The 57671-nt window shown below is 35.1% G+C and carries 48 protein-coding genes, 2 pseudogenes, 3 riboswitches and 1 other annotated feature (1 of these 54 only partly in view); of the genes and pseudogenes, 37 read left to right on the top strand and 13 right to left on the bottom strand.

The window, feature by feature from the left end; translation table 11 throughout:
• Positions 1–591 carry the 3' portion of a nucleotidyltransferase domain-containing protein gene (locus tag Y7E_RS0125780; RefSeq protein WP_017154092.1) on the top strand. It extends 189 nt beyond the left edge of the window, so only the last 591 of its 780 coding nucleotides appear in the window; its start codon lies off the left edge, out of view; the stop codon is at positions 589–591.
• A 28-nt stretch (positions 592–619) separates the two neighbouring features.
• Here the strand turns inward: Y7E_RS0125780 and Y7E_RS0125775 are convergent, their stop codons facing one another.
• Complete coding sequence (locus Y7E_RS0125775; protein WP_017154091.1) at positions 620–2146, bottom strand: FAD-dependent oxidoreductase; 1527 nt, start codon at positions 2144–2146, stop codon at positions 620–622.
• 623 nt (positions 2147–2769) lie between these two features.
• Here Y7E_RS0125775 and desB point away from each other — a divergent pair.
• A complete protein-coding gene (desB, locus tag Y7E_RS0125770) occupies positions 2770–3855 on the top strand; it encodes a Delta(10) desaturase DesB (protein ID WP_017154090.1) in 1086 nt (361 codons plus the stop codon).
• 54 nt (positions 3856–3909) lie between these two features.
• Here desB and Y7E_RS0125765 read toward each other — a convergent pair whose 3' ends face one another.
• The 3 genes from Y7E_RS0125765 to Y7E_RS0125755 form a co-directional block, all read right to left on the bottom strand.
• Positions 3910–4602, bottom strand: coding sequence for an amino acid ABC transporter permease (locus tag Y7E_RS0125765; protein WP_017154089.1), 693 nt, complete (start codon positions 4600–4602; stop codon positions 3910–3912).
• Between the two features lie 142 nt (positions 4603–4744).
• Positions 4745–5539: an ABC transporter substrate-binding protein gene (locus Y7E_RS0125760; RefSeq protein WP_017154088.1), complete on the bottom strand. Its 795-nt coding sequence runs from the start codon at positions 5537–5539 to the stop codon at positions 4745–4747.
• Between the two features lie 113 nt (positions 5540–5652).
• On the bottom strand, positions 5653–6375 hold the full coding sequence (locus Y7E_RS0125755) for an amino acid ABC transporter ATP-binding protein (RefSeq protein ID WP_017154087.1): 723 nt from the start codon (positions 6373–6375) through the stop codon (positions 5653–5655).
• Positions 6376–6757: 382 nt separating this feature from the next.
• Between Y7E_RS0125755 and argR the strand changes: the two genes are divergently transcribed.
• The 11 genes from argR to Y7E_RS0125700 all read left to right on the top strand — a co-directional run bounded on the left by argR (position 6758) and on the right by Y7E_RS0125700 (position 21922).
• Complete coding sequence (argR, locus tag Y7E_RS0125750; protein WP_017154086.1) at positions 6758–7207, top strand: arginine repressor; 450 nt, start codon at positions 6758–6760, stop codon at positions 7205–7207.
• 276 nt (positions 7208–7483) lie between these two features.
• Complete coding sequence (gene arcA, locus Y7E_RS0125745) at positions 7484–8716, top strand: arginine deiminase (protein WP_017154085.1); 1233 nt, start codon at positions 7484–7486, stop codon at positions 8714–8716.
• 30 nt (positions 8717–8746) lie between these two features.
• Positions 8747–9745: an ornithine carbamoyltransferase gene (gene argF / locus Y7E_RS0125740; protein ID WP_026049354.1), complete on the top strand. Its 999-nt coding sequence runs from the start codon at positions 8747–8749 to the stop codon at positions 9743–9745.
• Between the two features lie 99 nt (positions 9746–9844).
• Entirely contained in the window at positions 9845–11260 is a 1416-nt protein-coding gene (gene arcD / locus Y7E_RS0125735; RefSeq protein WP_017154083.1) for an arginine-ornithine antiporter, read from the top strand.
• 37 nt (positions 11261–11297) lie between these two features.
• Complete coding sequence (gene arcC, locus Y7E_RS0125730; protein WP_017154082.1) at positions 11298–12260, top strand: carbamate kinase; 963 nt, start codon at positions 11298–11300, stop codon at positions 12258–12260.
• Between the two features lie 221 nt (positions 12261–12481).
• A complete protein-coding gene (locus Y7E_RS0125725) occupies positions 12482–13171 on the top strand; it encodes a Crp/Fnr family transcriptional regulator (protein ID WP_017154081.1) in 690 nt (229 codons plus the stop codon).
• Between the two features lie 213 nt (positions 13172–13384).
• Positions 13385–14068 carry a hypothetical protein gene (locus Y7E_RS0125720; protein WP_017154080.1) on the top strand — a complete coding sequence of 228 codons (684 nt, stop codon included), beginning with the start codon at positions 13385–13387 and terminating at the stop codon, positions 14066–14068.
• Positions 14069–14406: 338 nt separating this feature from the next.
• On the top strand, positions 14407–16071 hold the full coding sequence (locus Y7E_RS0125715; protein WP_017154079.1) for a glycoside hydrolase family 13 protein: 1665 nt from the start codon (positions 14407–14409) through the stop codon (positions 16069–16071).
• A 190-nt stretch (positions 16072–16261) separates the two neighbouring features.
• Complete coding sequence (locus Y7E_RS0125710; RefSeq protein WP_017154078.1) at positions 16262–17899, top strand: PTS transporter subunit IIBC; 1638 nt, start codon at positions 16262–16264, stop codon at positions 17897–17899.
• 3 nt (positions 17900–17902) lie between these two features.
• Positions 17903–18694: an endonuclease/exonuclease/phosphatase family protein gene (locus tag Y7E_RS0125705; protein ID WP_017154077.1), complete on the top strand. Its 792-nt coding sequence runs from the start codon at positions 17903–17905 to the stop codon at positions 18692–18694.
• A 306-nt stretch (positions 18695–19000) separates the two neighbouring features.
• The gene (locus tag Y7E_RS0125700) at positions 19001–21922 is read left to right on the top strand and encodes a YhgE/Pip domain-containing protein (protein WP_017154076.1); all 2922 of its coding nucleotides are present in this window, start codon (positions 19001–19003) and stop codon (positions 21920–21922) included.
• A 58-nt stretch (positions 21923–21980) separates the two neighbouring features.
• Here Y7E_RS0125700 and Y7E_RS0125695 read toward each other — a convergent pair whose 3' ends face one another.
• Positions 21981–24170, bottom strand: coding sequence for a DNA topoisomerase III (locus tag Y7E_RS0125695; protein WP_017154075.1), 2190 nt, complete (start codon positions 24168–24170; stop codon positions 21981–21983).
• Between the two features lie 860 nt (positions 24171–25030).
• On the opposite strand from Y7E_RS0125695, the gene Y7E_RS0125690 reads away from it, so the two are divergent.
• From Y7E_RS0125690 to ilvA, 7 genes are all read left to right on the top strand, one after another.
• The gene (locus Y7E_RS0125690) at positions 25031–25984 is read left to right on the top strand and encodes an ABC transporter permease (protein WP_026049353.1); all 954 of its coding nucleotides are present in this window, start codon (positions 25031–25033) and stop codon (positions 25982–25984) included.
• A complete protein-coding gene (locus tag Y7E_RS0125685; protein WP_017154073.1) occupies positions 25974–26945 on the top strand; it encodes an iron chelate uptake ABC transporter family permease subunit in 972 nt (323 codons plus the stop codon). Before Y7E_RS0125690 ends, Y7E_RS0125685 begins: the two co-directional genes overlap by 11 nt.
• Entirely contained in the window at positions 26939–27697 is a 759-nt protein-coding gene (locus Y7E_RS0125680) for an iron ABC transporter ATP-binding protein (protein WP_017154072.1), read from the top strand. The genes Y7E_RS0125685 and Y7E_RS0125680 overlap by 7 nt, the downstream gene beginning before the upstream one ends.
• A gap of 73 nt (positions 27698–27770) precedes the next feature.
• Positions 27771–28712, top strand: a complete 942-nt coding sequence (locus Y7E_RS0125675) for a siderophore ABC transporter substrate-binding protein (RefSeq protein WP_017154071.1) — start codon at positions 27771–27773, stop codon at positions 28710–28712.
• A gap of 303 nt (positions 28713–29015) precedes the next feature.
• Positions 29016–29125: riboswitch (TPP riboswitch) on the top strand.
• A 60-nt stretch (positions 29126–29185) separates the two neighbouring features.
• The gene (gene thiM, locus Y7E_RS0125670) at positions 29186–30004 is read left to right on the top strand and encodes a hydroxyethylthiazole kinase (RefSeq protein WP_340139933.1); all 819 of its coding nucleotides are present in this window, start codon (positions 29186–29188) and stop codon (positions 30002–30004) included.
• A gap of 15 nt (positions 30005–30019) precedes the next feature.
• Entirely contained in the window at positions 30020–30673 is a 654-nt protein-coding gene (gene thiE, locus Y7E_RS0125665) for a thiamine phosphate synthase (RefSeq protein ID WP_017154069.1), read from the top strand.
• 365 nt (positions 30674–31038) lie between these two features.
• Entirely contained in the window at positions 31039–32247 is a 1209-nt protein-coding gene (gene ilvA, locus Y7E_RS0125655; protein ID WP_026049352.1) for a threonine ammonia-lyase, read from the top strand.
• 72 nt (positions 32248–32319) lie between these two features.
• Here the strand turns inward: ilvA and Y7E_RS0125650 are convergent, their stop codons facing one another.
• From Y7E_RS0125650 to Y7E_RS0125635, 4 genes and pseudogenes are all read right to left on the bottom strand, one after another.
• Positions 32320–33633: an anaerobic C4-dicarboxylate transporter family protein gene (locus Y7E_RS0125650; protein ID WP_017154066.1), complete on the bottom strand. Its 1314-nt coding sequence runs from the start codon at positions 33631–33633 to the stop codon at positions 32320–32322.
• Between the two features lie 516 nt (positions 33634–34149).
• Positions 34150–34999, bottom strand: a pseudogene (gene sdaAA, locus Y7E_RS30385) (L-serine ammonia-lyase, iron-sulfur-dependent, subunit alpha).
• 72 nt (positions 35000–35071) lie between these two features.
• Positions 35072–35482 (bottom strand): annotated as a pseudogene (sdaAB, locus tag Y7E_RS0125640) (L-serine ammonia-lyase, iron-sulfur-dependent subunit beta); the annotation flags it as partial.
• 33 nt (positions 35483–35515) lie between these two features.
• The gene (locus Y7E_RS0125635; protein ID WP_017154063.1) at positions 35516–36550 is read right to left on the bottom strand and encodes a PTS sugar transporter subunit IIC; all 1035 of its coding nucleotides are present in this window, start codon (positions 36548–36550) and stop codon (positions 35516–35518) included.
• 649 nt (positions 36551–37199) lie between these two features.
• A riboswitch (TPP riboswitch) is annotated at positions 37200–37300 on the top strand.
• Between the two features lie 101 nt (positions 37301–37401).
• Here Y7E_RS0125635 and Y7E_RS0125630 point away from each other — a divergent pair.
• The 5 genes from Y7E_RS0125630 (at position 37402) to Y7E_RS0125610 (ending at position 42168) form a co-directional block, all read left to right on the top strand.
• Positions 37402–37722, top strand: a complete 321-nt coding sequence (locus tag Y7E_RS0125630; protein ID WP_017154062.1) for an MTH1187 family thiamine-binding protein — start codon at positions 37402–37404, stop codon at positions 37720–37722.
• Positions 37694–38470: an ABC transporter permease gene (locus tag Y7E_RS0125625; RefSeq protein WP_017154061.1), complete on the top strand. Its 777-nt coding sequence runs from the start codon at positions 37694–37696 to the stop codon at positions 38468–38470. The genes Y7E_RS0125630 and Y7E_RS0125625 overlap by 29 nt, the downstream gene beginning before the upstream one ends.
• Entirely contained in the window at positions 38467–39465 is a 999-nt protein-coding gene (locus Y7E_RS0125620; protein WP_017154060.1) for an ABC transporter substrate-binding protein, read from the top strand. The genes Y7E_RS0125625 and Y7E_RS0125620 overlap by 4 nt, the downstream gene beginning before the upstream one ends.
• Complete coding sequence (locus Y7E_RS0125615) at positions 39462–40211, top strand: ABC transporter ATP-binding protein (RefSeq protein WP_017154059.1); 750 nt, start codon at positions 39462–39464, stop codon at positions 40209–40211. The genes Y7E_RS0125620 and Y7E_RS0125615 overlap by 4 nt, the downstream gene beginning before the upstream one ends.
• A 415-nt stretch (positions 40212–40626) precedes the next feature.
• Complete coding sequence (locus tag Y7E_RS0125610) at positions 40627–42168, top strand: ABC-F family ATP-binding cassette domain-containing protein (RefSeq protein WP_017154058.1); 1542 nt, start codon at positions 40627–40629, stop codon at positions 42166–42168.
• Positions 42169–42267: 99 nt separating this feature from the next.
• Here Y7E_RS0125610 and Y7E_RS0125605 read toward each other — a convergent pair whose 3' ends face one another.
• Positions 42268–42585 carry a hypothetical protein gene (locus Y7E_RS0125605; RefSeq protein ID WP_017154057.1) on the bottom strand — a complete coding sequence of 106 codons (318 nt, stop codon included), beginning with the start codon at positions 42583–42585 and terminating at the stop codon, positions 42268–42270.
• A 239-nt stretch (positions 42586–42824) separates the two neighbouring features.
• A riboswitch (SAM riboswitch) is annotated at positions 42825–42938 on the top strand.
• Positions 42939–43023: 85 nt separating this feature from the next.
• On the opposite strand from Y7E_RS0125605, the gene Y7E_RS0125600 reads away from it, so the two are divergent.
• The 3 genes from Y7E_RS0125600 to Y7E_RS0125590 are packed head-to-tail and all read left to right on the top strand — an operon-like array spanning position 43024 to position 45532.
• Positions 43024–43836: a MetQ/NlpA family ABC transporter substrate-binding protein gene (locus Y7E_RS0125600; RefSeq protein WP_017154056.1), complete on the top strand. Its 813-nt coding sequence runs from the start codon at positions 43024–43026 to the stop codon at positions 43834–43836.
• A gap of 12 nt (positions 43837–43848) precedes the next feature.
• Positions 43849–44889 (top strand): methionine ABC transporter ATP-binding protein, encoded by a 1041-nt coding sequence (locus Y7E_RS0125595; protein WP_017154055.1) that lies wholly within the window; start codon positions 43849–43851, stop codon positions 44887–44889.
• Entirely contained in the window at positions 44864–45532 is a 669-nt protein-coding gene (locus Y7E_RS0125590; protein ID WP_017154054.1) for a methionine ABC transporter permease, read from the top strand. The genes Y7E_RS0125595 and Y7E_RS0125590 overlap by 26 nt, the downstream gene beginning before the upstream one ends.
• Positions 45533–45574: 42 nt before the next feature.
• Here the strand turns inward: Y7E_RS0125590 and Y7E_RS0125585 are convergent, their stop codons facing one another.
• The gene (locus Y7E_RS0125585) at positions 45575–47599 is read right to left on the bottom strand and encodes a glycosyl hydrolase family 18 protein (protein WP_017154053.1); all 2025 of its coding nucleotides are present in this window, start codon (positions 47597–47599) and stop codon (positions 45575–45577) included.
• A gap of 375 nt (positions 47600–47974) precedes the next feature.
• On the opposite strand from Y7E_RS0125585, the gene Y7E_RS0125580 reads away from it, so the two are divergent.
• The 6 genes from Y7E_RS0125580 (at position 47975) to Y7E_RS0125555 (ending at position 51342) form a co-directional block, all read left to right on the top strand.
• Positions 47975–48346 (top strand): DnaJ family domain-containing protein, encoded by a 372-nt coding sequence (locus Y7E_RS0125580; protein ID WP_017154052.1) that lies wholly within the window; start codon positions 47975–47977, stop codon positions 48344–48346.
• Positions 48347–48356: 10 nt separating this feature from the next.
• On the top strand, positions 48357–48671 hold the full coding sequence (locus tag Y7E_RS0125575; RefSeq protein ID WP_017154051.1) for a thioredoxin family protein: 315 nt from the start codon (positions 48357–48359) through the stop codon (positions 48669–48671).
• A gap of 14 nt (positions 48672–48685) precedes the next feature.
• The gene (locus tag Y7E_RS0125570; RefSeq protein WP_017154050.1) at positions 48686–48940 is read left to right on the top strand and encodes a hypothetical protein; all 255 of its coding nucleotides are present in this window, start codon (positions 48686–48688) and stop codon (positions 48938–48940) included.
• A gap of 195 nt (positions 48941–49135) precedes the next feature.
• Positions 49136–49720: a TetR/AcrR family transcriptional regulator gene (locus tag Y7E_RS0125565; RefSeq protein WP_017154049.1), complete on the top strand. Its 585-nt coding sequence runs from the start codon at positions 49136–49138 to the stop codon at positions 49718–49720.
• Positions 49721–49784: 64 nt separating this feature from the next.
• Complete coding sequence (locus tag Y7E_RS0125560; protein ID WP_017154048.1) at positions 49785–51026, top strand: MFS transporter; 1242 nt, start codon at positions 49785–49787, stop codon at positions 51024–51026.
• Positions 51027–51090: 64 nt separating this feature from the next.
• Positions 51091–51342 (top strand): helix-turn-helix transcriptional regulator, encoded by a 252-nt coding sequence (locus tag Y7E_RS0125555; protein ID WP_081584788.1) that lies wholly within the window; start codon positions 51091–51093, stop codon positions 51340–51342.
• 77 nt (positions 51343–51419) lie between these two features.
• Here Y7E_RS0125555 and Y7E_RS0125550 read toward each other — a convergent pair whose 3' ends face one another.
• Both Y7E_RS0125550 and Y7E_RS0125545 read right to left on the bottom strand, forming a co-directional pair.
• A complete protein-coding gene (locus Y7E_RS0125550; RefSeq protein ID WP_017154046.1) occupies positions 51420–52703 on the bottom strand; it encodes an MFS transporter in 1284 nt (427 codons plus the stop codon).
• A gap of 108 nt (positions 52704–52811) precedes the next feature.
• Complete coding sequence (locus tag Y7E_RS0125545; RefSeq protein ID WP_017154045.1) at positions 52812–54125, bottom strand: alkaline phosphatase family protein; 1314 nt, start codon at positions 54123–54125, stop codon at positions 52812–52814.
• Between the two features lie 151 nt (positions 54126–54276).
• Here Y7E_RS0125545 and Y7E_RS0125540 point away from each other — a divergent pair, with 151 nt between their 5' ends.
• From Y7E_RS0125540 to Y7E_RS30380, 3 genes are all read left to right on the top strand, one after another.
• Positions 54277–54561 carry a YesK-like family protein gene (locus Y7E_RS0125540; protein WP_017154044.1) on the top strand — a complete coding sequence of 95 codons (285 nt, stop codon included), beginning with the start codon at positions 54277–54279 and terminating at the stop codon, positions 54559–54561.
• A 104-nt stretch (positions 54562–54665) separates the two neighbouring features.
• Positions 54666–54875, top strand: a binding site (T-box leader).
• Between the two features lie 44 nt (positions 54876–54919).
• Positions 54920–56350, top strand: coding sequence for a proline--tRNA ligase (gene proS / locus Y7E_RS0125535; RefSeq protein WP_017154043.1), 1431 nt, complete (start codon positions 54920–54922; stop codon positions 56348–56350).
• Between the two features lie 256 nt (positions 56351–56606).
• On the top strand, positions 56607–57671 hold a 1065-nt coding region (locus tag Y7E_RS30380), incomplete at its 3' end, for an SH3 domain-containing protein (protein ID WP_193352127.1).

Below are 57671 nucleotides of genomic sequence, written 5' to 3'. Positions count from 1 at the left end.
GAGTATCCAATTAGTGATGCTTTAGATATAAGTGGTTGGGATATTAGAAAAGCACTGCAGCTATTTGCAAAATCAAATCCAGCACTATTAGAATGGATCCGCTCTCCAATTTTTTATTCTAAGAACTCGACTCTTCCAGAACGCCTACAGAAAATGAGCGAAAACGATTTTGATCCAAAAGCAACGATTTATCACTACTTACATATGGCTTCAAAAAACTATCGTGAATTTCTACAAGGAGAGAGTGTGAAGTTGAAAAAGTACTTCTACGTATTGCGCCCTATTTTAGCTTGCAAGTGGTTAGAAGAGAAAGGGACATTACCGCCTGTAGAATTTGAACGATTAATTACTGAACTTTCACTAGAACAAAAAATTTTAAATGAAATTGAAGATTTACTAATAAAGAAAAAAGCTGGTGTTGAGCTAGATGCTGGTCCAAAAATTATGGTATTAAATGAGTTTTTGGAGGAGCAGATAAAGTACTATCAGGAGTATGTGAAGGGAATTGAAAAAGGAAAGGGTATTGAAGTTGAGATGTTGAATGGTTTGTTTCGAGATATGTTATTTGAAATAGGAACAGAGCACCAGTAGATTGGTGCTCTGTTTATTTTAGCTAATTTTATTCTCCATCAACCCGCTTCAGTGGTTTCTCTGCTGGCCCCTCAATTACATCCCCCTCAATTGAAAAGCGTGAGCCATGACAAGGACAATCCCACGTACAATCACCGCTGTTCCATTCTACTTCACAGCCAAGGTGTGTACAGGTCGTATCAACAATATGTAATTTTCCCTCTTTGTCTTTATAAGCACCTGCACGTTTTCCGTGAACTCTTACAACTGCACCTTCACCGTTTTCAAGGTCTTCTGGTTTACGGAGAGCAAATTCTAACTTGCCTTCAATCAAATGTTTTGCCACATCAAGGTTTTGAGACAGGAATGTTTTTATATCTGGATCTGCATGGAATCGTGATGGAGCAAAGAGTTCTTTGTAAGGGCTATCTGTTTTTGTAATTGAAGCTGTTAGTAATTGTGCTGCAGCAGTTCCAGATGTCATACCCCATTTACGATAACCTGTTGCAACGAATATGTTTGGATTATTTTCATTAATATGACCAATGTAAGGCAATTTATCTAGAGTAATTAAGTCTTGTGTTGACCATCTGTAAGGAATTTCATCTATCCCAAATGTTTCTTCCGCGAAAGAGTGCAGTGCTTCATAATGAAGCATCGTATTAATTCCTTGTCCTGTTTTATGGCTTTCTCCACCAACGAGAATGAGTTTTTCTCCATTCATTGTTGTGTAGCGTAAGGAACGTGTAGGGTTATCGATACTTAAATACATGCCTCCGGGATAATCATTCTTTGCCTTTATTGCGAGAACGTAGGAGCGCTCTGCATACATTCTTGCGAAGAAAAAGTTGGTTGCATCATAGAAAGGAAAGTGGGAACAGGATACGACATATCCACATGTAATCCGATGGCCATCTTTTGTAATAACTTGTGGATAGAACCCTTTCTCAATATCGATTGCAGTGGTCTGCTCATAGATCGTTCCGCCAGCTTCAATAAAACGTTCGACAAGATTTTTTAAATAATGAAGAGGATGGAACTGTGCCTGATTTTTCATAGCAAGCGCTGCTTGAACTGAGATAGGAATTGAAATGGATTGAGTATAGTCACAAGGAATGTTTAGCTTTTTATAAGCTTCGTATTCTTTTGTTAATTTCCGTAATCCATCGTTGCAAGTTGTATATAAGTAGGCATCTTCTTCAGTAAAGTCGCAGTCGATGTTATTTGTTTGGATTGTTTCTTTAATAAATTGCAATGCTTTTTCGTTTGCCTCATAGTATAGCCGAGCTTGATCAGCTCCAAAATGATTAATCAGTTCATCATAAATGAGGTCATGTTGTGCAGTAATCTTTGCAGTTGTATGGCCTGTCGTTCCATTTAAAATATTTCCGGAATCGATTAAAACAACTTTCATACCCTCTTTTGCAAGTAAATAAGCAGTTGTAATGCCTGTAATTCCAGCGCCAATAATTGCAACTTCTGTTCTTATATTTTCTGATAGCTTTGGAAAAATAGGGAGTGAAGTAGAATCACGCCAGTACGGTTCTGGAAATTGGGGAAATGAATCATTTGTCATCGTATATCCCTCCTGTTTTAAAACAATTTACTACTTAATTTTTCCAATTTATATGAAATTCATGTAGATTATTTTTTATTTAAAATAGGGGAATGCTGTACAGTGAACAGAAGGAAATTAAGAATAAGTTATAAATATTTAAAAAACGTAAAAATTATTTTAGTATAATAAAAAACGCGTGTTTCGTCATAAACGTATTTTAAATGACAGTCAATTTCATAAAGAATTATTTCTGTTCATATATAAGTTATTCTTGAATAAAGCTAATTTTCTTATATGTTAAAGTATTTATATATATAACGGATAAAAGCTTATAAAATCTATGTTTTTTCTTTGGTGAAATAAAATATTATTATAAAAATATAATCACATTTTATTACTAGGTCATAAAAGTTGTTGACAATACAGAAAGTCTATTGATATGATTCATCATGTAGAAAGGTTGATAAAGAGTAAAAAGAGAAATGTTTTTCATTGATAATAAAAGCAAAAATGAGTGACGGTAGAGTGAGTATGAATTACTTATTATAAATGCTTTTTGTAATTAACTAGTTTTATCAATCTGGAAACAAGAATTGATTTATGCAAGTTGCGTAAGCGCGGCATAAGAAAGGGGCAAAAGGATGAAGGAGCTTCATACGTTTGGATGGTATGCAGCACGTGTATCGCCGCATTTGCCAAAAAAAGCATTTAAACCAGTTCCAACTCGTTTGTTTGGTGGACTGGCTTATTTACTTGTGGCGGTAGCTGGATTAATAACGATCGGTTTATTCGACTTGAATGTGTGGGCAAATCTCGGGATTGCGATTGTTCTCGGGTTATGTTTTGCTTCGCTTGGATTTTTAGGACATGAAATTTTGCACGGAACGGTTGTAAGAAAGGCATGGCTTCGTGATTTTTTAGGGGCAATTGCATTTATGCCATTGTCTACAGGACCAAAATTGTGGAGAAAGTGGCATAATGCGACGCACCATGTGCATACGCAACATGAGGAACATGATCCTGATGCATGGCCAACGCTTGAAAAGATGAAGAAGAGTAAGTTTTTAAGATGGGTGTATCGTATGCCGCTTCATGTACGTTCTTTCTTTAGTTTTCTGTCACTAACAATTCAATTTACAATACATTCAACTCGTATGTTCTTTCATTTTATAAAAGAATTTAAGTCATCGAATCAACGATCTGTATGGCTTCAACTTCTTTTGCCGTGGACAGTGTGGATTAGCTTACTATTTATTTTGGGGCCTGCAAAGTGGTTGTTTGCGTATGTGATTCCGTTACTAATTGCAAACTTTATTGTAATGGCATATATTGCAACAAACCATCGCTTAAACCCAATTGTTCCTGTGAATGATCCACTAGCTAACTGTTTGTCCGTAACAGTGCCGCGCTGGGTTGACGTTTTGCATTTTAATTTCTCATATCATACAGAACATCATCTGTTCCCTGCTATGAGTTCAAAATATTACCCGTTAGTAAAAGAGAAGATTAAAGAAATGTGGCCGGAGCGTTATCATGAAATGCCGATGACGAAAGCATTAGCAGCGCTTTGGAACACGCCTCGCGTATACTATCAAGGCAGTGAATTAGTCGATCCTCATAGGGAACATTTCTATGGTTCTTTAGGAAATGGATTAGATCCTGATAATATTGCGTATCGTGAGGAGCATATAGAAGAGCAGGAAACTATCAAAAAAGTGAATCCATGATGATAGATAAGTCAATTAAAAGCAAGCTACTTTGTCAGTAGCTTGCTTTTAGTTTTATAAAGAGGCTGCCTTTTCTTTCCCTTTATTTACTTGCAAAGAATTACTTTGTTTACGCTGAAGTCTTTTCTCTAAAAGGTTTACGAGATAGGTAAATAAAAGTACGAGTGCAAGATAGTATATACCAACAACAATATATGTTTCTAATTGTTGGAAGTTACCAGCTGCTATAGAGAGTCCAGAGCCCCATAATTCTGACATACCTACATAGGCAACAAGTGAAGAATCTTTTAATCCGATAATAAATTGGTTTCCTAGAGGTGGAATAGAGAGACGAAATGCTTGTGGTAATATAATACGTCGCATAGCCAGTGGATAAGACATTCCTAGGGAACGGGCAGCTTCTAATTGTCCGCGATCGACAGATTGAATAGAACCGCGGAAAATTTCGGTAATATATGCTCCGTTATGAATAGCTAAAGCGATTGCCCCCGCCCAAAAAGGTGTGAAGACAATGACAGATGTAATACCAAAGTAAAGAATTGCGATTTGTACGATTAAAGGTGTACCACGGATAATAGCGATGTAAACATGGGCAATACTATTTAATACTTTATTATTAGAAATACGAAAGAAGGCAAATAGTAGTCCAATTAATGAACCGAGTAGTAAGGAAGTTAATGTTAATTGTAATGTTATGACAACGGCCTTTAGAAGGGTAGGATATGTCGATATAAAAATTTCAATCATTAGTGTCACCTCAATATAGATTTTGTTTTAAGAAATAGATGCAAATGCCCCACGGCTGAGGTGGGGCATCACTTATGGATTAAAAATGGTTTGTCCTGTAGAAGAGTAGATCCATTCTGGTTTGTAAAGAAAGAAAGTCATTTTATTTTGTCTTTTCTTCTTCTCCAAGAATATTGCGTCCAAACCATTTTTTACTGATTTTTTCATATGTGCCATCTTTAATAATTTCATCTAATGCCTTGTTTACCTTCTTCACCATTTCTTTATCATCTTTGCGAATTGCAATTCCCATTTCATCAAGATTTAATGGTTTGCCAGCTTCTTTTATATTTGATTTACCTTCTTTTATCATACGAAGACCAACCATTTGATCTGTAATAACAGCATCTACTCGGCCTGGTTCTAAATCCATAAGAGCTGTAACGTCACTATCATATTCTGTGATTTGATCTGTATGTTTTTCGACAAGTGCTTTAAATGTACTAGCTTTTACAACACCGATTTTTTTTCCTTTTAAGTCTTCTACTGAAGAAATGGAATTGTTCTTTTTAGCTACAAAAATTTGTGCACCGGAGCGATAGTATGGATTCGTAAAATTCACGGCTTTCAAGCGTTCTTCTGTAATTGCCATACTTCCTAATATCACATCATATTTTTTTGCTTTTAGACCTTGAATTAATGTTTCCCAAGGATTTGTAACTGGAACAGGCTTCATTCCCATTTTTTTTGCGAGTGCCTCACCAATTTCAACATCAAAGCCAACCAATTTTCCATCATTTTCTTTAAAGTTAAACGGCTTATATAGACCACTCATTGCATAACGAAATTCCTTTTCGCCATTGGTCGAAGTTGTACTACTTTCCTTACTACAGGCCCCAAGTATAAAAGATGCACATAGTGTAATAGTTGCAACAACAGTAAATATTTTCTTTCTCACAAAACCCCTCCTAAATATTTATCTTTTACATACGGGCAGTAATGCCACGTTTCAAAGTGCTATGAGAGTTTTTCTATTGGGAGATAAGCTACCCGGATGAGATTAAAATATTTTTATAAAATGTTTCGTAAAAACTGTTTTGCTCTCTCATTTGACGGTGCTGAAAAAAATTGTTCTGGAGGTGCATCCTCTACAATTTGTCCGTCATCCATAAAAATGACGCGATCTGCTACATCTCGTGCAAAGTTCATTTCATGGGTGACGATTACCATTGTCATTCCTTCCCCAGCAAGTTCTTTCATAACTTGAAGTACTTCTCCAACAAGTTCAGGATCAAGAGCTGATGTAGGTTCGTCAAATAGCATGATTTTAGGATTCATCGCAAGTGCGCGTGCGATTGCAACACGTTGCTTTTGTCCGCCAGATAAAAGGTGGGGCGTTATATTTTCTTTGTCTTGTAAGCCAACCTTCTTTAATAGGTCGTTTCCAATTTCTTTTGCTTTTGCTTTGTCTAGTTTTTTTACGTGAATGGGTGCTTCTATGATGTTTTCTAATGAGGTCATATGTGGAAAGAGGTTAAAGTGTTGAAATACCATTCCAACATTTTCGCGGACTTTATTTAAGTTTGTACTTTTTGGATCAATTCGTTCTCCTTGTAAGTGAATTTCACCTTCATCGTACATTTCTAAAAAGTTGAGGCAGCGAAGTAAAGTGCTTTTTCCTGAACCGCTTGCGCCAATTAAAACAACAACTTCTTTTTCTTTTACTTCTAAATTAATTCCTTTTAAAACATCTAATGAACCAAACGATTTTACTAGATTTTGAACCTGAATCATACCAACCCCCCCAGTCAAAATTGTATTTTACAAATGTTGCCCCTTATTTTTGTTATTAGTCATAAAGTGCCAAAACCCTTTATTTTTTGCGAAAAACATTGTCAGGGAATAAGTAAAATGAGGAAGATAAAATCATTTTTTTCTATTAGATAATATAGAAATTTTTAATTACTGAAGCACCTAACAAATTTTGTGGGTTAAAAGTTACATACATTGAATAGAGAAGAATTGTTCTAGCAGTACTAAGAACTTTTAAAAATAAGACGGATAGTTTTATATATCATAAACTATGAACGTTTCCGCAATATTTAACCTTGTCTCTTTCGGATGGAAATTATAGCAAGATATAATAAAACTATAAATATTCGAAAGGGTGTCTTTTATGAAAAAAGAAAAAAGACAACGACTCATTAAACAATTGGTGAGAGAGTATGAAATAGATACACAAGAGAAATTAGTAGAATTATTAGAAGAACAGGGTGTATTGGTTACACAAGCGACAATTTCGCGAGATATTCGTGAGTTAAATTTAATAAAGGTAACTTCTTCAAGAGGCTTAACTATATATAAGGTTTTCTCAGAAGATAGTTTACAAACTGATATGAAGTTAAAGAAAAAATTGAGAGAGGTTGTCATAAGGGTTGATTATGTAGATCAATTGACGGTTATTAAAACATTACCTGGTAATGCCCACGTTATCGGTGCTTTATTGGATTCTTTAGACTGGAAAGAAAAAGTGGGATGTATATGTGGAAATGATACATGCCTTGTAATTTCTCGATCAGAATCGGATAGGAAGGTTCTAGAGGAAAGGTTGAAATTAATTATGTAAGTGAAAATCCTGTTTCTAATCGTTACTAGAAACAGGATTTTTTTTAGAATTTTAATATGAATTAGTAAAGCGTTATTCATTATATATACGTAATATACAGCTGTTTTGTAAAATGTAGGGTGAAAAAACTTATAAACATACAAATATATATTATTTTAAAAAATAACTTGTGAAATATTCCACTTAATAATGTTAACGTTTTCGCAAAGTGAAAAGCACGTACCAGTTATTATGTACTTGTAAAGCATCAAACAAATTTAAAAGGAGGTACAACAAATGAAACATCCGATACATGTTACTTCAGAAATTGGGGAATTACAAACAGTTTTACTAAAACGTCCTGGTAAAGAAGTGGAAAACTTAACGCCAGATTATTTACAGCAATTATTATTTGACGATATTCCATACGTACCAATTATTCAAAAAGAACATGATTATTTTGCACAAACATTACGCAATCGGGGTGTTGAAGTTCTTTATTTAGAAAAACTAGCAGCTGAGGCGTTAGTTGATAAAAAGCTTCGGGAAGAATTTGTTGATCGTATTTTAAAAGAAGGACAGGCTGACGTAAACGTTGCACATCAAACTTTAAAAGAATATTTACTTTCCTTTTCAAATGAAGAATTGATTCAAAAAATTATGGGTGGTGTGCGGAAAAATGAAATTGAAACAAGTAAGAAAGCACATCTATATGAATTAATGGAAGATCATTATCCATTTTATTTAGATCCAATGCCAAATTTATATTTTACTCGTGATCCAGCAGCTACTATAGGTGACGGTTTAACAATTAATAAAATGAGAGAGCCGGCACGGAGACGTGAATCATTGTTTATGGAATATATCATTAAGCATCATCCACGATTTGCAAATCATAATGTGCCAGTTTGGTTAGATCGTGATTATAAGTTTCCAATTGAAGGTGGCGACGAGCTGATCTTAAATGAGGAAACAATTGCAATTGGAGTATCTGCTCGTACTTCAGCTAAAGCAATTGAGCGTTTAGCTAAAAATTTATTTAGTCGTCAAAATAAAATTAAGAAAGTACTAGCAATAGAAATTCCAAAATGTCGAGCATTTATGCATTTAGATACAGTATTTACAATGGTCGATTACGATAAATTTACAATTCATCCAGCTATCCAAGGACCAAAAGGAAATATGAATATATATACTTTAGAAAAAGGAAAGGATGAAGAAAATCTAAAAATTACACATCGTACATCTTTAACTGAAGCTTTAAAAGAAGTATTAGGTTTAAGTGAATTAGTACTTATTCCTTGCGGAGGAGGAGATGTAATTGCTTCTGCTCGTGAACAATGGAACGATGGATCAAATACATTAGCAATTGCGCCAGGAGTAGTTGTTACATATGATCGCAACTATGTATCCAATGCTTTATTACGTGAACATGGTATAGAAGTTATTGAAGTATTGAGTTCGGAATTATCTCGCGGTCGTGGGGGTCCACGTTGCATGAGTATGCCAATTGTTCGAAAAGATATTTAGTATAAATAACGGAGAAAGTAGGGATGAATCATGTTGATGACTAAACCAAACTTAAAAGGAAGAAGTTTTCTTGCTGAAAAAGATTTTACGAAAGAAGAATTATTATATTTTCTAGATTTAGCAGCAGAATTAAAAGAGAAAAAGAAAAATGGTATCCCGCACCGTTATTTAGAAGGGAAAAATGTAGCACTCTTATTTGAAAAAACTTCTACTCGTACACGGTGTGCATTTACAGTAGCTTGTACAGATTTAGGTGCAAACCCTGAATATTTAGGTAAAGGTGATATTCAGCTCGGGAAAAAAGAATCAGTCGAAGATACAGCAAAAGTTTTAGGACGTATGTTTGATGGGATTGAATTCCGTGGTTTTGATCATGCGACAGTAGAATCTCTAGCAAAAAATTCAGGCGTGCCAGTATGGAATGGTCTAACAGATATGTGGCATCCAACACAAACACTCGCAGATTTATTAACAATAAAAGAACATGTGGGACGATTAAAAGACGTTAAGCTCGTTTATGTTGGGGATGGGCGGAACAATGTAGCAAATAGCTTATTAGTTGGCGGTGCGATTGTCGGAATGGAAGTCCGTATTTGTACACCAGAATCATTATGGCCAGCACAAGAAGTTATTGATATGGCAAAAAAATATAATGACCGAATAATGGTAACAAGTAGTGTTGAAGAGGCTGTTGCAGGTGCAGATGTAATCTATACAGATGTATGGGTATCTATGGGGGAAGAAGATAAATTTGCTGAACGTATCGAACTATTGAAACCTTATCAAGTAAATATGCAAATGATTAAAAAAACGGGAAATGATAATGTGATGTTCTTACATTGTTTACCTGCATTCCATGATGTGGAAACAATGTATGGAGAAGAGATTTATGAAAAATATGGATTGAAAGAAATGGAGGTAAGTGACGAAGTATTCCGCAGTAAGCATTCAAAAGTATTTGATCAAGCAGAAAATAGAATGCATACAATTAAAGCGGTTATGGCAGCTACTTTAGGAAATATGGAATAAAGAAGGAAGTTATTCTTCCTTCTTTCTTTCTCCTCCTTTAGACACTATCATTCACTATTGTTGTTTTATTCTTATTGCAATTAAAGAGAGGTGAGTGTAATGGGTGAAGAAAAGAAATTAGGGTTATTGACTTTAACAGCCCTTGTAGTTGGCTCTATGATCGGTGGTGGAGCATTCAACTTAGCAAGTGATATGGCAAAAGGCGCTGGTGCAGGGGCCATTATTATCGGTTGGGTTATAACGGGAATTGGAATGATTGCGCTTGGATTATCATTTCAAAATTTAACTGTAAAAAGACCAGATTTAGATGGCGGTATTTTTAGTTATGCAAAAGCAGGATTTGGTAATTTTATGGGGTTTAATAGTGCGTGGGGATATTGGCTATCTGCTTGGCTTGGTAATGTAGCTTACGGCACATTATTGTTCTCTTCATTAGGTTATTTCTTCCCAGTCTTTGAAGGTGGACAAAATGTAGCTTCGATTATTGGAGCGAGCATATTACTATGGTGTGTCCACATGTTAATTTTACGCGGTGTACAATCAGCAGCACTTGTAAATTTAGTAACTACAATTGCGAAATTAGTGCCTGTATTTGTATTTATTGTTATAGGAATTTTCGCCTTTCATATTGATATTTTCTTAGATGGATTTTGGGGACAAGTTGGTTCTTTTTCTTGGGGAGCGGTAGGTAGCCAAGTTAAGAGTACAATGCTTGTAACGCTGTGGGTATTTATCGGTGTGGAAGGGGCTGTTGTTTTATCCAGTCGTGCTAAAAGCCGAAGTGATGTTGGGAAAGCAACAGTTATTGGATTAATTGGCACACTCATCATTTATATCCTACTTACATTACTATCTCTTGGTCTTATGCAACAAGCTGATGTTGCTAATTTGAAAAATCCAGCTATGGCGTATTTATTTGAAAGTGTTGTTGGAAAATGGGGTGCTATCTTTATTAACTTAGGTTTAGTCATCTCTGTATTAGGTGCTTGGCTAGGGTGGACTTTACTCGCTTCTGAAATCCCATATTTAGCTGCTAAAGACGGAGTATTTCCGAAGTGGTTCGCGAAAGAAAATAAGAACAAAGCTCCTGTAAACTCATTATGGATAACAAATGGTTTAATTCAAATTTTCTTATTAACATTTGTTGTTTCAGATCAAGCATATAACTTTGCATTTTCTCTCGCATCCTCTGCTATTTTAATTCCTTATGCCTTTTCAGCATTTTATCAATTTAAGCATAGTTTACAATCTGAAGAAAAAGATCGGACAAAAAATATAATCATTGGCTTGGTAGCAAGTATTTATGGAGTCTGGTTAGTTTATGCAGCAGGGTTAGAGTACTTGTTATTAACAATGACCTTATATGCACCTGGTATTTTCATCTTTTACAATGTTCAAAAGCAAACGAGTCAAAAGCAAATATTTACTCGCGTGGAATTGGCATCTTCTGTAGCAATTGGTGCCTTAGCATTCTTTGCGATTTATGGATTAATTACAGGAAGTATTACTTTATAGAGTTTTGTGAAACTAACAACAATTGGAGGGTTGAAATATGACACGAAGAAAAATCGTAGTTGCACTAGGAGGAAATGCCATACAATCTGGAAATGCTACTGCCGGGGCGCAGCAAGAAGCATTAGAAAGAACAGCAGAACAACTTGTCAAAATCATGGAAAATAACGTGGATATTGTGATTGCACATGGAAATGGACCGCAAGTAGGGAATATTTTATTGCAACAAAAAGCAGCGGATACGGAAAAAACACCGGCAATGCCGTTAGATACTTGTGGTGCAATGAGCCAAGGGATGATCGGATATTGGATGGAAAATGCAATTGAGAAGGCTTTGAAAAAGCGTAAAATAAAAAAAGAAGTAGCTACGGTTATAACACGTGTTGTCGTGGATGAAAAGGATGAGGCATTTCAAAATCCAACAAAACCAATTGGTCCTTTCTATACAGAAGAAGAAGCAAGAGCGTTAATGGAAGAAACAAAAGCCGTATTTAAAGAGGATGCAGGAAGAGGATGGAGACGCGTTGTGCCATCACCAAAGCCTGTGAGTATTCATGAGCATAAAGTAATCAATTCATTAGTTGAGGATGGAAATATAGTAATTGCTGTTGGAGGTGGAGGAATCCCTGTTATTGACTCTGAGGAAGGTTTAAAAGGTACTGAAGCTGTCATTGATAAGGACTTTGCAGCTCAAAAGTTAGCGGAATTAGTAGATGCTGATACGCTTGTTATTTTAACTGCAGTTGATTATGTTTATGTGAATTTTAATCAACCTAATCAAAAGAGATTAGAGGCTGTTACAATTGATGAATTGGAAGGGTATATACAGGAGAATCAATTTGCAGCAGGTAGTATGCTTCCGAAAATTGAAGCTGCTATTAATTTTGCTAATACAGATCCAAAGCGAAAAACAATTATTACTTCTTTAGAAAAGGTATATGAAGCATTAGAAGAAAAAGCAGGTACTATTATTTCTAAGCAGGACGTATATGCTTGTGTATAAACAGAGCTCTTCTATTACTAGTAATTTCAAAAAGAATGAGGTTAGTAACTTCATTCTTTTTACTTACTAGTATTTTTTTACTTACTAGTAATTTTTTGGTGACTAATGTTCATAAAGTATTCATGATAAGCAAAAGAAGTGTAGGTTAAGTGTGATAAAATAAAATTGAATGCGCTTTCTTGATGTTTCGCTCTGATATATAGCAAGAGAGAGGGAGTTTTATGAATAGACGGAACGTAGTTAAAGATCTGAAGCAGTTTGAATTATTTGCTCATTTAACAGAAAAAAAATTGAAAGGCTTAACAGAGTTTGTCTATTGGCGAACTTATAAGAAAGGTCAATTTTTATTTTTAGAAGGTGATTCAAGAGAAAGGATTTACCTTATGTTAGAGGGTTTTGTGAAGTTAGAGCGGGTGAATCAAAGTGGAAATTTATTATATGAGGACTATGTAAAGCGATATTCTATTTTTCCTTATGGCGGTATGTTTACAGACAAGGGATATAATTATACAGCGGAGGCAATGACAGATGTGGATGTGTATTATATTCCTACAGTGATTTTTGAAGATATGGTGAAAGCAAGTCGGACGCAGCTAATGTATGTTGTTCAGCAGTTATCCTCCATATTAAAAATTAACGAAAATCGCGTGCAAAATATTACAATTCCAAATGCACAAGATCGCGTCATTCAGACATTAAATTATTTAATGAATGATTTAGGAGAGCAGGATGGTGAAGAAATTGTAATTTCATGTCCGCTCACAACAATTGAAATTTCCAAAATATCTGGCACGTCTCGAGAGACGGTTAGTAGTGTATTAAAACAGTTAAAGAATGATAGTATTGTTACGGTGTTAAGTAAAAAAATAACAATACATGATCCAACTTATTTCGAGGAAATCTCGATGTGAAAACTGCATAAAAAATATTAGATAAGGGAAAGTATTGTTACACAGGAATAAGGCTAAATACCGATTCCCTTATTCATATTGTATATCAATAAAGTTCTTTATATATTTATAAGGAACTTTTTTCATGTTATTCACTATAAAAAAGATTGTATATTCCGATAATATTGGCTAAAATCGATAATAAAATACAAAGGGGGAAGGGAGAAAGAAAGAATGATTCGGATTGAATATGATCGATTAGTAGCCATTTTCTACAGTATCGGAGTATTACTATTAATAAAAATGCCAAACGATAATGAATTAATTGGGGAAAAATTATTTCACACATATGGAATTCCAGTAGATACATATATTTATATGAATTATAAGGTCTCAAATATATGGATTTTTTCTTTTGTATTACAGATAATCTCTTTTTTATTTCTGATGAAATGGTTAGCAAAAAAAGACTCTAATTGGTTGAAAAAATTAAATAAAATAAAAGTAGTTTGTATAAGTGTCTTCGTTATAACAATGCCGTTTACTTTAAATAAGATGCTTCAAACTCTTGATAGAACATGGCATTACACAGGTAAAAAAGGATTAGAAGCAATTGAATACAAAAAAGAGGATAGCCAATGTACAATGGAGAAAAAGGGAGATAATTTTGAACAAAATTGCGTCGTTACATTAAAAAATTATCACAATCATTCACAAGCATTACAGATTGTTTTATATCAAGATGCAAATCAGAAATTACAAGGCTATCAAATACCGACACCTATTTACTTACAGCGACATGAGACGAAGAAATTTGAGTTTCAAATTCCAGTTGTTTACGATGAAATCATAGCGGAAAATAAAGCACCAAATATTAAATTGCAGTCATTAAATGAAAATCATAAGACATATAATTAGTTTATGAAAATGCGGGTTGTTATTAGGAAAATAATTAGAAATGAAAAAGAAAAGTAAACTTTAGTCATCCAAAATGTTACGAAGAATCGGGCATAAATTGGATGATTTTTTATTTGTAATTTTATTTATTATAAGAAGTATTGAAAATCTCCAACAAGTTTAAGCATCATAAAAAATATGTAAGGTTAATCAAAAGGGGGTATTGTTTCTTAATAAAAGTAGATATTTAATAATAAGATAAAAAATTCTCATTGCAAACTCTCCATATTTTGTTATGATAGTGTTACGAAAACGTTTGCATAAAAATTTCCGAAGGGATGCAAAAGGAGAGAATTATTATGAATAAAACATGGTGGAAAGAAGCTGTCGCTTATCAAATTTATCCGCGTAGCTTTATGGATTCTAACGGCGACGGTATTGGAGATTTACAAGGTATTATCGCAAAGCTTGATTATTTAAAGGATTTAGGAATAGATGTAATTTGGATTTGTCCAATGTATAAATCACCGAATGATGATAATGGTTATGATATTAGTGATTATCAAGACATTATGGATGAGTTTGGCACGATGGCTGACTTCGATGAACTATTGGATGAGGTTCATAAACGCGATATGAAGCTCATTATTGATTTAGTTATTAATCATACGAGTGATGAACATCCTTGGTTTATTGAATCACGTTCTTCGAAAGATAATCCAAAACGCGATTGGTATATTTGGCGCGATGGTAAGGATGGGGAAGAACCAAATAACTGGGAAAGTATTTTTAGTGGTTCTGCTTGGGAATATGATGAAGTAACAGATCAATATTTCCTACACATATTCTCGCGTAAACAGCCGGATTTAAACTGGGAGAATGCAGAGGTCCGTGAAGCTTTATATGATACTGTAAACTGGTGGTTAGATAAAGGAATCGATGGTTTCCGTGTAGATGCAATCAGTCATATTAAAAAAGAAGAAGGTCTAAAAGACATGCCAAATCCAAAAGGGTTAAAGTATGTGCCTTCTTTTGATAAACATATGAATGTAAATGGAATTCAGCCACTCTTAGAAGAATTAAAGGAAAACACATTTTCTAAATACGACATTATGACTGTTGGAGAAGCAAATGGTGTCAAAATTGAAGATGCTGATCTTTGGGTTGGAGAAGAAAACGGTAAATTTAATATGGTATTTCAGTTTGAGCATTTAAGTTTATGGGATGCAGAAAAGAAAAAAGAACTTGATGTTGTGGAACTGAAAAAGGTGTTAACGAAGTGGCAAAAAGGATTAGAGAATAAAGGATGGAATGCACTTTATATTGAGAATCATGATAAACCACGTATTGTCTCTACATGGGGAGATGATAAACAGTATTGGCGTGAAAGTGCAACGGCTTTAGGCGCAATGTACTTCTTTATGCATGGGACACCATTTATTTATCAGGGTCAAGAAATTGGTATGACAAATGTTCAGTTCCCAAATATTGAAGATTATGATGATGTGGCAATTAAGAACTTGTACCGTGAAAAGATTGCAGAGGGTGTACCTCATCAAGAGATGATGGAAATTATATGGGCATCTTGTCGTGATAATTCACGTACACCAATGCAATGGAACGATGAAGAAAACGCTGGTTTTACAACTGGTACACCGTGGTTTGGTATGAATCCAAATTACAAAGAAATTAATGTTCAAAAGCAGCAAGTAGAGGCTAATTCTATCTTTAATTTCTACAAAAAGATGATTGCACTTAAAAAAGAGCATGATGTATTTAATTATGGCACATATGATTTAATCTTAGAGAATGATCCGCAAATTTATGCATATACGCGTTCGTTAAATGATGAAAAAGTGATTGTAATTAGTAATATTTCGAAGGAAGAAGCTGTGTACAATGAGGATTTATTTGCATTAGAACGCAAACGTTTGCTTTTGAATAACTATGAAGTGTTAGAACATGAAAAAGTTACTACAATTGCGTTGAAACCTTATGAAACAAGGGTTTATCGTATTTATTGATAAAAAAAGATGCTTTCATAGCATCTTTTTTTATGAAAAATAATAAATTTATATTGCAATGTGAAAACGCTTTTATTAAAATAGGTTTATGAAAACGTTTGCGCTGAAAGAGGGTATCGTTTTCATAAACAAAAAGAAATTATTATCTATATCATTAGGGATGTTATAAATTAAGGGGAGGAAGAAACAGATGAAAATTACGTCTTTTGATTTTTGGCAGAAGTTCGGGAAAGCATTGCTAGTTGTTGTAGCGGTTATGCCAGCTGCAGGTTTAATGATTTCCATCGGTAAGTTAATTGGTATGTCTGCTGGGGATGTAAATGCTGTACATACCATTGCCAGAGTAATGGAAGACATTGGTTGGGCGATTATTACAAACTTGCATATTTTATTCGCAGTAGCGATTGGGGGATCTTGGGCGAAAGATCGTGCAGGCGGTGCATTTGCAGCGCTGTTAGCATTCGTCTTAACGAACCGGATTACAGGAGCTATATTTGGCGTTAACGCTGAAATGTTAACGGATTCAAAAGCGAAAGTTTCTTCATTATTAGCTGGGGATTTACTTGTAAAAGATTATTTCACTTCCGTACTTGGTGCACCAGCATTGAATATGGGAGTATTCGTAGGGATTATTACAGGTTTCTTAGGAGCTACCTTATATAATAAATATTATAACTACAATAAATTACCACAAGCGTTAGCATTCTTTAATGGAAAACGATTTGTACCGTTTGTTGTAATTGTTTGGTCTACAATTACTGCTATTGTTTTATCACTTTTATGGCCATTCATCCAAAGTGGATTAAATGAATTTGGTCGCTGGATTGCAGCATCAAAAGATAGTGCACCAGTTGTTGCACCGTTCGTATATGGGACATTAGAGCGTTTGTTATTACCATTTGGATTACATCATATGTTAACGATTCCGATGAACTATACAGAGCTTGGCGGAACATATACGATGTTAACTGGATCAAAAGTTGGTCAGATTGTCGCAGGACAAGATCCATTATGGCTTGCATGGATTACAGATTTAAATAACTTGTTAGCAAATGGTGACACAAAAGCGTATAACGATGTATTAAATAATGTTGTTCCAGCGCGTTTCAAAGCAGGGCAAGTTATTGGTTCTACAGCAGCATTAATTGGTATTGCGTTTGCAATGTTCCGTAATGTTGATAAAGATAAACGTGCAAAGTATAAACCAATGTTCTTATCTGCAGCGTTAGCAGTATTTTTAACAGGTGTAACAGAACCTATTGAATTCATGTTCATGTTTATTGCACCGGTATTATATGTTGTATATGCAATTACAACAGGACTTGCATTTGCATTAGCAGATCTTATTAATTTACGCGTCCATGCATTTGGATTTATTGAGTTAATTACACGTACACCAATGATGATTAATGCGGGATTAACAAGGGATTTAATTAACTTTGTTGTTGTATCAGCAGTATTCTTTGGTTTAAACTTTACAGTATTCAATTTCTTAATTAAAAAGTTCAATCTACCAACGCCAGGACGTGCCGGTAACTATATTGATAACGAAGACGAATCTTCAGAAGGAAAAGCGGATATAAAAGAGGGTTCATTAGCGACAAAAGTTATTGATTTGTTAGGTGGGAAAGATAATATTGCGGATGTAGATGCTTGTATGACACGTTTGCGTGTAACCGTAAAGGATTTAGACATTGTTGCACCAGAGGCACAGTGGAAGCAAAATGGAGCTTTAGGTCTTATTGTAAAAGACAAAGGTGTTCAAGCTGTATATGGTCCGAAAGCTGATGTATTAAAATCAGATATTCAAGATATGTTAGGTGCATAATAAATGAAATTACTCACTTTAAACTGCCATTCTTGGCAAGAAGAGAATCAAATAGAGAAAATAAGACATCTTGCTAAAACGATTCAAGAAGAAGATTATGATGTTATTGCCTTACAAGAGGTCAGTCAGTCTATAAAAGCTCAAAGTGTATGCGATAACAAGAAAGAAGATAACTTTGGTCTTGTATTACTTGCAGAGCTAGAGAAGCTGGGTTCAGGAAATTACAGTATTGTTTGGGATTTCTCGCATATTGGTTACGACATATATGAAGAAGGGTTAGCGATTATAACGAAGCATTCAATTGTAAAACAAGATTCTTTCTTTGTATCAGAAAGTAAGGATACTTCTTATTGGAAAGCACGTAAAATTGTTAGTCTAACAATCTCTTATAAAGGTAAATATATAACCTTTTATTCTTGTCATCTTGGCTGGTGGAATGATGAAGAAGAATCGTTTCAAGGACAAGTGGATTGCTTAATGGAACATATTAATAAAAATGAATTCTCTTTTCTAATGGGTGATTTTAATAATAACGCTCGTTTACAAGGAGAAGGATACGATTATCTCATTCAAAAAGGACTTTACGACACATATGAACTAGCTTTTGAAAAAGATGAAGGAACAACTGTACAAGGGAAAATTGCTGGTTGGGATGAAAATAAGCAAAACTTACGAATTGATCTTATTTTAAGTAACAAGCCAACAAAAGTTATTTCTTCAAAAGTTATTTTCAATGGTGTAAATCGAAATGTTATTTCAGATCATTTCGGAGTAGAAATTCAATTGGACATATAATATAGAAGAAATCCTCATAGCTATGTAAGCGCTGTGAGGATTTTTTTCTGCGAATACAAGTATTTCCAAGAGAAAATACTTGTATTTTTTATGACATTTCCTATATATTTGTTATTACTGAATGTAAAACTAATTTGGTCATTTTGTATGAATTGTTTATCGGCTTCGTTATATAATGAAGTAAGTAAAAGGTTTTGGGAAAATAGTACATTTTCGTTTAATCCACGATGTAGAAAATGATATAATTGCAAAATGCATGTATCATTTTCTAAAGAAGGAAAAATATATAATTAGGTGATAGCTTATATGAAACAAATATGGCGTATTTATACGACGGACTTACGGAATGTAGCCAAACATTGGGCTGCAATTGTAATTGTATTAGGGCTAATGATTTTACCATCGTTATATGCATGGTTTAATATCAAAGCTTCTTGGGATCCTTATGGAAATACAAAAGACGTTCCAATAGCAGTTTCTAATGAAGATGTTGGATCAAACTTGCGTGGGAAAGATATTAACATCGGGAATGAAATTGTTGATTCACTAAAAGAGAACAAAAATCTTGGTTGGAAGTTTGTTGATGAAAAGCAAGCAATTCATGGAGTAGAACATGGAGAATACTATGCAAGTATTACAATTCCGAAAGACTTCTCAGAAAAAATTGCAACAGTCATTAGCGATAATCCACAAAAACCAGAACTTGATTATTTTGTGAATGAAAAAGTGAACGCCATTGCACCGAAAATCACAGCAAAAGGTGCATCAGGTATAACAGAAGAAATCAGTAAAAACTTCGTTAAAACAGCAAACGGTGAGATTTTTCAAGTTTTCAATGACCTTGGAATCGATTTAGAAACAAACTTACCAAGTATCGAAAAAGTGAAAGATCTTGTATTCAAGCTAGAAGCACAGTTCCCAGAAATGTATACACTTGTGAATACAGCATTAGATGATGCTACTAGAGCACAAGATCTTGTGAAAGTTGCACAAGAGGATTTACCGGTTGTAGAAAGTGTGATTAATGATGGGCAGGCAACATTGAAAAGTTTAGATGAATTTTTCGCACGAAATGATGAAACATTAAAGAATGCTCCAGGAACAATTAAGAGAGATTTAACAGTCATGAAAAAAGGAATGGATAGTGCAGCGACTATAACGGACTTCTTAATGGGTCCAGGGGTTAATTTGAATGTTCCTGATTTTTCTCAGCTGCCTACACTTCCTGAGTTCCCGGCAATGCCACAACTTCCACAACTTCCGGAACTTCCGAAGTTGAATACTGAGGGATATAAAGATATTGCGAGAAATATTAATCAAACTGTGAACAATGTTTTAAGCTCAGCACGTGTGGGAACTGCATATGCGCAAAGTGTTATGGATGGATTACAAAATGGAAATATTGATCCAGAGATGGCGAAGAAAAATATTGAGACGATTTCAAATAATTTTCAAACGCATATCGACAATCTTTCTTCAATCATTTCCATGATGTCTACTCTTCAACAGAATGCAACAACTGATTTCGGTAAGCAGTTCTTCGGTGATAGAATAGCGCATTTAACAGCTATTAGAGATGGTCAACAAGACTTGAACAATCGATTTAAACATCTTAATGATCTAATTAGTACAGGTCAAGAAGTAAAACAAGATGTGAGAGATGCGATTAATCAAAAATTAAACGCAACAAATGCTTTGATTGATAAAGCTGAGAAGGACTACAATGAAACATTTGTAGCTGATTATCAAAAAGCAGTTAGCACAGCAGAACAACTAAAAAATCTAGCTGGACAGTTAAATGGTGATGTAGAACAAGTTACAAACAAGATACAAGGCGATTATGAAAAAGCGAAGTCTCAATATAATCAGTTCAGAGATGGGTATGAAAATGTTAAAACCGATGCTCAAAAAGCAGTAGAAGACCTGCAAAATAAGGGTGTCAATGGTCTAGATTCAACAAAAGTAGCTTTAAATAGTTTAAACAGTCAATTCCAAGCGACTTCCAATATGATTGGTGATATGATTCCTGTCTTAGAGAATGCCAACAAAGTTTTAGCTGATGTAAATAGCGATAAAAACTTTAATGATCAAATTGCGAAGTTGAAAAAAGCACAAGATGGTCTACAAAAAGGCATGGAATTAACGGATAAAGGAATTGACGCTATTAATAAAGGACAGCAACCAGCAAAAGATGTCATTGAAAGTATTAATGAAGTATCGAAAAATGTTTCAGCTGAATTAGGTGACATTTTAGCAAGATACGATTCAGAAATCGTTCCGAACTTCAATGCAGCAATTGCTCGTACAAAAGAGATGTCAAAAAATACATCTAAGATTTTAAACGACGCAGATAAAAAGCTTCCAGATGTAAAAAAACTGCTAGAAGATTCATCAAAAGGTTTAGTAGAAGGTAAAAAGAAAGTAGAAGATATTAAAGCAGAAATGCCAGCTACTGAGAAAAAGATTAAAGAATTAGCAGATAAAATTCGTAAGTTTGAGTCGGAAGAAGATATAAAAGATATCATCCGTTTATTGAAAAACGATGTTGAAAAGCAAAGTGATTATTTTGCAAATCCAGTAAATTTAAAAGAAAATAAATTATTTGCGATGCCGAACTATGGTTCTGCGATGTCACCATTCTATACAGTGCTTGCGTTATGGGTAGGAGCATTGTTAATGGTTTCGTTATTAACAGTAGAAGTACATGAGGAAGGCGCAAATTATAAGAGTCATGAGATTTACTTCGGACGCTTCTTAACATTTTTAACAATTGGTCTTACGCAGGCGTTTATCGTATCAATGGGTGATATATTCTTACTCGGTACGTATGTAGTCGATAAATTCTGGTTTGTTTTATTCAGCTTATTTATCAGTGCAGTCTTTGTTTGTATCGTATACTCACTCGTTTCTGTTTTTGGAAACGTTGGGAAATCGATGGCGATTGTTTTACTGGTACTGCAAGTAGCTGGATCAGGCGGGACATTCCCAATTCAAATGACGCCACCGTTCTTCCAAGCAATTTATCCATTCTTACCGTTTACGTATGCAATTAGTGCCCTTCGTGAAACAGTAGGTGGAATGCTTTGGGATATTGTAATAAGAGATCTTCTCGTGTTAAGTGTCTTCATCGTAATCATGCTTATTATCGCATTATTACTGAAAACACCGATTAATAAGTCGAGTGAAAAATTTGTTGAGAATGCAAAAGGAAGTAAGATCATTCACTAATTAGAAAAGGTTCCTACCAAATTTGGTAGGAACCTTTTCATTATCTTTAAAGATAGGTTTAATCAAATTTTAATTTTTTTAATGCTTCTGCTAGCGCGTTATTCAAAGGTTCTTCTTGTTTTTGTTGCTGCTTCATATATTTTTGGACGTAACGCTTATCAGCTTTACTACCAGACTCTTTCTTACGGCGTTCTTGGAATGAAGAAAGCTTCTCACGATATCCGCATTTACATGCGAAGATTTGACCGTCTCCTTCACCGCGAAGTTCTAGTTTTTTCTTACATTGAGGACAGCGTGCGTTTGTAGTACGGGATACATTTTTACGGTGACCGCATTCACGATCTTGGCACACAAGCATTTTACCTTTTTTTCCATTTACTTCTAGCATTGGTTTACCACAGTCTGGACAAGTTTTTGTTGAAATATTGTCATGCTTATATTTTTTATCGCTCGATTTAATTTCGGCAACAATTTCTTTTGTATAGTTTTTCATTTCTAAAATGAATACTTCTTTTTTTAGTTTGCCGTTTGCGATTGCCTCAAGCTTTTGTTCCCACTCGGCAGTTAGGGTAGGAGATTTTAATTCTTCTGGTACTAAATCAAGTAACTGACGGCCTTTTGATGTAATGTGAATATCTTTACCACGCTTTTCGATTAAGAACGAATTGAATAGCTTGTCGATAATGTCGGCGCGTGTAGCTACGGTACCTAGTCCACCAGTTGATTTTAACGTGTCAGCAAGTTTTTTATTTTGCGAGCCCATGTACTTTGTAGGGTTTTCCATTGCTGAAAGTAATGTCGCTTCATTAAAACGTGCAGGTGGTTTTGTTTGACCTGATGTTTGTGCAATTAGTTTCACGTTTAATGTATCGTCTTTTTCGATGCGAGGTAAGATCTGCTCTTTTAAATCTTCAGCTGCATCGTCATCTTCAAATCTGTTTTCATATACTTCTTTCCAACCAGAATTTAAAATTGTTTTGCCACGTGCAACGAATGTTTCATCACCAATTTTTGTGCGTAACGTTAGTTGTTCATATTCGAAGGCTGGGAATAAAACTGCTAAGAAGCGTTTTATAACTAAATCATAAATTTTGCGTTCTTTATCTGTGAAAGCTGAGAAGTTTACATAGCTTTCTGTTGGAATGATTGCGTGATGATCACTTACTTTACTATCATCAACAAACGATTTAGCAGATTTGATTGGTTTATTTAAAATCTTATGAGCTAAAGGACGATATTCTCCTACCCCGCACGCCTTCAGACGTTCTGGAAGTGTTCCTACAATATCAGATGAGATATAGCGTGAATCTGTACGAGGATACGTTAAAACTTTATGTTGCTCATACAATTTTTGCATAATATTTAACGTTTCTTTTGCGGAGTAACCAAAGATTTTATTCGCATCACGTTGTAGTTCAGTTAAATCATAAAGACCAGGAGAGAATGATTTTTTCTGCTTTTTCTCAATTTCCACGACAGTAGCATTTTGTTTGTCCAGTTTTTTCACAATTGCATCCGTTTTTTCTTTATCAAAACTACGTCCATTGCCTTTAGCATCTTGCCAAGTCAGTTTTAACTTGTCTGTTGTTTGGGCTTCGATACCGTAGTATGTTTGTGCTTTGAAGTTTTTAATTTCGTCCTCACGACCTGCAATGATAGCCACAGTAGGTGTTTGCACACGACCACAGTTTAGTTGTGCATTAAACCTTGTAGTTAATGCACGTGTTGCATTAAGGCCGATATACCAGTCAGCCTCCGAACGTGCGACAGCCGAAGCGTATAAATTGTCATATGCTTTACCTGGCTTTAAGTTTGCGAAGCCATCTTTGATTGCTTTATCAGTAACAGATGAGATCCATAGACGTTTGATAGGTTTATTAATTCTAACTTTATCAATAATCCAACGAGCGACTAATTCTCCCTCTCTTCCTGCGTCTGTAGCCACTATTATTTCATTTACATCTTTTCTAATCAGTTGGCTTTTAACGGCATTAAACTGCTTGCCAGTTTGCTTAATCACTGTCAATTTCAAACGATCAGGTAGCATTGGCAGATCTTCTAGATTCCACTTTTTGTATTTCACATCATAGCTTTCTGGATCTGCTAATGTAACGAGATGCCCTAAAGCCCAAGTAACGATATATTTATTACCTTCAAGATAACCATTTCCTTTTTTATCACACTGTAGTACACGGGCAATATCACGTGCAACAGAAGGTTTCTCAGCAATTACAACACTTTTTGCCATATTTAAAACATCCTTTCAAGTTTCCGTAAGTTAAATATAGCATAGATCCTTTTCGGATTCAGTTATGCCGAAGATTCTAACCTTTTGCTATAAATTTCTACATCTTTAAATAGTTAAGGTGCGAAAGTTTTAGTATTTCGTATATAACAAAATAATTGTTTTTCTTTTTGAAAGGAAAAACAATTATTTTGCAAAGTGGAAAAGTATCAAAGCGTGATGTTGTGAAGTATATGAAACAACAAAATTAAGATGATGAACCACGTTATCCTGCGTTAGCGGAAGTGTTGGCGAAATTCAAGTTTGGTTCAAAAACATAAGAAGAAAGCCCAGTTTTCCTTATCTCAAAGGGGAATTGGTTTTTTTATTAATCTTGTAGACAGGATAGGTTTCCTCATATGAATAAAAAAGCGATATAAATAAATGGTATTCGTTGACATCGTAAATGAATTTCATTATCATTAAAGGAGGTTGTCTGATTATTGCTAAAATGTCAGATATAAAATCAATTATTACATATAGTAAAGTATGAGTTTAATTGATAATCAAAATCATTTGTATCCCGCATGAACGGGTAGTAGGAAATACTTACTAGTGAAAGTCATCCCGCATTAACGAGCAGTAATACTCCCACCTCAAAGTTCTGCGAAAGCAAAGAAGTTAGGTGGAAGATAAACTGCCCGTAAAAGCCCGATTGGTTCAACTAATAATCAGTGGGGGATGGAGAAAACCCCCACTGATTAAAGTTTCATTTTATGTTTTATATCATTCTATGTATAGATGAGGGGGATAAAATGATAGGATTATAGTCTGTTTGAAATCAAATGATGGCGACAGAACATAATCTGCACCATGAAGAAATTATGAAAAAAAGATATTTGTTTATCATGCTTATTGTTTTATCAATTGCGTCTATTTTTATCGGTGTAAAAGATATTAAGCCGACAGACATTTTACATTTAGATCAAGGACAGCTCCAAATTTTACTTGTTAGCAGATTACCGCGCTTAATTAGTATTATTGTAGCCGGTATTAGTTTAAGTATAAGTGGCTTAATTATGCAGCAATTGAGCAGAAATAAGTTTGTATCTCCAACAACTGCGGGGACGATGGATAGCGCAAAGTTAGGCGTTTTAGTTTCATTGTTGCTATTTACGTCAGCAAGCCCACTTGAAAAAATGTTGGTAGCATTTATTTTTGCGTTAGCTGGCACATTTTTATTTATGCAAATTTTGAAGAGAATTAAGTTTAAGGATACAATTTTCATTCCACTTGTTGGGATTATGTTTGGAAATATTATTAGTTCCATTACAACATTCTTTGCTTATAAATATGACTTAATTCAAAATATCAATTCATGGCTACAAGGTGACTTTTCAATGATTATGAAGGGAAGATATGAAATTTTATATTTAAGTATCCCGCTTGTGATCATTGCCTTTTTATACGCAAATCGTTTTACCGTTGCTGGAATGGGAGAAGATTTTGCAGCGAATTTAGGGATGAATTACAACCGTGTGCTAAATATCGGTCTCATTATCGTCGCTTTAATCTCTGCATTGGTTGTCTTAACTGTCGGAATGATTCCGTTTTTAGGGCTTATTATTCCAAACATTGTTTCGATTTACCGCGGGGATAATTTGAAAAATAGTTTACCTCATACTGCTTTACTCGGAGCAGTTTTCGTACTTGCTTGCGATATACTTGGCCGCATCGTGATTTATCCGTACGAGATTTCTATCGGTCTTACAGTAGGGGTAATCGGAAGCGGAATCTTCCTTTATTTATTGATGAGGAGAAACGCATATGCAGCATAGAAAACAAACAAATCATAAAAAAATGTTGGCAGTGCTTGCCATTTTATCAATTGTAGCTATTGGGATATTTTTATTTATTAACTTAAATATGAATACGTTAGATTATGCATTGCCAAGAAGAGGGAAGAAATTGTTGGCAATGGTTATAACGGGCGGAGCAATTGCGTTTTCGTCTATGATTTTTCAAACGATTAGTAACAACCGTATTTTAACACCTAGTGTCATTGGTTTAGATTCACTCTATATGTTTATTCAAACATTTGTTGTGTTTGTGTTTGGATCGCAGCATATAGCGATGATGAATACAAATATTAACTTTCTTATATCCATAAGTTTAATGGTTGTCTTTTCGCTATTTCTTTATAAATTTCTCTTTAAGAGGGAAGGCAACAATATTTACTTCTTATTGTTAATTGGGTTAATATTTGGTACATTCTTTCAAAGTTTATCTTCCTTTATGCAAGTGCTCATTGATCCAAATGAGTTTCAAATTGTACAAGGAAAAATGTTTGCTAGTGTAAATAACGTAAAAACAGAGTTACTTGTAACGTCTATTATCGGAATTGTATTAGTTATTGCATATGTGTATAAGGAACTGAAGTTATTAGATGTACTATCACTAGGAAGAGAAGAGGCTATTAATTTAGGTGTAGACTACGATAAAGTTGTGAAAAAGCTGTTAATTGTAATTGCGATTCTAGTTTCTATTTCTACAGCACTAGTTGGACCAATTACATTTTTAGGATTACTTGTAGTTAACGTTGCGCGTGAATGTTTACGTACATATCAGCACAAATATTTAATAGCAGGTTCTATCTTTATTAGTATTATTGCCCTAGTAGGGGGGCAATTGATTGTTGAAAGATTGTTTGAATTTAATACAACTTTAAGTGTTATTGTGAATTTTGTTGGTGGAGTATACTTCATCTATCTTCTATTAAAGGAGAGCAAGACATGGTAGAAGTAAGAAATGTATCAAAACAATATGGAAATAAAAATGTTGTTGAGGATGTCTCTATTAAAATAGCAAAAGGGAAAATAACATCCTTTATCGGGCCGAATGGAGCTGGAAAAAGTACAGTTCTTTCTATGATGAGCAGGCTGTTACAAAAAGATGCTGGTGAAATCTATATAGAGGATAAAGAAATTGGCGAATGGAAGAGTAATGAGCTTGCCAAAAAAATCTCTATTTTAAAGCAAACAAATCATATCAATTTAAGACTTACAATTCGGGAATTAGTTAGCTTTGGAAGATTTCCATATTCACAAGGTAATCTATCAAAGGAAGATTGGAATCATATTGAAGAAGCAATCCGTTATATGGAGCTTGAAGATATTCAATATAAGTATTTAGATCAGCTCAGTGGTGGGCAACGGCAAAGAGCATATATCGCCATGGTCATTGCTCAAAATACAGAATACATTTTGCTAGATGAGCCGCTTAACAATTTAGATATGAAACATTCTGTCCAAATTATGAAAGTACTGAGACGCTTAGTTGAAGAGCTTGGCAAAACAATTGTTATTGTCATTCATGATATTAACTTTGCTTCTTGTTACTCCGATCGCATCGTTGCTTTGAAAGATGGAAAAGTAATGAAAGAAGGAGCAACAAATGAAATTATTGATCCGGTTGTTTTGAAAGATATTTATGATATGAATATTCATATTGAGGAAATTGCCGGAAATAATATATGTATTTATTTTTCATAGTGGGGGTTATTTTGGTAGTACTAGCTTACTATCTATTTAAAATAATTTTTAAAAATTTATAGAGGTGATTAAAGTGAAAAAATTAGCAATGCTATTATTAACTTTCATGCTTGCAATTGTAGCTGTAGCTTGTAGCAACAACGCTTCTTCTGATAAAAAAACAGAAGCAAGTGAAAGTAAAGAAATTACGATTAAGCATAAATTAGGAGAAACAAAAGTTAAAACAAACCCGAAAAAAGTTGTCGTATTTGACTTTGGTTCATTAGATACATTAGATAAATTAGGTGTTGAAGTAACTGGTGTACCACAAAAGAGTGTACCAAAATACCTTTCTAAATATGAAGATAAAAAATACACAAACGTTGGTGGTTTAAAAGAGCCAGACTTTGAAAAAATTAATGAAATTAATCCAGATTTAATTATCATTTCTGGAAGACAATCTGATTCATACAAAGAATTTGAAAAAATTGCTCCAACAATTTATGTAGAACAAGATACAAAAGATTATATGAAATCATTTAAAGAAAACACAGAAATGTTAGCGAAAATCTTCGGTAAAGAAGATCAAGCGAAAAAAGAAATTGCAACAGTTGAAAAAGATATAAAAGCATTAAATGAAAAAGCTACGAAAAGTGATAAAAAAGGTTTAATTATCTTAGCAAATGACGGTCAAGTAAGTGCATATGGTCCAAATTCTCGCTTTGGTATTATTCATGACGTATTTGGTGTAGCTCCTGTGGATACAGAACTTAAAGCGGATACGCATGGTAATAAGATTTCATTTGAATACATTCTTGAGAAAAACCCAGATTACTTATTTGTAATCGATAGAGGTGCTGTTGTTGGCGGTAAATCTTCTGCAAAACAAGTTGTGGAAAATGAAATTGTTAGCAAAACGAATGCTGCGAAAAACAACAATGTAATCTATTTAGATGCAAACTACTGGTACCTATCTGGTGGCGGACTTGAGTCTGTATCAGCAATGGTGAAAGAAGTATCTGAAGCCTTAAAATAATAAGATGAGAAACAGTGATAGGATTCATTTCCTATCACTGTTTTTGTATATAAATATGGATTGAAAGACCGACATAAAACCATTCCTTTTAGGTGGTAGAGAGAATCCGCCGGTGGATAGAAGCGGTCAGTTCCTTTTTTAGCCCCATGCCATGTGAAAACAGAAGGAGAAAATGAGAGGAAGTCTCTTTTTATTTTTCATAGCCGCAATTTATATGTTGGAAAATCAACTTGGATTTATATATGATAGAGTAAAGAACTTGTTATTTTACTAGAATAAGAGTAGACTCTGAAGTAGATGAATAAGAAAACACATGGGAGTTTGCGGATGCAAACTGAGAGTACGGCTAATCTGTCGTTGACCATTTGAACCTGTTGGATAATGCCAGCGTAGGGAGAGTGTAAAAGCACATGTTCAGGCACTTTGCATACGCGAAGTGTCTTTTTGTGTATCTCCCACTATTAAGTTAGGAGATGAAAAGAATGAATATACAAGAAATCAAAAAAGTAGTGGAGAAAGTAAGAGAATCTAATCCACTTGTGCATAATATTACAAATGTTGTTGTGACAAATTTTACAGCGAATGGCTTACTTGCATTAGGGGCCTCACCTGTTATGGCATATGCAAAAGAAGAAGTAGCGGAAATGGCTAGTATTGCTGGAGCACTTGTTTTAAACATGGGTACACTTCGTCCTGAAGAGGTAGAAGCAATGTTACTTGCTGGTAAATCAGCGAATACGAATCATGTACCAGTATTGTTTGATCCAGTTGGTGCAGGCGCAACTTCTTATCGAACAGAAGTTGCAAGGTACATTCCAAGTGAAGTGGATTTAGCAATGATTCGCGGAAATGCAGCGGAAATTGCTAATGTAATTAATGAGAAATGGGAAATTAAAGGTGTCGATGCTGGAATCGGAAACGGTGATGTTGTAGGAATTGCGAAACAAGCGGCAGATGAACTAGATACAGTTACGGTGATTACCGGAAAAGAAGACGTTGTGACAGATGGTGAGCGAACTGTTATCGTTCGTAATGGTCATCAGATTTTAACGAAAGTCACAGGAACAGGCTGTCTATTAACTTCTGTAATGGGAGCATTTGCAGCAGTTGAAAAAGATTATGTAAAAGCAGCAGTTGCTGCATTAACATTTTATGGCGTGGCAGCAGAAATAGCTGCTGTTAAAACAGTAGAATTAGGACCAGGAAGTTTCCAAATTGAATTTTTGAATCAGCTAGCAAACACTACTGCGAATGATATCGAGCAATATGGAAATCTCCAAGAGGTGCAGTAAGAGGGGGTGAGAGACATGGCGCGTATTGATAAACAACAAATGTCCAAATTATTGCAAGTATATTTTATTATGGGAAGTAATAACTGCCAAAAGGACCCATTACAAGTAATGAAAGAAGCACTAGATGGCGGAGTGACACTTTTTCAATTTCGTGAAAAGGGAGAAGGAGCTTTAACTGGAGAGAACAGGTTGCATTTTGCTAAGCAGCTACAAGCGCTTTGTAAAGAATATAATGTTCCATTTATCGTAAATGATGATGTGGAATTAGCAATTGAATTAGATGCAGATGGTGTTCATGTCGGGCAAGATGACGAAGGAATTACATCAGTTCGTGAAAAAATGGGAGATAAAATTGTCGGAGTATCTGCTCATACGGTAGAGGAAGCACATTTTGCAATTGCAAATGGGGCGGATTATCTAGGAGTAGGACCTATCTTTCCAACGAGCACGAAAAAGGATACAAAAGCAGTACAAGGAACGAAAGGTCTGCGTCATTTTAGAAAGGCGGGGATTACAGTCCCGATTGTTGGAATTGGAGGAATTACAGTTGAAAATGCTGCTTCTGTTATAGGAGCGGGGGCAGATGGAGTTTCCATTATTTCAGCGATAAGTTTAGCAGATTCACCTTATGAAAGTACAAAAAAACTTATAGAACAAGTAAATAAATAAAAAAGGGGAGGCAGCTTAAATAGAAATAAGCCGCCTCCCCTTTTTTATTTAGTAATAGTTTGTATTTCAATGACGAGTTTTAATGGGTATGGAAAGGTAAAAATAGGGATTTGAGTTTTTTTTGTAGGAAAAGGATGATTGGTGATAGATACTACTCTTAAAATGGGATTGGAAAATCCATACGCTCAATTTTGGAAAAAGAGTGATCTCGTTATTTGGGGACAGCAAAAAGTATGATTGATGAGGGGCAATAATCAATGGAGGGTGAAGAAATTCCCAGGGATAAAAGTTATACTTTTCAGCATAAAAACATTGGTGCGGCTCAAACTAACATGTATGAATATATCCGTTTCGGAGGCGACAACATGATTTCTTTACAAGATATTATAGCTGCTCATGAGAAAATGAAAGGCATTGTACATATGACACCGCTGGATTATTCAAGTACATTCAGTGAGTTATCGCATAATGAAGTGTATTTAAAACTTGAAAATTTACAAAAGACGGGTTCTTTTAAAGTGCGAGGCTCTTATAATAAGATGGTTTCTCTTGATAAAGGTGAATTAGAAAATGGAGTTATTGCAGCATCTGCTGGAAATCACGCACAAGGAGTCGCTTATTCTAGTAATATGCTCGATATTCCCTGTACGATTGTGATGCCCAAAGGTGCACCGCTCAGTAAAGTGCTTGCGACTAAGCGATATGGTGCACATGTGGAATTGCAAGGTGATGTATTTGACGATGCTTTAGCTTATGCACTTGATTTAAAAGAACAAACGGGTGCGAAGTTTGTTCACCCATTTGATGATGATGCTGTAATTTCTGGTCAAGGGACGGTAGGTTTAGAAATATTGCAGCAGCTTGATGACGTCGAAGTTGTTATTTGTCCAGTTGGTGGCGGCGGCTTAATTGCAGGTGTTGCGCTGGCGATTAAAGAACAAAAACCGTCGGTGAAAATATATGGTGTACAAGCGCTTGCTTGTCCGGGGATGAAGCAATCATTGCAAGAAAAGAAAGTGATAACAGTAGATGGGGCCCCAACTATGGCAGATGGTATCGCTGTAAAAAGGCCAGGTGATTTAACATTTCAGCTTGTAGAGCGATATGTAGATGATATTTTTTGTGTGGATGAAATGGAAATTGCGAGAACGATGTTAATGCTACTTGAAAGAAATAAATTATTAGTAGAAGGCTCAGGTGCTAGTTCATTAGCTGCTTTACTCTATCAAAAAATTCCTGTGAAAGAGAAAAAAGTTGTGTCGATTTTAAGTGGTGGAAATGTTGATGTTAACTTCATTACTCGTATTATTGAACATGGGATGGTTGAAGCTGGCCGATTTGTTCATATCGCAACAATGATTAAAGATAAACCAGGACATTTGCAACACTTACTCGAAATTGTAACAAGTTTTGAGGCGAACGTATTACATATTCATTTAGAGAGAATTGGAACAAAAGTGTTTCCAGGGTATGCACAGCTCCATTTATCATTAGAAACAAAAGATAAAAATCATATTGAAGAAGTATTAAGTGGGATAGAAAAGAAAGGGTATAACGTAGAAATTGTTGAATGAATAATTTAAACAAACGTTTGATTAAATGAAAAAGCACAAACTTTATTCAGAAAAAGTTTGTGCTTTTGTATGTTAAAACATAATTGAAATGAGTAGCATCCCAATTCCAATGGAAGCGAATGTTGCGACTAGACCAGGAATCATAAAGCTATGATTTAATACATATTTACCAATACGTGTTGTTCCTGTACGGTCAAAGTTGATCGCAGCAACAATTGTTCCGTAGTTTGGAATGAAGAAATAACCGTTTACTGCCGGGAACATTGCAATAAGTAGTGCAGGTGAAATGCCGAGTGACAATCCAAGTGGCATTAACGCACGTACTGTTGCTGCTTGACTATAAAGTAAGATTGATAAGATAAATAGTGCAATTGCGAATAACCAAGGTGCACTTGTTACTAAGTGTTGAATGGATCCTTGAATCATATTTAAGTTTCCATTGAAGAATGTGTCTCCCATCCAAGCGATACCGAAGATTGCAACAACGGCTGTAGCACCTGCTTTAAAGACATTGCCAGATACAATGCTCTCTACATTTGGTTTACAGAAGATAATAATAAGAGCAGCAATTGTTAGCATAATCATTTCAATTGTGTAAGGCATCGATAGACGAACCAACTTTCCATCTACCATCCATCCTGGACGAAGGGCTTCAAATGAGCCAAGAAGAACAACAAAAATTGTTGCGAATAAGAAAAGAAGAACAGATAGTTTCGCGCCTTTTGTTCCGGTGAACTTTTCCTTTTCTTCGAGTTTAGGAATCATGCCTTCTTTTAAACGCTTTAAGTATTCAGGATCTTCGTTTAATTCTTTACCCAGTTTGCTTGCAACGAAAGCTGCTAACATACAAGCAATGAAAGTAGAAGGAATACTTACTTTTAAAATATCTAGCAGTGTGATTTTATAATCAGCTAGCATTGCTAGAAGTGCAACAGTTGCAGCTGAAATTGGACTTGCTGTAATTGCTTGTTGTGAAGCGATTACGGCAATGGACATCGGACGTTCTGGTCTGATTCCTGATTCACGTGATACTTCTGCGATAACAGGGAGTACTGAATAGGCAACGTGACCAGTCCCTGCGCAAAATGTAAATAAATACGTAACAATTGGTGCGAAGAATGTAATACGCTTCGGATTTTTACGAAGTGCTTTTTCAGCGAGATGGACAAGATAATCCATTCCGCCTGCGGCTTGCAGTGCGCCAGCAGCTGTAATTACTGCTAGAATCATCAACATAACGTCAATAGGTGGAGCGGTAGGTTGTAAGTGGAAGACGAATACGAGTATTGCCATACCAACTCCGCCCATTACTCCTAGTCCAACTCCGCCAAGGCGTGCACCGATAAAAATGCAGAGTAATAAGGTAATAAATTGTAGCCAAAACATAATAAAATACCTCCAACATTCATATGGTAAGATATTTTTGAATAATTTAATTTGAATGATAATTATTAAATTAAACAAATAAAAACCTTTTTTATTATATAACACATAAAAAGTAACATTCACTATAATTGGTAAAATTATTTTACAAAAATAATCGTAAAAATGTAATTTTTTAATATAGTGTTTTATGATTGAAGCAGTTATGTAATCTGCTTATCATGGAAGATAAATTTGCGAAAAATAAGAAAATCGAATAATGGGAGTTAAAAGGAGGGAAGAATTTCAACTAGTATTACTGCCCGTAAAAGCCCGATTCGTGAGGGTTAATAATCAGTGGGGAATGAAGAAAAAACCTGATTAAAGTTTTGCTTTATGTGTAAATAATCCCCACTCTATTGTTGATATATAAGTTAGAATGGGGATTAAGAAAAATATGAGTTAGAAAAAACATAGAACTATTTTGTTATGAGAGAGTTTTACAGACCAATGTTTTTTCTTTTTTATAGTGTTTAAAGATTATTTATTAAAGATTTTTGCTTCTAATTTACGACCAGTTGGAGTTGCAGCTAAACCTCCCTCTGCTGTTTCACGTAAAGCTGAGGGCATCATACGGCCGATGCTATACATTGCATTAATTACTTCGTCACAAGGGATAGCAGATATAATACCAGCTAATGCCATATCAGCTGCAATTAATGCGTTCGATGCACCACCAGCATTTCGTTTTACGCAAGGTACTTCTACAAGGCCTGCGACAGGATCGCATACAAGGCCTAATAAATTTTTTAATGCAATACTAAACGCCGTTGCACATTGTTTTGGTGTACCTCCTGCCATAGCAACTGCACCAGCTGCCGCCATTCCGCTAGCCGTACCGACTTCAGCTTGACAACCACCAGCAGCTCCAGAGATGGAAGCGTTGTTGGCAGTGACAATTCCAAATGCAGCAGCTGTAAATAAAAATTCTAGCATTTGTTCTTCTGTTGCTTGTAATTTTTCTTTTACTGCAAATAATACACCAGGAACTGTACCAGCTGATCCTGCGGTTGGGTTTGCACAAATAATGCCCATTGCTGCATTTACTTCATTTGTTGCAACAGCTTTTGCAACTGCATTGAGGATGATATCTCCCGAGAGTCCTTTTTTACTTTCAATATACTGTCCCCAGTTAAACCAGTGATGGATTTAACCCCTGCTAGTCCTTGAGAAATAGCATTTTCCATAATCGTAAGCTTTTTTTCATACGGTCGATTACTTCTTCGCGAGAAGATTCTGTAGCTAAAATTTCTTGACGAACCATGATTTCAGCTATAGACACGTTTTCTCGTTTTGTTAATTCTAGAAGATCTGCGACTGTTTTGAACATCATAATTATCAATCCTTTACTGGAAGTTTTGTATGTAGGAGATATTGCTAATGAATACTAACTTACACGTTTACCGTCAATCTCTGTAATTTCCATCATACCGCCACCGATTGAAATACCGACTAATTCCATCTTTCGCGAGCCTTTTATTAACTTAAGACGAGCTGTGTTTGGATGTTCACTTTCTTCTTCACATTCATGAAAATTAACATTCATCCCGATTGCTTTTGCTAGTTTTAATGCTTTTGGAATACGCGAGTCATCTGTTGGAAATCCCATTAATCCCCCGACAATCGCTACATCTGTTCCATGGCCTTTATATGTTTTTGCAAATGAACCATAAAATGAAATATTTACTTCTTCTGGTTGTTCACCAAATAGTGTTCTAGCTTCAACACCTATCCGAGCAGCACCAGCAGTGTGGGAACTAGAAGGACCTACCATAATTGGACCAATAATATCGAACATTGATTTGTATTTCATGTTTTATTCCTCCAAGCTTAGTTTTTTTATAGATTAAGCAGCGATTTCTTGTGAAACTTCTCTAATTTCGTCACTTCTACGAATTTTAAAGTTTTTAAAGATTAATGAGCCGATAAAACCGGATAATAAGCCAGTGGCCATAATGGTTGCTGCGCACATTAGTACTTTTACTGGATCATTGAATCCAAACATTACCATTAATCCAGCAATTGGAGTTGCTGTGCCCACAGCATTATTGATCAGTCCAAACGATGCAATAATTACGCCGGCAATCATGCCACCCATTGCGTTTGTTAAATAGATAGGAATTGGATTTGCAGCGATAATATCGATTTGTGTTAATGGTTCAATTGCAACTGCAGTTGTAGTAGATTTGTTACCAAACTTCATACGCTTGAATAGCATATAGTTAACAAAAGAAGAGCTTGTTACTGATAAAGCACCGATTGCCATTGGCATACCAGTTAAGCCAATTAAACTTGTTAAGGCCATGGAACTTAATGGGCTCATGCCAACGATTGGAATAATTCCGCCTAGAACAATTCCTAATAAAATTGGACTTCCAGTACCCGCAGATACTAAAACGTCACCGATATTTTGTAAAATTCCGACTACTATAGGTGCAATTGCTTTTGCTAATAAACGCGCTACAACTGGAGCAACTAATACAGCGACAATTAAATCGATACCTTCTGGAACACGTTTTTCAATTTGTTTAATAAGGAAAGAGACTAAGTAACCAGCTATAAATGCAGGTAATAATTTAAAATCAGCTAAAGCTACACCAACCATCATTGAATAGACCGGATTTACCCCCATTTTTAAACAAACAAGTGTACCGGCAGCGATCCCGCCAAGGCCACCTGCCATTTGACCGAGCTCTTTTAAAAATGGAATTCCGATTAAATCACCTGTTACATAACTATGAAAGGCTTCTACTAAGAACGTCGCACAAGCAGCGCCAGATAGACCACCCATAGCTTTCATTCCATTAGGAGCTTTAAAGCAAAATAATGACATACACGAAAGTACAGCGAGTAACAGTAAAGTACCTTTTAACATTTCCATACTAATTCAGTTCCCTTCATTCATTTACTTTTTAAATATAATTATCGGGAGATTGTAAACGTTTTCTCTGGAGGCGATAAAACATAATTATTTGATCGATTATCTCTCGACGCCATCATTATAACCTGTATATTTATGAGATTAATATTTTTGTGTTTTCAGAAAAGACATATAAACAGAACTTTGAATGACTAATAAATCGAATTGGTTAAAAGGAAAATGTGTCCATTATTTGAAGGTGTATCAATAGTTAATGGGGAAAATATACTACAGATTTCTTTTGATTAACAAGTTGGCTATATTGAAAAATTGTTAGTAGGTACATATTTTTTTAGTAGTTTTTGTTTATTATTCTATAAAGAAAAACTGTTATAGTAGTAAAAAAATTGGATGCAAATAGATAATCGGAGAAAATGTAAGATTAATAATGAATTAAAATCACAACAAATGAATATATATTCATTTGTTAGAAAAAAGAACTTTTTCTGTGTGTTTCTTCACAATAAATTTTATTAAAAAAACGATTTAGTTATCTTGCTTCATTTATGTTCTAATAAAGTTATTTTGAAATGTAATCTAATAGAACAGAAGCAATGTCTTCTGTGTTATAAGTTTGTTTGAAAAAATAAATCATGCTACAATGAAAACGAATTAAGGACCGGGGAGCCAATTGGCTGAGAGGATGTAAAAAGCATCGACCCTCAACCTGATCTGGATAATGCCAGCGTAGGGAGTTACTTAAAGTGATGTAGCATATGTTATTCTATAATAACTTGCATACAAGGCTTTCCTACGTGATGGTAGGAAAGCCTTTTCTTTTTACAAACATATTTTGCAAGGGGGATTTTAATATGTCACAACAAGTTACAATTTCATTTTCAGTAGTACCGCAAGCAAAAACGAATGATGTATATGCTGTTGTTGATAAAGCAATTGAAGTCGTACAACAATCGGGTGTTCGCTATGAAGTAGGTGCGATGGAAACAACGCTAGAAGGAGAATTAGACGTGCTTCTTGATGTCATTAAGCGTGCACAACAAGCTTGTGTCGATGCTGGAGCAGAAGAGGTTATTACTTCTATTAAAATCCATTATCGTCCAAGTACTGGTGTAACGATTGATGAGAAAGTTTGGAAGTACCGTGATGAATATGAAAAACCAGAAACGATCTAACATAACAATTACAACGATTTGGCTAATCCTTCTCATTGCTATATGGGAAGGAGTGGTTACATTATTTCAAATTGAGTCGTGGATTTTACCAAAGCCTTCTGCGATTGTCCAAGAGCTAGTTGGAATGAAAGATTTATTGTTACCAAATACAATGCAAACACTGCAAGAAGTTGTAATTGGTTTGTTTTTTGCGATTTTACTTGGAACAAGTATTGCAATTATTATGGATGTTATTCCGCTATTTCGCATTTTAATTAATCCGTTACTCGTTATTTCGCAAACAATTCCGATTGTGGTGCTAGCACCTCTATTTATTATTTGGTTTGGATATGGAATGTTGCCAAAGGTAATGGTCGTTATTCTTGTCTGCTTCTTTCCAATTGCTCTTAGTATTTTAGAAGGTTTTCAAACCGTAGATAAAAACATGCTCAAGTTATTAAAAACAATGCGTGCGACAAAATGGCAAACCTATCAAAAGGTGAAATTTCCAGCTGTACTTCCATACTTTTTCTCAGGGTTAAAAATTGCCGTTACATATAGCGTGATGGGAGCGATTATTGGGGAATGGCTTGGTGCGAGTGAAGGATTAGGTGTCATGCTTACGCGCGCAACAAAATCCTTTTTAACAGCTCGTGTATTTGGTATCGCAGCAATTATCGTAATGGTGACATTGCTCTTGTATTTTATCGTAGAATTTATGGCAAGACTAACAGCACCATGGATATACAGAAAGGACGATAAAAAATGAAAAAGGGACTAAAAGTGATGCTAGCGGCTTTACTCGCAGCCAGTGTTGTTGGTTGTAATGCAGCAAAGAAAGAGGAGAGTACAGATACAGGAAAGAAAGTAAAAATTGTTTTGGACTGGTTCCCAAATACAAATCATACTGGTTTATATGTAGCGAAGACGAAAGATTACTATAAAAAACAAGGTTTAGATGTAGAAATTATTCAGCCAGGTGATAACGTATCGGCAGAGCAAATGATTGCTTCAGGAAAAGCTGATTTCGGTGTGAGTTATCAAGAAAATGTAACATCGGCTCGTGTTGAAGGAATACCGGTTGTTTCGATTGGAGCAATTATTCAGCATAACACGTCAGCGTTTGCATCACTGAAAAAAGATAATATTACTTCCCCGAAAGATTTTGAAGGAAAGCGTTATGGGGGCTGGGGGGCACCAGCAGAAGAAGCGACGTTAAAAACAATTATGGATAAACATCAAGCTGATTTTAGTAAAGTAGAAAAGATTGTTCTTGGACAAACAGATTTTCTTAAATCGATTGGTCGCGATGCGGATTTTGAATGGATTTATTATGGTTGGGATGGCATTGAAGCGAAACGACAAGGAAAAGAATTAAATACAATTATGGTAAAAGATTTAGATCCAGCGTTAGATTTCTATAGTCCAGTCATTATTACAAGTGAAAAGCATACAAAGCAAGATAAAGATTTTGTGAAAAAGTTTATGAGTGCAACAGCAGAAGGATATAATTTTGCAATTAAAGAGCCAAAAGAAGCTGCTGATATTTTAATTAAAAATGTACCGGACATTAATAAAGAGTTAGTACAAGAGAGCCAAAAATGGTTAAGTACGAAGTATCAAGATGATGCGAAAGCGTGGGGAGTACAGAAGGAAGAAGTTTGGACGAATTACATGAATTTCTTACATGATAACAAAGTTATTAAAAAGAAAATTGAAGTAAAAGATGCCTTTACAAACGAATTCCTTCCGAGTGAAAAATGACCGGATTACAAATAAAAGATGTTGTGAAAGCATTTGATGGGAAAAATGTACTAGAAAAAATTAGTGCTTCTATACAAGAAGGTGAGTTTGTCTCGTTCGTAGGCCCAAGTGGTTGCGGAAAAAGTACGTTATTAAATTTGATTGCGAGTGTTGAAGAGGCGACTAGTGGTGAGGTGGCCTATAATGATACCCTTGTTCAAAAACAAGATATTGTAAGTTATATGCCACAGCAAGATTTGTTACTTCCATGGCGCTCAGCACTGCAAAATATTGTTCTTCCACTAGAAATTGAAGGGAAGCCAAAGAAAGAGCGACTTACAGAAGGAATGGAAGCCTTAGAGCAGTTTGGTCTAGCTGAATATGCAAATCATTATCCAGATGCATTATCTGGTGGTATGCGTCAGCGTATTAGTTTTCTTCGTACCTATTTATGTGAAAAGCCGATTATGCTACTTGATGAACCGTTCGGTAAGTTAGATGCATTTACAAAAATGGAAGTACATCGTTGGCTTTTAAATTCGTGGCATCAAGAGAAGCAAACAATTGTGATGGTAACGCATGATCTAGACGAAGCAATATTATTGTCTGATCGTGTGTTTATCATGTCTCAAAGACCAGCAACAATTGTAGGTGAGGTGAATGTTAACTTACCCCGTCCTCGAACGATGGAAATGTTAACATCTCTTGAGCTGAAAGAAGATAAAGCGGAGATTTTAGGAATATTGGCTCCTTATATGCAGAAGTAATAAAAGTCTCTTAACAATTTTTGATATAATAATTGTTAAGAGGCTTTTTGTTTGAAAAAATTTTTTAATGAAAAAGAGGAACAAAAAGATTCATAACGAATAAAATATAAGAGCATGGTACATGCTTATTATAAGACAATAATGATTCATAAAGGAGTGAAAGGATAAGATGACTTTATCGACTGTTCTTCAAATGGTTTTAGCTTGATATGGGAGAAGTCTGCCCATTTTTAAAGTTTAAGCCAAATTGAAGACAGCAGGTAAAGAGCCTTAATCCTTTTTTACGATAATAAATTGTAATGGGTAAGGTGTGTTCACCTTACTCATTTTTCATGTATACACAATTCAATAAGATCTTTATTTTGCTGTTCTCTCTATTTGGCTTGTTAGTTATAAAGAAAAGGAGAGAACAAAAATGAGTGTATTAACAGTAGAAAATCTTACGCATACGTATGGAGATAAAACCATTTTATATAATGCTTGTTTTCGATTATTACAAGGTGAGCACGCCGGGCTTGTTGGGAGTAATGGTGCAGGGAAATCAACGTTACTTCGTCTTTTAACTGGAGAAGTTTTGCCTGATGGAGGGAAGATTGAATGGTTTCCACATGCGAAGGTGGGATTTTTAGAGCAGCATATTGATTTACAAGAAGGGACAACGATTGAAGAATATTTACAAAGTGCATTTTCTCATCTGTATACGATTGAACGTGAAATGATACTCATTGCTGAAAAGATGGCAAAGGAAGCAGAGTTAGAGAAGCTATTAGTACAATATGGAGAATTACAAAATATACTAGAGGGCTCAAATTTTTATCAAGTTCATACAAAAATAGAAGAAGTAGCAGCAGGGTTAGGTTTGGCAGACTTAGGTATGAAAAAAGATATTTCAAAATTAAGTGGTGGCCAGCGTACAAAGTTATTACTTGGAAAGCTTCTTTTAGAGAAGCCACATGTCTTATTGCTGGATGAGCCGACAAACTATTTAGACACAGTTCATATAGATTGGCTAAGAGCATATTTACAAGTGTATGAGCATGCTTATATTGTCGTTTCTCATGATGAATCGTTTTTAAACAATATTACGAATGTTATTTATCATTTAGAGGGACAGACGATTAAGCGCTATACGGGGAATTATAAAAGATTTTTAGAAAGTTACCAACTTCAGAAGCAACAATTACAAGCAGCTTATGCAAGACAGCAAAAGGAAATTGCAAATTTAGAGAGTTTTATTCAAAAAAATAAAATCCGAAAAGCGAAGCAGGCGAAAAGCCGTGAAAAGGTATTAGAGAAAATGAAACGAGTTGGAGAGCCTAACGATGCACCAAGGCCACGTTTTCATTTTCAAGTTTACACTGAACCTGTGAGTCGTATATTACAAGCGGAAAAAATACAATTTGGTTATACAGAAGCATTATTTCCATCATTTGATTTACAAGTAAAAAGGGGCGAAAAAATTGCGATTGTTGGTCATAATGGAATAGGAAAAACAACGATGTTAAAAACGTTACTAGGACAACTAGAACCATTAAGTGGGGCAGTTCGTATTGGAGAGAAAGTAAAGCCCGCATATTTTGCACAAGAAGAATTTGCTACAGAAATTACACCACTTGAGCAAGTATGGTCAAGACGTCCAGATATGACACAAAAAGAAATTCGTCAATCTTTAGCAAGATGTGGCTTAAAGGAAGAGCATATTCGACAGCCTCTTTGTTTTTTAAGTGGTGGAGAGCAAACGAAGGTACGTTTATGTGAACTTATGTTAATGCAGAGTAATGTCTTAATTTTAGATGAGCCAACGAATCACTTAGATGTGTATGCGAAAGAAGCATTAAAAGAAACACTAGCACAATATAAAGGAACCATTTTACTCGTTTCTCATGAGCCTTCTTTTTACGATTCTTGGGTGACTCGAGTTTGGAATCTAGAGGAAATGGATGTTACTAAAAAATAAGAGAGCTATTTATTTAGGAGCATCATGGGAAAGGCATAAAATATTTTAGTGAGAAAATTGTGAAAGCAGCTACATGTTAAGTAGCTGCTTTCAGATTATTTACTGGTTTACTTGTAATCGTTCTTGAATGAATAATAGTAATTTAACAATGCTGTCTTCCGTATAAATATCAAATTTTTGGCGATGAAATTCACCATGTTCATGATAAAAAATAAGTTCGCCTTTCCCAGCAACTTCATTTATCAGCATATGAAAACTAAGTGGTGTTGCTACGATAGAACCGTTATCATCTCGTAAAAGGATTTGGCATAGTGTTCCTTGTTGTCCCTCTTCATATAAAAAGTCGTAATGAAAGGATTGGGATAGTTTTTCTATCTGAGATAATAGTAGGGTTTGTATAGCGTTTTTTTCGTGCATACAATATAGCCTCTTTTCGTATATAAGTATAAAGTATTTACTTTTATTTAGTATATTCATTATGAGGATAACTTGTATATGGTTATCAATCAGAAACTTTGATAGTATCTCTAGAAATGGTTACTAGCTGAATTGATTTGTTATGTGTAAAAAGTTTATATTCAGAAAAATATGATTGACAAAATTTTTTGTAAGATTTACTATTAGTACCATAACTTTTGGAAAATTTAATACAGATACTCTTATCCAGAGTGGCGGAGGGACTGGCCCTATGATGCCCGGCAACCGAGCTTATGAATAATAAGCTAAGGTGCTAATTCCTGCAAAACGATTTTCGTTTTGGAAGATAAGAGAGGAGCTTATTTTGTCTATTCGACACCTCTCTTATTTGAGAGGTGTTTTTTGTTTAAGAACAGATATATTGAGGGGGAATTTTATATGAAGAAGTTGGTGCTAAGTATTGTAAGTGGAGCGGTATTATTATTAGGCGCATGTAGTGCGGATTCGAATAAGGAAGCAAAAGCGCTAGATGAGAAAAAGGTTACAGTTGGTGTAACGGGGGGACCACATGAACAAATTTTTGAAAAAGTAAAAGAAGTAGCGGCAAAAGATGGCTTACAAGTTGATTTACAGATATTTAATGATTATGTAGCGCCCAATGTATCGTTAGACGAAAAAGATATTGATGTGAATAGCTATCAAACGAAGTCCTACTTAGATGTATTTAAAGCAGAGCGTGATATGAAATTGACAGAAGTGTTTTCAACGGTAACATTCCCGATGGGAGTATATTCTAAACACTTAAAAGATGTAAAAGAGTTAAAAGATGGAGATGCAATTGCTGTACCAAATGATCCAACGAATGAACTTCGGGCATTAAAATTATTTGAAAAAGCAGGTGTTTTAAAGGTTGATCCAAAAGCAACAGAGAAGGCAACTGCAAAAGATGTGATTGAGAATCCGAAGAATTTGAAAATTGTTGAGTTAGAGGCGTCACAATTACCAACGCAGCTAGATGAAGTGAAAGCAGCAGCAATTAATACGAATTTTGCATTAGGTGCGAAACTAAGTCCAGCTAAAGATTCTATTTTCCGTGAAGGAAAAGATTCACCATATGTAAACTGGGTGGTTGTTCGTACAGAGAATAAGGATGATGCAGCTGTAAAAAAATTAAAGAAAGCTTATCAGTCTAAAGAAGTAAAAGAGTTTATTGAGAAAAAATTCGATGGTTCTGTTTTGCCGTCTTGGTAGGAGCTGACTATAGTGATTGAATTGAAAAATGTATCCAAAGTATTTACAACAAAAAAAGGTAAGGTTGAAGCTCTTAAACCAACTTCTCTTAAAGTAGAAAAAGGAGAAGTGTTCGGAATCATCGGATATAGTGGTGCTGGTAAAAGTACATTAATCCGTTGTGTCAATTTATTAGAAAAGCCAACAACAGGAAATATCATTGTAAATGAAAAAGATTTAACAAATTTATCTACAAAAGAGTTAGCGAAGGCGAGACAAAAAATTGGGATGATTTTTCAAGGATTTAATTTATTAAAAACAGTCAACGTTTATGAAAATATTGCATTACCTTTACGTCTAGCTGGGATTTCAAAAACTGAAATTGAAAAAAGAGTAGAAAAGTATTTACGTATTGTTGACCTTTTTGATAGAAAAGATGCATATCCAAGTGAGCTTTCTGGTGGTCAAAAACAACGTGTTGCGATTGCGCGCGCACTATCCTATGAACCAGAAGTTTTGCTAAGTGATGAAGCGACAAGTGCATTAGACCCAGAAACAACGGATTCTATTCTAGATTTGTTATTAGAAATCAACGAGAAAATAGGCATTACGATTTTGCTAATTACACATGAAATGAATGTAATACAACGTATATGTGATCGAGTTGCTGTAATGGAGCATGGGGCTGTGATTGAGAGTGGCACAGTAAAAGACATTTTTACAAATCCACAACATGTAACAACGAAAAAATTTGTGAACAGCGCTTTTGCAGCCAAAATTCCAGAAGAATTACAGAAAGAGCTAAAAAATACTGGAGAGATTGTAACACTCTCGTTTATAGGGAACTCTTCAGGAGAACCAGCATTGGCTGTTGCTACAAAACGATTTCAAGTGTATCCCAATATTTTATCCGGCAATATTACACAACTAAAACATGAAGCGTATGGTAAGCTCGTTGTTCATATGCAAGGTGAAGAAAACGAGGTACACCGAGCTTTAGTATTTTTACAGGAACAAGGGATCATTGTAGAAGGAGGTAGGGAAGAGTATGGGAAACAAGTCCTTTTGGGATGAATGGGGTAAGATGATATGGGAAGCAACGATTCAAACATTTCAAATGACATCAATTTCACTACTTATATCAATTATTATTGCATTACCACTAGGAGTAACACTTGTTTTAACAAGGCCTGGTGGTCAACTAGAGAATAAAGTTGTATACCCTATTTTTAATACAATTATTAATGTCATTCGTTCTATTCCATTTATTATTCTATTATTCTTCATTCTACCGTTTACAAAGCTGATTATGGGGACTTCAATTGGTGTGAAAGGTGTGATTGTACCGCTTGTTGTATTTACAGCTCCCTATATTGCACGTTTAATGGAAACAGCTTTACTAGAAGTGGATCGTGGTGTAATTGAGGCATATCAAGCGATGGGGATTTCTACTGTGAAAATTATTTGGCACGTTATGGTTAGAGAAGCGCGTCCATCTCTTGTGCTTGGCTTAACGATCGCAACGATTGGACTAATAGGTGCAACGGCAATGGCTGGACTGGTAGGTGCAGGTGGACTTGGAGATTTAGCATATCGATTTGGTCATTTACGGTATGAACCGGAAGTTATGTATGCAACGGTCTTTATCTTGATTATTCTTGTTCAAGGATTACAGTCTTTAGGTAATGGGATTGCTAGAAAATTAAAGAAAGATTGATAAAAGACGATATCTCAATAAAGAAGAGATATCGTCTTTTATTTAGTTTCCAGATATCACAGCATTTAGAATCTCTGCTGGATTTCCTGTCCCAGCACCACCAATTGTAACTGTTCCACCAGCAGGAATGTCACCATTCCATCCTGCATTCGTAATAACATAGTGGTTATTTGTATTACTTACAAGTTTAGAGTCCCAAACTTGTGTTAAACTTCCGTTGTAATCAAATTCTAAATTCCAATTTTTAATAGGGATTGTTCCTGTATTTTTAATTGTAATAGAGAAGTTGTAGCCATTTCCCCAGTTTGAAGTAACTGAAAATGTCACATTACCATTTCCCCCTGGTGGAGTTGTACTACCATCATCGGTTTTGACAGTAATAGAGGACGGTTGTGATTGATTACCAGCCGCATCTTTTGCGACAATTGAAAAAGTATATTCTGTATTTGGTTTTAAATTTTTAATCGTAATGCTATTCGTAGTTGCTGTCCATTTCTCAGTCCCAGAGGTTATTTCATATTCTGTGATACCAACATTATCAGTAGATGCAGTCCAAGATAATTGGACTAGATTTGAATTCTTATTTGTGACTGTAATATTTTTCACATTTGTTGGGGCTTCATTATCTTTTTGGTTAATAGGTCCACCTAGTAATTCTGTAACTAACGTATCAAGCAGTTTTGGGCCACTACAACTATATCTTGGACTGGTGCGACAGTCACCGCTTAATTCCCAAAACATTGCCCCACCCAAACCTTTTGTTTTTATATAATCCGTTTTATATTTCATAGATTCATTGTCATCATAGCTTATAAATGTTCCAGTAGCTTCATTATATAAATATGGAACTTTAGCAGTGTCGTTCCAGTATCGAACAAAGCCGTTTTTATTTACGTAGTTAGCTGCCAAATCACCATAATCATATACACCTGTATCTCCTGTAGAATAATCATCCCAAGTTCCTTTAGAAGCTAGTTTCCCATCACTTCCTGGTTTACAAGGTTGATATTGTCCGTTGTTATCTTTTCCGCAACTTTTCCAGCCACGACCATAGAAAGGAACACCTAATACAATTTTATCGGCTGGTACACCTTCGCTTTTATAAATTTCAACAGCTCCATCGACATAAAACTTTGTACCAACTGCTGGGTCTTTAGGATCTCCGTATAATGCAGCATTATGATTAGAAGTTGTATCCCATCCGCCGTGAAAATCATATGTCATGATGTTAATCCAATCCACGATTTGGGAAACCTTTTTCAACTCTGTATGATCAGCGTAGCTCTGACTTGCCCCTGACGCAATTGTTAATAAATATTGTTTTCCATCTTCAGAGCCTGCTTTATTTAAAGCATTTCGGACATCTTGAAGGAGTAATGTGAAATTTTGCTTATCCTCAGGACGATAACTTCCTCCTGGTATGGTTTCAACGCCTGGATACTCCCAATCTAAATCTACACCATCAAAACCATATTCACGAATGAAGGCGACTGCAGATTCTGCAAATATTTTCCGTGTTTTTTCATCGGCAGCTACATCAGAAAAACGATTAGACCACGTCCAGCCTCCAACTGAGATAATTGTTTTTAAGTGAAGGTACTTTGCTTTTAGACGTTTCAGCTCACCGAAGTTTCCGCAGCGAGCATACTTGTCGCAATCTTCCCATGTTGTACCCGAGCCTGGAAAAGATTTATTAACATCGGCCCAAGGTTCGCCTAGTACAAGAGTACCATTTGGTACCTCTTTATTTTGCAATGGTACACTAGATTCTTTACAGGACCATGTTTGTTTATTAGGATTGTCAGGATGTGTAGAAGGATTCCCGTGTTTGCCATTCCAGCAAATATCAGCAAAAGCATAGTTCAAATGAGTAAGCTTTGATGCATCGATGTCGGCAACTTGATAATTGCGGCCATAGATACCCCAAGAAGGAAAGTATCCAATAATCTTTTGATTTGTTTTGGAGGAGTCTGCTGATACAAAACTAGGAGTAATAAAGTTTGTAAGAAAAAGAGGTAGGAAGAGTAGTAGAGATAGGAACAGGAATGTGATTTTTTTTGACCTCATAATCATTTCCCCTTTCTAAATAAAAAAATATATTTAATGGCTATTGCCAATAAATCAAAATGAATCTAGACGTAAAAATGTCTAGACTACTAAAACGAACAGATGTCACGAAGTCTATACAAGTAAGAGAGATTGATTACATCGTAACAAATGTAAGATTTTGTGTAAACGCTTTATTTATACAGAAAGGATTTTCTCAATTATAAGAATAGCTATAATGCGAATTATATATATATATCTAGTCAAATCGATTCAAAAATTTCAATTTAGAGGATAATTTGAGAAAAAATTGTTTGAAGTTATTGTTTCATATCATAGCAGCGATATGAAATTTCATGTAAAATAATAGTAAAAATATGTAAGGGAGGGAATGAAGTGGATGTTTTCTTAAGCATTGCTGAAGAAAGAATTCGTCAATCAATCAATAATGGTGATCTTGATGACCTTCCAGGTAAAGGGAAACCACTGCAATTAGAAGACCTTTCAATGGTACTTCCAGACCTAAGAATGAGCTACAAAATTTTGAAAAACGCTGGTATGATTCCGGCAGAGATGGAATTACAAAAGGATATATTGAAAATAGAAGATTTAATAGCTTGTTGTTACGATGAAACGGAGAGAGCAAAATTAAAAGAGGAGTTAACAGAAAAAACGCTTCGATTTCACCAGTTAATGGAGAAGAGAAAAATAAAAGGAAATTCAGCATTTCGTATGTACCAAAATCAAGTGTTTCGTAAATTACGCTAAGAGGGGTAACATGAGAAAATTTCAAACGATAGAAGAATTAGTAGCATATATTGAAGAACAAAGGCTATTACTTTTATTCATAAAAACCGAAAATTGTGGTGTTTGTGATGTGATGTTAGAGAAAGTAAATCACTTATTGAAACAATATCACGCTGTAGAAAACATTGTAATATCACTACAGGATATGAAAGAAATTTCAGCGAAGTATTTAGTATTTACAGCTCCAACCATTTTATTATTTCATGAAGGAAAAGAGATACTTCGTGAGTCAAGATTTATTTCCTTAGAGAAGATAGAACGATCATTACAGTTATTAAAAAAATAAAGGAGGTATTTGATATGGGATTTGTAATAGCGGCATTATTGTTTTTAGTTTTAATTGGAATGATTGTAAAATCAATAAGATCGAATAAGCGGAAAGTAAATCTTTATAAAACAGGTAATGGTGATAGTACGACAACTACAGCGACTTCTACACCACTTTTCTTTGCAGGATCTGATAGTGATAGTTCAAACGAATGTGGGAGTTCTTTTGGAGGAGATAGCGGTTTTTCAGGTGGAGATGGTGGTAGCTGTGGTGGCGGTGGAGATTAATGAGAAATACGTTCTTTATGGGCGTATTTCTTTTTAAACAAACGTTTGATTAGTTGGCTTGACCCCGTATAGAATCAGCTAAACAAACGTTTGTTTAAGTGTAATGTATTAATAAATAAGGAATATAGCCTCTTGTAAAAGAGGTTTTATATTTGCTATTATTAGACTGAACGGTCGGTTTTGTGAGGTGTGAACATGAGAAAAAGTGCAGAAGAGATAAAAAAAGAAATAGCGTATCAAGCAGAAGAGTTGTTTTCACAAAAAGGATACGCTGCAACATCTATGGAAGACATTTGTGAAATTACTGAACGTAGTAAAGGTAGCATTTATTATCATTTTAAAAGTAAGGAAGAATTATTTTTATTTGTAGTAAAACAGCACACGTATGATTGGCTTGAAAAGTGGAATGAGAAAGAAAAGCAGTATCGTACGAGTACTGAAAAATTATATGGGCTTGCTGAGTACCACGTAGAGGATACACAACATCCTATTTTTAGTGCAGTTGAAGAATTTTCTATGAGTCAAGTTGTAAGCAAAGAAATTCTAGATGAAATGCTTGTTTTAGCAAGAGCATCATATGGTGTTTTTGAGAAATTAATTGAAGAAGGCATAAAATCTGGAGAATTTCGTCAAGGAGATATCCGGGATCTTATGTATATTGTGAATGGTTTACTATCTGGGCTTGGGGTACTTTACTACGAGTTAGATTCTGCAGAAATGAAGCGAATTTACAAAAAAGCAATTGATGTATTGCTACAAGGAATGGCAGCTGAATCATAAATCAGCAGCTTTTCTTTCACATTAAAATAGACTGAACGGTCGGTTTATAAAAAGGAGGAATAACATGAAAGATTTATTCAAAAATCGAGCATTTATGCTTGTTATGGCGTCTGATATTTTGCAGCAGTTTGCGATTTGGATTCGGAATATGGCACTTTTGTATTTCATTATGGAGCGAACAAATAATGATCCCGTTTCAGTTTCATTATTATCAGTTATGGAATACGCACCTATTTTTATTTTTTCATTCATTGGTGGTGCGCTAGCAGATCGTTGGAATCCTAAGAGAACGATGGTAGCTGGAGATATGCTAAGTACGTTATCTATTATAGGGATTGTTTTACTGCTAAAAATTGATTATTGGCAGGCTATATTTTTTGCAACTCTTGTTTCAGCAATTGTTGGACAATTTTCTCAGCCTTCATCGTCACGAATATTTAAACGTTATGTAGAAGAAAAACATGTTGCAAACGCAATTGCAGTAAACCAAACGCTACAGTCGCTATTTATAATTTTCGGGCCAGTTGTAGGATCGATTGTGTATACGCAGCTGGGACTGTTTACTTCACTATATAGCCTAATTGGATTGTTTGCGTTATCGGCTATTACTCTTTCGTTTTTACCAAGATGGATAGAAAAAGAGAAGCCTGAAAGTATCTCATTATGGAATGATATAAAAGAAGGATGGAGGTACGTCCTTCAAACAAAAAATTTATGTATGATTACAATTACTTTCGCGATTATGGGGTTAGCGGTAGGATTAACAAATCCATTAGAAATATTTCTTGTTATTGAACGGTTAGGAATGGAAAAGGAGGCTGTTCAATATTTAGCAGCAGCTGATGGAATAGGTATGCTAATTGGAGGCATCGTTGCAGCAGTTTTTGCTTCAAAAGTACATCCGAAAAAAATGTTTGTGTTTGGTTTGCTAGTATTGGGGATTTCCTTTCTCGTAGAAGGATTATCTACATCATTTTGGATTACTAGTTTCATGCGATTTGGAACGGGAATTTGTCTAGCCGTTGTTAACATTGTTGTTGGAACGCTTATGATTCAGCTCGTACCGGAGAATATGGTAGGACGTGTAAATGGTACAATTTTACCACTTTTTATGGGAACTATGCTAATTGGAAATTCACTAGCTGGGGGATTAAAAGAAGCGACATCACTTATTATTGTATTTTGTATAGCGATGTCACTTATTCTACTCGCGATTTTACCAATTTTACGTATGAGAATAAATGAAGAAGCCAGAAATAAAAAAGAGGATGGAAATCAAAAGGGGCTTACGGATTCTTTGGTGTAGGAATTTTACTAGAAAAGGGGCGATTTACGCTTCTTTTTTTGTGTGGGAATTTTTTGACAACTCCATGTACCAAATATATACTGATGTTGTAAAAACAATTTTACAGGTTAGGAGAAAAGATGTGAAAAATCAAATTTACGAATTGCGCACTGATAATAATATTTCACAAGGTGCATTAGCTGATAAATGTAAAGTTTCCAGACAGACGATAAATGCAATTGAAAATAATAAATATGATCCAAGTTTAGCACTGGCATTTCGTTTAGCTGAAGTGTTAGGGACAACGGTTGATAAATTATTTTTGTATAAGCAGTAGAGTTTTTAGTGGTGAAATGATATCGATAGAATAATAAAAAAATGTCCCTTTCTGTATGAAGAAAGGGACATTTTCTATTATAGTGTTTCCGACTTTGGAGCAGGTGGTGTAACAGAAGTTGCATTTTCCGGTACTCGTGTTAGTATGAATCCACCTATTATGAATAAAACGATAATACTTAGTACACCAGCATTTGTTTTTCCTGTTAGTTGAGTAGTCACACCAACTAATACTGGACCCATAATAGCTGCGAACTTACCGAAAATATTATAGAATCCGAAGAATTCATTTGCGGATTCTTTCGGCACAAGCTTTGCAAAATATGAGCGACTGAGTGCCTGAATTCCGCCTTGAGAAGTTGCGACAAGCATTGCTAAAATCCAAAAGTCGAGTGTTGTTTTTAAGAAATAAGCGTATGCACAAATAACGATATAAATAATAATACCAACATATAGCATTTTTTTGCCTTTGAACGTTTCAGATAGTTTCCCATACAGCAAAGCGAATGGACAAGCAAAAATTTGTGTTACAAATAAAATAATAAGTAGGTTTGTCGCACTAATACCAAGGTCTGTTCCATAAGCTGTGGACATTGTAATAATTGTATCGACGCCGTCAATGTAGAAAAAATAAGCAAGTAAGAACAAAAATACAGTACGATATTGACGGATATTTTTAAATGTATGAGCTAAACGCTTAAAGCTCATTGTAATCGGTTTTGGATGACGTTCAATATAATGTGTTTGTTCCACATTTTTGAGCATCGGAATCGTAAATAATCCCCACCAAAGAGCTGTAATTGCAAAGGAAATTTGACTGGCAATACCAACTGATAATGGGATTGTTCCTTTTTGGGAAAGGATAATAAGAGCAATACAGCCGATAAAGGGAACTGTACTTCCGATATATCCTAATGCAAAGCCACGAGTCGAAATTCGGTCCATTCGATCTTCTGTTGTGACATCCACTAAAAATGCATCATAGAAAATATTTGCTCCAGCAAATCCAACTAAAGCGAGCATATAGCAACCTAGTAGTAAGTACCATTGTGATGTAGGTACAACTGCTAGCATACTTGTAAATATAATACCGAGTCCAAAAAAGAATGTGAAAAAGCGCTTTTTAAAACCTTTATAATCGGCAATTGTACCAAGAATAGGAGCGAGAATAGAGATTAGAAGTGTAGAGAAAGAATTTGCATATCCCCAAAAAGCTGTTGAAGTTGCTCCAGATAGACCTGCTTCTTTTGCAGCAGCTTTGAAATAAATAGGAAATAGTGCAGTTGTAATGACGAGCGAGTATACCGAGTTTGCCCAGTCATACAATATCCAGCTTTTTTCTTGTCTGGACATTTTTTTCATATAATGTTCCTCCTTATAGTCGTTCTAACATTAGTGTACAAAAATAAAAATAGGAAAAAGAGAAACAGAGGTAAGTTTTACATGATTTTTACATATATACACATTTCTTTACAATTGAAGTAAATCCTCTATTACAGTTCCGTCGGTTTCACCAAGATGTAATCCGAGCAACCGTGCAATGGTAGGTCCTTCGTCAATGAGACGCATATATGGAATGACCGCACCTTGACTAATGCCTTTTCCAGCAGCCATGAAGATGGTCTCATAGTTTGGTTTTGTTGGAGAATATCCATGCGTACCAAACGTATATTTTTTACTGGAAGTTACATCTTTTTCCGTGATTTCTTTTATAAACTCTCCTGTATAGTTTTGGGTAAAGTAATAGCCTTCCCTTGCCTCAAGCATAAAAAGGAAATTTCCATCAGCACCCCGTTCTTTTGCATCTTCATCATGAAGGATAAATTCGATTCCATTTTGTGTATCTTGAAGAAGTTCTTCAAGAAGCTGTTGGACAGTTTGTATAGTTTGGATATCATTTTTATCCTTTACATGTACATAAGCAGAACCATCACAGCTTTGACAATAGGCTTTCCAAGCTGTTAATGTTCCACTTTGATTTACTGAAATGAGTCCTTTTTGATGGAAAAGAACATTTAATTGAATAGCCTTATTCTCGCTTAGAGCGCTATGATCACCGAGAGCAATAATTGTACTTTCTTCATATATACCAGTTTCTTTTAATGCTTTGATAATCTTCCCGAGTCTTTCATCGTGCCGCTGAATAGATGCTGTTGTTTCTGGGGAAGAAAATCCATGATAATGCCTTTGTGTATCTAAATCTGTAAAGTGAACAAGCATGACGTTAGGTTTTTTCGTTTGTATGGTGTGTACAGCAGAGGCGAGAACAAAATCATCCAGCTCAGGCTGTGACAACCCGTTTCTAATATGACCAAAACGACGATTTAAATCTAGTTGATACAGCGGGCTTCCACTAAATAATGAAACAAGAATTTGATTTTGCCACGGTCTGTTTGGAAAGATTTCAGGTAAGTTGTAGTCAATTTTTGCTCTCCCTGTAACAGGCCATAGAAGGGCAGCGGTTGTTAAATTTGCTTTTCGTGCCTCGTCATATAATGTCGTCCCTTTAATAGAACGGCGATACCAATGCCAATCCGGTGATTCCCTGCCAGGCTGAAATAATGTATTGCTTACAACACCATGTTTGTTAGGATAGTTACCAGTTACAATAGTGGCGTGACTTGGATATGTTACAGAAGGATAAATAGCTTCTACTTTTTTTGCAATTGCACCTTGTTCTATTAAAGTTCGAAAATGAGGAAGTTCTTGTAATATAGGAAAATCTAAAGCTGATAAACAGTCAAAAGATAAGACAATTACATGATTTGTTAATGGTTGCTCCATTATATATCCCTCCTGTTATATAACTTATTATTATATATTACTATTAATACCTAGTAATAAAAACTTATTTTTTAAGAAAGTTTATTATTTATTTTTTGAATTTTAAAACATATAATGAATAATAAGGAAATGAATGGGAGGAGGGAATAGGATGAATGGATTTGAAGTGTTTTTTATAATTGGAGCGGTAACAATTCTCGTTGTATTTGCTATTTCATTTTTATTAAAGAAACAATTTCCAAAGAGGTCGTTTGATATTATATTTGCACTTATTTTAATTCTTCTTTGTTTAGCTTTCTTTCCGTTTACCATCTTCGCTGTTGGTGGTTGGGATGGAATGGGTTATGGCATTGCATGTTTCTTTGTTTTAGTGGGAACAATCATCGGTATGATTACTCATCAATTTGTAAAACTCTTTCGGAAAAATTATGTGTAAATTCAGTATGAAACTGAAAAAAATGAAAAGAATATATAAAAGTAAGAAAATTAGCTATTGTTTTAAAATAGAATTTATATTATGATATTCAACAAATTTATTTCGTTATAACGATGAAAAAGGATTAGTACATGTCTCACCTTTTTTGTAGAGAGAGAATCCGTTTGGCTGGAAGATTCTTAAAAAGGCGATATGGAACCTACCTTTGCGTTCTGCATATGCAGCGGGAAGTTCCCGTTATCAAAAAGAGAGCATGTACAATTTATTTGTGCATGAATCAGGGTGGTAACGCCGGCAAAAGCTCGGTCCCTATTTAGGGGACGCGGGCTTTTTTTATTTTTTAAAGGAGGGAAAGAATATGGCAAAAGAACAAGTACAAGCTATTACAAAAATGGAAGAAGACTTCGCGCAGTGGTATACCGATATTGTGAAGAAGGCTGAACTTGTTGATTATTCAAGTGTAAAAGGGTGTATGATTTTACGTCCATACGGATACGCATTATGGGAGAATATACAGAAAGTAATGGATGAAAAATTAAAAGCATTTGGTCATGAAAATGTGTATATGCCAATGTTTATTCCAGAGAGCTTACTGCAAAAAGAGAAGGATCATGTAGAAGGATTTGCACCTGAAGTAGCATGGGTTACACATGGCGGGGATGAAAAGTTAGCAGAACGACTTTGTATTCGTCCAACATCTGAAACGTTATTTTGCGAACATTTTTCAAAAATTGTCCAGTCTTATAATGATTTACCTAAATTATATAATCAGTGGTGCTCAGTAGTACGCTGGGAAAAAACGACGAGACCATTTCTTCGTACAACTGAATTTTTATGGCAAGAAGGTCATACAATTCATGAAACGGCAGAAGAATCTCAAGAAGAAACGTTAAACATTTTAAACCTGTATGCTTCTTTCTGTGAAGATTACTTAGCAATTCCAGTAATTAAAGGACAAAAAACAGAGAAAGAAAAATTTGCAGGGGCAAAAGCAACATATACGATTGAAAGTTTAATGCATGATGGAAAAGCACTTCAAACAGGAACATCTCATAATTTTGGTACGAATTTCTCTGAAGCGTTTGATATTAAATTTTTAGATCGTAATGGAAAATGGCAATATGTACACCAAACATCTTGGGGCGTATCAACAAGAATGATCGGTGGACTTATTATGGTTCATAGTGATAATAACGGGTTAGTGATGCCACCAAAAGTAGCACCAGTACAAGTTGTTATTGTACCAATTGCTCAGCATAAAGAAGGTGTGTTAGAAAAAGCAAGCCAGCTGCAAGGAATTGTTCAAAAAGTTGCACGCGTAAAAATAGATGCTAGCAATAAAACGCCAGGCTGGAAATTTAACGAGTATGAAATGAAGGGCGTTCCAATTCGATTAGAAGTTGGTCCAAAAGATATAGAGAAGAATCAAGTGGTACTTGTTAGACGCGATACGAAGGAAAAAGAGTTCGTATCAATAGATCAATTAGAAGAGCGTATTACATCATTACTTGATGAGATTCACAATTCTCTATTTAATAAAGCAAAGGTATTTCGTGATGAAAACACATATAGTGTTAAAACCTTTGAAGAAATGAAGAAGGCGGCTGATGAGAAGCAAGGGTTTATTAAAGCAATGTGGTGTGGTGATCTAGCTTGTGAAGAAAAATTAAAAGAAGAAGTTGGAGTCTCGTCACGTTGTATACCATTTGAGCAAGAAGAATTAGCACAAGAATGTGTATGTTGTGGTAAAAAAGCAGAGCATATGGTGTATTGGGGAAAGGCGTATTAATTATGTAAGTTTTCAAATAGACCTTTATCTCGGATTTGTAAAATTTGGGGTAAAGGTCTATTTGTATATTTGTTTAATTGTACAGTATGTATTTTTAGGGTGGAGTTATGTTGTTTTCATTATTTCACTCGTTTTCTACGAACAAGTAGAATAATACCAAAAAGGAATGGTGGCCGATGTGTTAAGATTAAATAGTAATTTGAGTTTAGTAAGGGAGGATTGAAGAATATAACATTGTTTATATTCTAATGAATAGATGAAGCAAACAACAAAACAAATCATAACAGGTACATTTTTAGCAACTGCAGCATCTCTTGTTTCCACAAATGCTTTTGCACAAGATGAAAATTCAGCGACAGTGAATGCAACGAATTTAAATATACGTGAACAACCGACAACGCAAAGTAAAGTTGTAGGGAAAGTAAAGCAAGGGACAACAGTACAGGTTTTAGGAAAAGAAAAAGAGTGGGCTAAAATTTCTCATGATGGAAAAGAAGGCTATGTCTCATTGCAATTTTTAAAGATGAAAGTATCAGAGCCAAATGTTGAAACGAAACAACAACTAACAATTAATAGTGAACAAAAAGAAACGGGTGTTGTTACAGCGACACGTTTGAATGTAAGGAATAGTCCTGTTTTGGGAAATTCAATTATTGGACATGTTACAAAAAATGAGAAAGTTACAGTTTTAGGTAAAGCAAATGGTTGGGCAAAAATTGAGTATAAAGGAAAAGAAGGTTACGTTTCTTTAGAGTTTTTAAAATTTGGAGAAGTAGTACAAAATATAACGGCACCTCAGACCGACCAACCAACAATCAATAATGGTACACAAGAAAGTGGAACAATTACCGCAACAAGTTTGCGAGTAAGAAGTGCAGCGAACACAAGCAGTGCGATACTCGGAAACTTAAAAAAAGGAGAAAAGGTAACGATTTTAGGAAAAGCAAACGGCTGGGCGAAGGTTAGTTATAAAGGAAATGAAGGATACATATCACTAGAGTTTGTGAAGCTAAGTGGAAATGCAGAAGGAACAAAACCTTCGGAACCAACAATCAATAATGGTACACAGGAAAGTGGAATAATTAATGCAACAAGTCTGCGAGTAAGAAGCCAAGCAAACGCAAGTAGTGCAATTCTAGGAAGTTTGAAAAATGGCGAGAAAGTAACAATCTTAGGAAAAGCAAATGGCTGGGCGAAGATTAGTTATAAAGGAAATGAAGGATACATATCACTAGAGTTTGTGAAGCTAAGTGGAAATGCAGAAGGAACAAAACCTTGGGAACCAACAATCAATAATGGTACACAGGAAAGTGGAATAATT

The sequence above is a fragment of the Bacillus bingmayongensis genome (assembly GCF_000299035.1).
Taxonomy (GTDB): domain Bacteria; phylum Bacillota; class Bacilli; order Bacillales; family Bacillaceae_G; genus Bacillus_A; species Bacillus_A bingmayongensis.
This window is presented reverse-complemented; position numbering and strand designations above follow the sequence as displayed.

What these genes read in the sequence shown, in the direction of transcription:
- Y7E_RS0125775 (WP_017154091.1), bottom strand. Translation starts at nt 2,146, where the DNA reads ATGACAAATGATTCATTTCCCCAATTTCCAGAACCGTACTGGCGTGAT.
- desB (WP_017154090.1), top strand. Translation starts at nt 2,770, where the DNA reads ATGAAGGAGCTTCATACGTTTGGATGGTATGCAGCACGTGTATCGCCG.
- Y7E_RS0125765 (WP_017154089.1), bottom strand. Translation starts at nt 4,602, where the DNA reads ATGATTGAAATTTTTATATCGACATATCCTACCCTTCTAAAGGCCGTT.
- Y7E_RS0125755 (WP_017154087.1), bottom strand. Translation starts at nt 6,375, where the DNA reads ATGATTCAGGTTCAAAATCTAGTAAAATCGTTTGGTTCATTAGATGTT.
- argR (WP_017154086.1), top strand. Translation starts at nt 6,758, where the DNA reads ATGAAAAAAGAAAAAAGACAACGACTCATTAAACAATTGGTGAGAGAG.
- arcA (WP_017154085.1), top strand. Translation starts at nt 7,484, where the DNA reads ATGAAACATCCGATACATGTTACTTCAGAAATTGGGGAATTACAAACA.
- argF (WP_026049354.1), top strand. Translation starts at nt 8,747, where the DNA reads ATGTTGATGACTAAACCAAACTTAAAAGGAAGAAGTTTTCTTGCTGAA.
- arcD (WP_017154083.1), top strand. Translation starts at nt 9,845, where the DNA reads ATGGGTGAAGAAAAGAAATTAGGGTTATTGACTTTAACAGCCCTTGTA.
- arcC (WP_017154082.1), top strand. Translation starts at nt 11,298, where the DNA reads ATGACACGAAGAAAAATCGTAGTTGCACTAGGAGGAAATGCCATACAA.
- Y7E_RS0125725 (WP_017154081.1), top strand. Translation starts at nt 12,482, where the DNA reads ATGAATAGACGGAACGTAGTTAAAGATCTGAAGCAGTTTGAATTATTT.
- Y7E_RS0125720 (WP_017154080.1), top strand. Translation starts at nt 13,385, where the DNA reads ATGATTCGGATTGAATATGATCGATTAGTAGCCATTTTCTACAGTATC.
- Y7E_RS0125715 (WP_017154079.1), top strand. Translation starts at nt 14,407, where the DNA reads ATGAATAAAACATGGTGGAAAGAAGCTGTCGCTTATCAAATTTATCCG.
- Y7E_RS0125710 (WP_017154078.1), top strand. Translation starts at nt 16,262, where the DNA reads ATGAAAATTACGTCTTTTGATTTTTGGCAGAAGTTCGGGAAAGCATTG.
- Y7E_RS0125705 (WP_017154077.1), top strand. Translation starts at nt 17,903, where the DNA reads ATGAAATTACTCACTTTAAACTGCCATTCTTGGCAAGAAGAGAATCAA.
- Y7E_RS0125700 (WP_017154076.1), top strand. Translation starts at nt 19,001, where the DNA reads ATGAAACAAATATGGCGTATTTATACGACGGACTTACGGAATGTAGCC.
- Y7E_RS0125695 (WP_017154075.1), bottom strand. Translation starts at nt 24,170, where the DNA reads ATGGCAAAAAGTGTTGTAATTGCTGAGAAACCTTCTGTTGCACGTGAT.
- Y7E_RS0125690 (WP_026049353.1), top strand. Translation starts at nt 25,031, where the DNA reads ATGAAAAAAAGATATTTGTTTATCATGCTTATTGTTTTATCAATTGCG.
- Y7E_RS0125685 (WP_017154073.1), top strand. Translation starts at nt 25,974, where the DNA reads ATGCAGCATAGAAAACAAACAAATCATAAAAAAATGTTGGCAGTGCTT.
- Y7E_RS0125680 (WP_017154072.1), top strand. Translation starts at nt 26,939, where the DNA reads ATGGTAGAAGTAAGAAATGTATCAAAACAATATGGAAATAAAAATGTT.
- thiM (WP_340139933.1), top strand. Translation starts at nt 29,186, where the DNA reads ATGAAAAGAATGAATATACAAGAAATCAAAAAAGTAGTGGAGAAAGTA.
- thiE (WP_017154069.1), top strand. Translation starts at nt 30,020, where the DNA reads ATGGCGCGTATTGATAAACAACAAATGTCCAAATTATTGCAAGTATAT.
- ilvA (WP_026049352.1), top strand. Translation starts at nt 31,039, where the DNA reads ATGATTTCTTTACAAGATATTATAGCTGCTCATGAGAAAATGAAAGGC.
- Y7E_RS0125650 (WP_017154066.1), bottom strand. Translation starts at nt 33,633, where the DNA reads ATGTTTTGGCTACAATTTATTACCTTATTACTCTGCATTTTTATCGGT.
- Y7E_RS0125635 (WP_017154063.1), bottom strand. Translation starts at nt 36,550, where the DNA reads ATGGAAATGTTAAAAGGTACTTTACTGTTACTCGCTGTACTTTCGTGT.
- Y7E_RS0125630 (WP_017154062.1), top strand. Translation starts at nt 37,402, where the DNA reads ATGTCACAACAAGTTACAATTTCATTTTCAGTAGTACCGCAAGCAAAA.
- Y7E_RS0125625 (WP_017154061.1), top strand. Translation starts at nt 37,694, where the DNA reads ATGAATATGAAAAACCAGAAACGATCTAACATAACAATTACAACGATT.
- Y7E_RS0125620 (WP_017154060.1), top strand. Translation starts at nt 38,467, where the DNA reads ATGAAAAAGGGACTAAAAGTGATGCTAGCGGCTTTACTCGCAGCCAGT.
- Y7E_RS0125615 (WP_017154059.1), top strand. Translation starts at nt 39,462, where the DNA reads ATGACCGGATTACAAATAAAAGATGTTGTGAAAGCATTTGATGGGAAA.
- Y7E_RS0125610 (WP_017154058.1), top strand. Translation starts at nt 40,627, where the DNA reads ATGAGTGTATTAACAGTAGAAAATCTTACGCATACGTATGGAGATAAA.
- Y7E_RS0125605 (WP_017154057.1), bottom strand. Translation starts at nt 42,585, where the DNA reads ATGCACGAAAAAAACGCTATACAAACCCTACTATTATCTCAGATAGAA.
- Y7E_RS0125600 (WP_017154056.1), top strand. Translation starts at nt 43,024, where the DNA reads ATGAAGAAGTTGGTGCTAAGTATTGTAAGTGGAGCGGTATTATTATTA.
- Y7E_RS0125590 (WP_017154054.1), top strand. Translation starts at nt 44,864, where the DNA reads ATGGGAAACAAGTCCTTTTGGGATGAATGGGGTAAGATGATATGGGAA.
- Y7E_RS0125585 (WP_017154053.1), bottom strand. Translation starts at nt 47,599, where the DNA reads ATGAGGTCAAAAAAAATCACATTCCTGTTCCTATCTCTACTACTCTTC.
- Y7E_RS0125575 (WP_017154051.1), top strand. Translation starts at nt 48,357, where the DNA reads ATGAGAAAATTTCAAACGATAGAAGAATTAGTAGCATATATTGAAGAA.
- Y7E_RS0125570 (WP_017154050.1), top strand. Translation starts at nt 48,686, where the DNA reads ATGGGATTTGTAATAGCGGCATTATTGTTTTTAGTTTTAATTGGAATG.
- Y7E_RS0125565 (WP_017154049.1), top strand. Translation starts at nt 49,136, where the DNA reads ATGAGAAAAAGTGCAGAAGAGATAAAAAAAGAAATAGCGTATCAAGCA.
- Y7E_RS0125560 (WP_017154048.1), top strand. Translation starts at nt 49,785, where the DNA reads ATGAAAGATTTATTCAAAAATCGAGCATTTATGCTTGTTATGGCGTCT.
- Y7E_RS0125555 (WP_081584788.1), top strand. Translation starts at nt 51,091, where the DNA reads ATGTACCAAATATATACTGATGTTGTAAAAACAATTTTACAGGTTAGG.
- Y7E_RS0125550 (WP_017154046.1), bottom strand. Translation starts at nt 52,703, where the DNA reads ATGAAAAAAATGTCCAGACAAGAAAAAAGCTGGATATTGTATGACTGG.
- Y7E_RS0125545 (WP_017154045.1), bottom strand. Translation starts at nt 54,125, where the DNA reads ATGGAGCAACCATTAACAAATCATGTAATTGTCTTATCTTTTGACTGT.
- Y7E_RS0125540 (WP_017154044.1), top strand. Translation starts at nt 54,277, where the DNA reads ATGAATGGATTTGAAGTGTTTTTTATAATTGGAGCGGTAACAATTCTC.
- proS (WP_017154043.1), top strand. Translation starts at nt 54,920, where the DNA reads ATGGCAAAAGAACAAGTACAAGCTATTACAAAAATGGAAGAAGACTTC.